Source organism: Pseudomonas nicosulfuronedens (assembly GCF_005877905.1).
Taxonomy (GTDB): domain Bacteria; phylum Pseudomonadota; class Gammaproteobacteria; order Pseudomonadales; family Pseudomonadaceae; genus Pseudomonas; species Pseudomonas nicosulfuronedens.
The window spans coordinates 1-56,938 of record NZ_SWDV01000022.1; the positions used below are offsets into that span (position 1 = coordinate 1).

Sequence of the window (56,938 nt, forward strand, 5' to 3'; positions counted from 1 at the left end):
ACCAGCGCAGATGGTACGATCATCGGCTATGCGCTGACTGGATACCCTCGTCCAGATGTAGCCCAGGTAATCGATGCCCGTGCCAAGTATGCTGGCTTCTACGGCTACGTACTGAAATCAACTGTTCCCGCTACGATCAAACTCGTGGCCGACGATCCCGCTTGTGCGCTGGTCGTGCAATCGCAATGAGGTGTTTCAAGTAATGCAAAGGAAGATTCTCCTCCCCGGCGGAGCCGGCTTGGTCGGCCAGAACCTGGTCGCCCAGCTCAAGGAGCGCGGCTACACCAACCTAGTCATCCTCGACAAACACCGGGCTAACCTCGACATCCTGCGAAGCCTGCACCCCGAGTTGACCATCGAGTACGCCGACCTTGCCGCGCCTGGCGACTGGGAAAAGCACTTCGAAGGCGCCGACACCGTCGTGATGCTTCAGGCGCAGATCGGTGATCCGAATCCGGAGCCGTTCGTGCGCAACAACATCACCTCGACCGAACGCATCCTTGAATTGATCAAGCGCTACGAGATCCCGTACACCGTCCACATCAGCTCCTCCGTGGTAGAGTCGGTCGCCGATGACCACTACACCAATACCAAGAAGGAACAGGAACGGATCGTCCTGGAGAGCGGCATCAACTGTGTCGTCCTGCGACCGACCCTGATGTTCGGCTGGTTCGACCGCAAGCACCTGGGCTGGCTGTCACGCTTCATGCAGAAGGTTCCGGTGTTCCCGATACCGGGCAACGGCCGTTACATGCGCCAACCCCTGTACGCCGGCGATTTCAGCAGCATCATCGCCAGTTGCATCGAGTCCCGTATTGCCGGCCAGGTCTACAACATCACCGGTCTGGAAGAAGTCGACTATATCGACATCATTCGCACCATTCGCAACACCACTGGCGCCAAGTGCATGCTGCTGAAGATCCCCTACGGGCTCTTCTACGTGCTCCTGAAGGTCTGGGCCCTGTTCGACAAGAATCCACCCTTTACCGCCGATCAGCTCAAGGCCCTGGTGGCCCGCGACGAATTCGAGGTGATCGACTGGCCCGGCATCTTCAAGGTGGAGCCAACGCCGTTCGCCAAGGCCGTGGAGCAAACGTTCAAGCACCCCACTTATAGCAAGGTCGTACTGGATTTCTGATGAAGGACAATCAACGCATCGCCGTGCTCGGCGCAGGCCCCATGGGCCTGGCGGTAGCCTATCAACTGGTCAGGGACGGCCACCGCCCGGTGATTTTCGAGGCGGACGACCGCGTCGGCGGCATGACCGCGCACTTTGATTTTGGCGGTCTGTCCATTGAGCGCTATTACCACTTCCATTGCATTTCCGATCACGCCTTCCTCAAGGTGCTGGAGGAACTGGGCCTGTCAGAGCGGATGAACTGGGTCGAGACCAAGATGGGCTACTGGTACCAGAACAAGGTGCAGCCCTGGGGCAACCCGATCGCACTGCTGAAGTTCTCCGGCTTGAGTCTCATAGCCAAGTTCCGTTACGGCCTGCACGCCTTCCTGTCCACCAAGCGCAACGACTGGAAGCCTCTGGACCACGTCGAAGCCACGGGCTGGATCAAGCGCTGGGTCGGGACAGAAGCCTATGAAGTACTGTGGCGTCGGCTGTTCGACTACAAGTTCTACAACTACACCAGTAATCTCTCGGCGGCCTGGATCTGGAGCCGTATCCGCCGCATAGGCCGCTCGCGCTACAGCCTGTTCAAGGAAAAGCTGGGCTATCTGGACGGCGGCTCCGAGACGTTGTTGCACGGCCTGAGGGATTACATCCAGCAGCACGGCGGTGAGTTCCGTTTGGCCACTCCGGTGAGCAAAGTGGTGATGGAGGATGGCAAGATTCGCGGTGTCGAGGCTGGCGGCGAGCAGCACACCTTCGACAAGGTGATCAGCACCATTCCGATGCCCTATGTTCCGCGATTGATGCCGGACCTGCCCGAGGCCATTCTCAAGGCCTTCGGCTCGGTCAACAACATCGCTGTGGTCTGCGTCATCGCCAAACTGCGCAAGGCGGTCACCGAGAACTTCTGGCTCAACACCAACGATCCGGACATGGATATCCCTGGGCTCGTGGAGTACAGCAACCTGCGCCCGCTGGATGAGCACATCGTTTATGTACCGTTCTACATGCCGGGCGAGCATCCGAAATTCCAGGAACCGGACCAGGCCTTCCTGGATAAGGTGAAGCGCTACCTGCAGAAGATCAACCCGCAGTTGGCCGACTCCGATTTCCTCGAACTGCGCGCCAGCCGTTACCGCTACGCCCAGCCGATCTGCGATCCGGGTTACCTGGAGCACCTGCCGCCGGTGGAGCTTCCGGTTGAAGGCCTGTGGGCCGCCGATACTTCTTATTACTATCCGGAAGATCGCGGTATTTCGGAAAGCATCGACTTCGGACGCAAGATGGCGATCCAGGCTGCGGCCAAATGATCAGGCACTTCCTGACACGACAGTTCCTGACGTTCATCGGAGTGGGCGTCACTGCCGCACTGGCCAACTGGTGTACCCGCTACGCCCTGAGCCAGGAGCTGAACTACTCGCTGTCGGTACTGCTGGCGTATCTGGTGGGAATCAGCGTGGCGTTCCTGCTCAATCGTCGCTTCGTGTTTCCGGGCTCGCCCCGGCCGATAGCAGCGCAGGCTCGGGAGTTCCTGCTGATCAACGTGGCTTTCATGCCGGTGGTCTGGGTATCTGCCCTGGGCTTCCGCTACGTGTTACGCCATATGGAGCTGGAATCCATCGCCGACGGCCTGGCACATGCGCTCTCGTTGGCGGTTCCCGCGTTCGGCACCTTCCTGCTGTACAAGTTCTTCACCTTCGCCAACCCGAAGGCGCAGGAGCGATAGCCCCCTGCGACGCCCCTTTCACAGGGTGCGGCGCATGCTCTCCTAGGTGGCGGAATTTCCGCCGACGGCGGCGACATTTGAGCAAAAATCCGCCGACGACTTCGACTGCGACCAAGGGCGAACAGCGTCGCAGAGCGCTCTGACGTAGTCTTGAGCTCTGGCACACACCTTGCTCTGCGACACGGGTGCGATTGCCTTGTGCATCACATCTCGCGACGTGCCCGCCACGTTGCGCCCGCCGGGCCACGAACCCGGCGGTGTCCTTCGGGCTTCTTGCCATCTCGCGCCTTCGATTCGACAGGCGCATCGCCGGGTGCAGTGATCCTGCCCCGGCCAATTCCCTCCTCTCACGCCCTCGCTCAGGACTTTCCTACATAGCGCTCCTGTGCCTGCGCGCACCTGCGAAACAAGCGAAACGGCGCGCCCGCCGCGGGCCTGCAAAATCGACTGCCATTCCGCGGTCATGAAACCGCGCTCAAATCTTCACGAAATCCCCTCTAAATCGGGCGCTAATGCAAAACCTCTCCTATGGTTTATGCGGGGTGGGCAGAGCAGGAAGTACTGCCCAATACATTGGATAGCAAGCTATTGACCTGAATCAGGGGCGACCCCCGGGGACAGGCGCCTAATAGCCTCACTCTCCAACTTCCTATAGGGAGATTCTTAAATGTCGCAAGAAAGCAGCCAAAAACTACGACTCGGCGCGCTGACAGCGCTGGTCGTAGGCTCCATGATCGGCGGGGGCATTTTCTCCCTGCCACAAAACATGGCGGCCAGCGCAGACGTCGGCGCCATTCTCATCGGTTGGGCCATCACCGCGGTCGGCATGCTGACCCTGGCATTCGTCTTCCAGACCCTGGCCAACCGCAAACCCCAACTCGACGGTGGTGTGTACGCCTACGCCAAGGCTGGTTTCGGTGACTACATGGGCTTCTCTTCGGCCTGGGGTTACTGGATCAGCGCCTGGCTGGGCAACGTCGGTTACTTCCTCCTGCTGTTCAGCACCCTGGGCTACTTCTTCCCGATCTTCGGCAAGGGCGACACCGTCGCCGCCATCGTCGGCGCGTCGATCCTCTTGTGGGCCCTGCACTTCCTGGTGCTGCGCGGGATCAAGGAAGCAGCGTTCATCAACACCATCACCACGGTGGCGAAGATCGTCCCGCTGTTCCTGTTCATCCTCATCTGCCTGTTCGCCTTCAAGCTGGACATCTTCACCGCTGACATCTGGGGCAAGAGCAATCCTGACCTGGGCAGCGTGATGAACCAGGTGCGCAACATGATGCTGGTCACCGTGTGGGTGTTCATCGGCATCGAGGGCGCGAGCATCTTCTCCTCCCGTGCGGAAAAACGTTCGGACGTCGGTAAGGCCACCGTGATCGGCTTCATCACCGTCCTGCTGCTGCTGGTACTGGTGAACGTGCTGTCCATGGGCGTGATGACCCAGCCGGAACTGGCCAAGCTGCAGAACCCGTCGATGGCGCTGGTGCTGGAGCATGTGGTCGGCCACTGGGGCGCGGTCCTGATCAGCGTAGGCCTGCTCATCTCCCTGCTGGGTGCCCTGCTCTCCTGGGTCCTGCTGTGCGCCGAGATCATGTTCGCCGCCGCCAAGGACCACACCATGCCGGAGTTCCTCCGCAAGGAGAACGCCAACCAGGTGCCGGCGAACGCCCTCTGGCTCACCAACATCTGCGTGCAGGTCTTCCTGGTCATCGTGTTCTTCACCTCCGGCGGTGCCGACGGCGAAATGGACCCGTACACCAAGATGCTGCTGCTGGCGACCTCGATGATCCTCATCCCGTACTTCTGGTCCGCAGCCTATGGCCTGCTGCTGGCAGTCAAGGGCGAGACCTACGAGACCGACTCGGCCGACCGCACCAAAGACCTGATCATCGCCGGTATCTCGGTTCTCTACGCGGTGTGGCTGATCTACGCAGGCGGCCTTAAGTACCTGCTGCTGTCGGCGCTGCTGTATGCGCCCGGCGTCATCCTCTTCGCCAAAGCGAAACACGAAGTGGGTCAACCCATCTTCACCAATGTCGAGAAGCTCATCTTCGCAGTAGTCGTGATCGGTGCACTGATCGCGGCCTATGGCCTCTACGACGGCTTCCTCACTCTGTAACTCCTGGAGACATCTCATGAGCACGGAAAAAACCAAACTTGGCGTCCATTCTGAAGCTGGCAAACTACGCAAAGTGATGGTCTGCTCGCCCGGACTCGCCCATCAACGCCTGACCCCGAGCAACTGCGACGAGTTGCTGTTCGACGACGTTATCTGGGTGAACCAGGCGAAGCGTGACCACTTCGACTTCGTCACCAAGATGCGCGAGCGTGGTATCGACGTCCTGGAAATGCACAACCTGCTGACCGAGACCGTCCAGAACCCCGAGGCCCTCAAGTGGATCCTCGATCGCAAGATCACCAATGACAGCGTCGGCGTCGGCCTGACCCAGGAACTGCGTGGCTGGCTGGAAAGCCTGGAACCTCGCAAGCTGGCGGAATTCCTCATTGGCGGCGTGGCCTCCGATGACATCCCGGAAAGCGAAGGTGCGAAAGCGCTGAAGATGTACCGCGACTACCTGGGCCACTCCAGCTTCCTGCTGCCGCCGCTGCCCAACACCCAGTTCACCCGTGACACCACCTGCTGGATCTACGGCGGCGTGACCCTGAACCCGATGTACTGGCCGGCGCGACGTCAGGAAACCCTGCTGACCACCGCGATCTACAAGTTCCACCCGGAATTCACCAACGCCGAATTCGAAGTCTGGTACGGCGATCCGGACAAGGACCACGGCATGTCCACCCTCGAGGGCGGTGACGTAATGCCCATCGGCAACGGTGTCGTCCTGATCGGCATGGGTGAGCGCTCCTCCCGCCAGGCCATCGGCCAGGTAGCCCAGGCTCTGTTCGCCAAGGGTGCTGCCGAGAAAGTCATCGTCGCCGGCCTGCCGAAATCCCGCGCCGCAATGCACCTGGACACCGTCTTCACCTTCTGCGACCGCGACCTGGTCACCGTCTTCCCGGAAGTGGTGAAAGAGATCGTTGCCTTCACCCTGCGCCCGGACGAGAAGAGCCCCTACGGCATCAACGTCCAGCGCGAAGAGAAGGACTTCATGACCGTGGTCGCCGAGAGCCTGGGCCTGAAGAAACTGCGCGTCGTCGAAACCGGCGGCAACAGCTTCGCTGCCGAGCGCGAGCAGTGGGACGACGGTAACAACGTGGTCTGCCTGGAACCGGGCGTGGTGGTTGGTTATGACCGCAACACCTACACCAACACCCTGCTGCGCAAGGCTGGTGTGGAAGTCATCACCATCAGCGCCGGCGAACTGGGCCGGGGCCGTGGCGGCGGTCACTGCATGACCTGCCCGATCATTCGCGACCCGATCGACTATTGATCTACGGTCACGCCAAGAACGCGACTACCTCCAACAGAGCGCATTGATCTGAAAAAGGCGGCCCTAGCCAGGGCCGCCTGCCCCGCCAGCCACGAGCTGTACTGACGAGGCCTAGCTTTCCATCCCACAAGGAGAACGAACATGGCTTTCAATATGCACAACCGCAACCTGCTCAGCCTGATGCACCACAGCACTCGCGAGTTGCGCTACCTGCTCGACCTGTCCCGCGACCTGAAGCGCGCCAAGTACACCGGTACCGAGCAGCAACACCTGAAAGGCAACAACATTGCGCTGATCTTCGAAAAGACCTCGACCCGCACCCGCTGCGCCTTCGAAGTCGCCGCCTATGACCAGGGCGCCAACGTCACCTACATCGACCCGAACTCCTCGCAGATCGGCCACAAGGAATCGATGAAGGACACCGCCCGCGTTCTCGGCCGCATGTACGACGCCATCGAATACCGTGGCTTCAAGCAGGAAATCGTCGAAGAACTGGCGAAGTTCGCCGGCGTACCGGTGTTCAACGGCCTCACCGACGAATACCACCCGACCCAGATGCTGGCCGACGTGCTGACCATGCGTGAGCACAGCGACAAGCCGCTGCACGACATCAGCTACGCCTACCTGGGTGACGCCCGCAACAACATGGGTAACTCCCTGCTGCTGATCGGCGCCAAACTGGGCATGGACGTGCGCATCGCTGCACCGAAAGAACTGTGGCCGACCGACGAACACGTCGCCGCCTGCAAGAAGTTCGCTGAAGAAAGCGGCGCGCGCATCACCATCACCGAAGACCCGAAAGTTGCCGTCAAGGGCGTGGACTTCATCCACACCGACGTCTGGGTTTCCATGGGTGAGCCGGTGGAAGCCTGGGGCGAGCGCATCAATGAACTGCTGCCCTACCAGGTCAACATGGACATGATGAAGGCCGCCGGCAACCCGCGCGTGAAGTTCATGCACTGCCTGCCCGCCTTCCACAACAGCGAGACCAAGGTCGGCAAGGAAATCGCCGCCAAGTACCCGAACCTGAAGAACGGCATCGAAGTGACCGAAGACGTCTTCGAATCCCCGTACAACATTGCCTTCGAGCAAGCGGAAAACCGCATGCACACCATCAAGGCAATCCTCGTTTCGACCCTCGCCGACATGTAATGCCGGACAGCCCCGGACCGCGACAACATCGCCGGTCCGGGCGCTCCCACTCTTTCGGAGGAAATGAATATGCGTATCGTCGTCGCATTGGGCGGTAATGCCCTGCTGCGTCGTGGCGAGCCCATGACTGCCGACAACCAGCGCACCAACGTACGGATCGCTGCCGAACAGATTGCCAAGGTTGCCCCGGGCAACGAACTGGTGATTGCCCACGGCAACGGCCCGCAGGTTGGCCTGCTGGCCCTGCAGGGCGCGGCCTACGAGAAGGTCAGCCCCTATCCGCTGGACGTTCTCGGCGCCGAGACCGAAGGCATGATCGGCTACATGATCGAACAGGAAATGGGCAACCTGCTGCCGTTCGAAGTGCCGTTCGCCACCCTGCTCACCCAGGTCGAGGTCGACTCCAAGGACCCGGCCTTCCAGAACCCGACCAAGCCCATCGGCCCGGTCTACTCCAAGGAAGAGGCCGAAGCCCTCGCCAAGGAGAAGGGCTGGAGCATCGCTCCGGACGGCGACAAGTTCCGCCGCGTGGTCGCAAGCCCCCGTCCGAAGCGCATCTTCGAGATCCGCCCGGTCAAGTGGTTGCTGGAGAAAGGCACCATCGTCATCTGCGCAGGTGGTGGCGGTATCCCGACCATGTACGACGAGTCCGGCAAGAAACTCTCCGGCGTCGAAGCGGTAATCGACAAGGACCTGTGCTCCTCGCTGCTGGCCCAGGAACTGTCGGCTGACATCCTGATCATCGCCACCGACGTGGACGCAGCCTACATCGACTGGGGCAAACCGACCCAGAAGGCTATCGCCCAGGCCCACCCGGACGAACTGGAACGCCTCGGCTTCGCCGCCGGCTCCATGGGACCGAAAGTCCAGGCCGCCATGGAGTTCGCCCGCAACACTGGCAAGGACGCGGTGATTGGCTCGCTGGAAAACATCGTGGCCATCACCAAGGGCGAGTCCGGCACCCGAGTCAGCACCAAGAAAGCTGGTATCGAGTACCGCTAAGCCCTGCCCTCAGCAAAGGCACTATCGAAACGGGAGCCCTCAAGGCTCCCGTTTTCGTTCAGGGCCCCGGCGCGATCTGCCTGGAAACTCGTCGCCTTCTTCCGACAATTCCTGGCGCGAGCGTGACTCGGCGGTCATCATCCTCGTCAGCTAAAGCATTCCGAATCACTAGAAGCCACGCCTGGCTTTGTGCCACCGGGCTGCCCCTCCATGGGCCACCGCCGTCCGGCGCGCAAGATGCATTTGCTGAAGGAGTTTCCGAGAGATGTCTCGACTACCGGTCATCGTTGGTTTTGGTGGATATAACGCGGCAGGCCGCAGTTCCTTCCACCATGGGTTCCGCCGTACTGTCCTCGAATCCATGGAGCCCGCTGCCCGCCAGGAAACCCTCGCCGGCCTCGCGGTGATGATGAAACTGGTCAAGGTCGTCGACGGCAAGTACCAGGACGCCGAAGGCAATAGCCTCGATCTGGCCGCCATCGAGCAGCGCTTCGAGCAGCAGATTCGCCAGTCCACCCTGATCCGCCGCATCGAACTGCAATACCTCGATGTCGACGCCGCGCACTGCCACAAGAGCCTGACCGTCAGCGCAGCCGGTGCTCCGGTGACCTTCATCACCCTGCGCAAGCAACTGCCCGAACCTCTGCCAACCAACTGGTCGGTGGAAGAACTCGAAGGCGGCGAGGTCCGCGTCACCCTGCATGACAGCTGCGAATTCAAGGTCGACAGCTACCGTGCGCTGCCGGTGAAGTCCGCCGGCCAGCTGCCCACCGGCTTCGAGCCGAGCGAGCTGTACAACTCGCGCTTCCACCCGCGTGGCCTGCAGATGTCCGTGGTCGCCGCCACCGACGCGGTACGCTCCACCGGCCTCGACTGGCAGACCATCTGCAACGCCGTACAGCCTGACGAAATCGCCGTGTTCTCCAGCAGCATCATGAGCCAGCTGGACGAGAACGGCTTCGGCGGCCTGCTGCAATCGCGCCTGCGCGGCCACCGTGTGTCGGCCAAACAGCTGCCGCTGGGCTTCAACAGCATGCCCACCGACTTCATCAACGCCTACGTGCTGGGCAGCGTCGGCATGACTGGCAGCGTCACTGGAGCCTGCGCCACCTTCCTGTATAACCTGCAGAAGGGCATCGACGTCATCACCACCGGGCAGGCCCGCGTCGCCATCGTCGGCAACGCCGAAGCGCCGATCACTTCCGAGATCATCGAGGGCTACGCCGCCATGGGCGCGCTGGCCACCGAGGAAGGCCTGCGCCACATCGAAGGCCGCGACGACGTCGACTTCCGCCGCGCCAGCCGCCCGTTCGGCGACAACTGCGGCTTCTCCCTGGCCGAGTCCGCGCAATACGTGGTGCTGATGGACGACGCCCTGGCCCTGGAGCTGGGCGCCGATATCCACGGCTCGGTGCCGGACGTGTTCATCAACGCCGATGGCTTCAAGAAATCCATCTCCGCTCCCGGCCCGGGCAACTACCTGACCATGGCCAAGGCCGTGGCCGCCGCCGCGCAGATCGTTGGCGAGAAGAGCGTGCGCCAGCACAGCTTCGTCCATGCCCACGGCTCCAGCACCCCGGCCAACCGTGTCACCGAATCGGAAATCCTCGACCGCGTCGCCACCGCCTTTGGCATCGAAGGCTGGCCGGTCACCGCGGTGAAAGCCTTCGTCGGCCACTCCCTGGCTACCGCCAGCGCCGATCAGATGATCTCCGCCCTGGGTACCTTCCGCTACGGCGTCATCCCCGGCATCAAGACCGTGGACAAGTTCGCCGACGACGTCTTCAAGGACCACATCGCCCTGTCCAACAGCGACGTGCGCCGCGACGACCTGGAGGTCTGCTTCATCAATTCCAAGGGCTTCGGCGGCAACAACGCCACCGGCGTGCTGCTGTCCCCAGCCATCACCGAAAAGATGTTGCGCAAGCGCCACGGCGACGCGGCCTTCGCCGACTACCAGGGCCGCCGCGAAACCGTCCGCGCTGCCGCCCGCCAGTACGACGAGGCCGCGACCCAGGGCCGCTTCGACATCATCTACAACTTCGGCAACGACATGATCGACGAGCAGGCCATCGAGATCAGCGACCGTGGCATCCAGGTCCCCGGCTTCAGCCAGACCATTGCCTACAAGAAGGACCAACGCTTCAGCGACATGCTCGACTGATCGCCGACGTTGAACGAAAAAGCCGGGCAGATGCCCGGCTTTTTCATACCTGACACATGACTCCGTGACCGTAGGATGGCGTGGAGCGCAGCGATACCCATCAGACCAAGCACCGCAGGTCAGTAGGTACCCTGCCCCACGCCCAATTCGAGAATGCTCGCCTTGAGGTTCTCGAAGTCATATTCGCTGAGCCCGACGTAATCCAGCACCAGCGCGCGCACGCTCTCCCATTCGTGGTCCTCGTCCTGGTTGCCCAGTACGCGGTACGAGCCACAGATGTGCTCGGCCATCTTGAGAATCGCCAGCAGGTTCTTCAGCTGGGTATCGCGACAGTTGTCCTCGCTGAAGATCGACAGCGCATTGTGGTGGTTGGCGATGGCCTCGCAGACGTGCTCCGGCAGGCGCCAGGAACGCGCGGTGAAGTAGCCGACCACTGCATGGTTGGTGTTCAGCACGCGATTCTCGGTGTCCACCACGCGACGCTCATCGCTCGCGCTGGCGTAGGCCTCCTCCAGCACCGACATGTAGTGCGGGAAGCGCTTGAGCATCAGCGGGATGCCGCAGTTATGGAACAACCCCAGCGCATAGGCCTCGTCCACCGACTCGTAGCCGATGCGCTTGGCCAGGGTCAGGCAGCTCATGGCCACGTCCTGGGCCGTGTCCCAGAAGCGGTTGAGGGTGACGATGGTGGCATCGGTCATTTCGCCCTTGATCGACTGGGCGTTGATCAGGTTGATCACCGACCGGCTGCCCAGCAGGTTCACCGCACGCTGGATCGAAGTGATGCGGTTGGCCAGGCCGAAGAATGGCGAGTTCACCAGCTTCAGCAACGCGCCGGACAGTCCCGGGTCCTGGCTGATCAGCTTGGCGATCGCCTTCAGGTCCGGGTTGGGCATGAACTGCTCCATCTGCAGATCAACCATGATCTGCGGCTGCGGCGGCACGCTGATGCCCTGCAGGGCCTGACGGATCTGTTCGGCGGAGAGTTCTGGGGACATGGAGGGCGGGCTGAAGAAGTTGACGGGGCGCACAGTTTACCCAGAGCGGAGCGTTCTGGAACTGCCGTTTTAGACTGAACTTTCATCGGCTGATGTGTCGGAACCTTTACACCCAAGCGGAAGAAATGGGAGACAAGCCATGAGCCAGACACTCAAAGGCAAGACCATCGCGATCCTGGTCACCGACGGCTTCGAGCAGATAGAGCTGACCGGCCCTCGCGATGCACTGAAGGAAGCCGGCGCCGAGGTGAAAATCCTCTCCGATAGCAAGGACAAGGTACGCGGCTGGAACCACGACCAGCCGGCGGACAACTTCAAGGTCGACGGCACCTTCGAGACCGCCCGCGTCGACGACTTCGACGCCGTGCTGCTGCCCGGTGGAGTGATCAACGCCGACCAGATCCGCAACCTGCCCAAGGCCCAGGAAATCGTGCGCAAGGCCGCCGAGGCGGACAAACCCATCGCAGTGATCTGCCATGGCGCCTGGCTGCTGGTCTCTGCCGGGCTGGTCAAGGGCAAGACCCTGACCAGCTGGAACTCGCTCAAGGACGACATCAACAACGCCGGTGGCCATTGGGTCGACCGCCAGGTGGTCAAGGACGGACTGCTCATCAGCAGCCGCAAGCCCGACGATATTCCCGCCTTCAACAAGCAACTGATCGAAACCCTGGCCGCCTGAGCGCCGCCTATCAAAAGCCCGTGCGCCGCGCTCCGGCGGCGCACGCTGCTGCGCTATAATCCCGCTCTTTTTGCCGGAGCCCTTCCCCATGACCCTGCCCAGCCTGCGTCTGAAAGCCAACGCCGAGCGCCGCCTGCGCGCCGGCCACCTGTGGGTCTACAGCAACGAGGTGGACGTCGCCGCCACCCCGCTGAACGGATTCGGCGCCGGCGAACAGGCCATCCTCGAAATGGCCAACGGCAAGCCGCTGGGCATCGTCGCGATGAGCCCGAACAACCTCATCTGCGCCCGCCTGATTTCCCGTGACACCAAGCACGTTCTCGACAAATCCCTGCTGGTTCACCGCCTGAACGTCGCCCTGAGCCTGCGCGACCGTCTGTTCGACAAGCCCTTCTACCGCCTGGTCTACGGAGACTCCGACCTGCTGCCAGGCCTGGTAGTGGACCGTTTCGGTGACGTACTGGTGGTCCAGATCGCCTCGGCGACCATGGAGAAGCACCGCGACGACGTGCTCGCCGCCCTGCTGCAGGTACTCAAGCCCAGCGCCGTGCTGTGGAAGAACGACTCCAGCGCCCGTGATGCAGAAGGCCTGGAGCGCTACGTCGAGAACGCCTACGGCGAGGTCCCGGAATGGGTCGCCCTGGAAGAGAACGGCGTGAAGTTCGAAGCTCCGGTACTGGCCGGGCAGAAGACCGGCTGGTTCTACGACCACCGCATGAACCGCGCCCGCCTGCAGCCCTATGTGCAGGGCAAGCGCGTACTCGACCTGTTCAGCTACATCGGCGGCTGGGGCATCCAGGCCGCAGCCTTCGGCGCCAGCGAAGTGATGTGCGTGGACGCCTCCGGCTTCGCCCTCGACGGCGTGGAGCGCAACGCCACCCTCAACGGCCTGGCTGAGAAAGTGGCCTGCGTGGAAGGCGACGTGTTCGATGCCCTGCGCGAGCTGAAGGCCGCCGACGAGCGCTTCGACGTGATCGTGGCCGACCCGCCCGCCTTCATCAAGCGCAAGAAGGACCTGAAGAACGGTGAAGCCGCCTACCGCCGCCTCAACGAACAGGCCATGCGCCTGCTGTCCAAGGACGGCGTGCTGGTCAGCGCCTCCTGCTCGATGCACCTGCCCGAGGACGACCTGCAGAACATCCTGCTGGGCAGCGCCCGTCACCTGGACCGCAACATCCAGCTGCTCGAGCGCGGCGGCCAGGGCCCGGACCACCCGGTCCACCTGGCAATCCCGGAAACCCGCTACATCAAGAGCCTGACCGTGCGCCTGCTGCCCAACGGCTAACAAGCTCCTGCCGCGCCTTACGCAACGTAGGGCGCATAAAGTGGAACGCTTTATCCGCCGTCTCTGAATCCGAGGCGGCGGATGGCGGATAACGCTTGAGGCGTTATGCGCCCTACGGGCGGCAATGACGCCTCACTTCATCGGCATCAACGAATCCGCCTCGCTGATCACCGCCTTGCCGGTGCTGCGCTGGAACAGGCACAGCTCGCGGCCCTGTTTGCCCTGCATGTGCTTCTGCGGGTAGCGCCCGCCGATCATCAGCGCCGTGTAGCCCACGCTGTCGTCGAACAGCACCGGCGCGCCCAGCACCTTCTTGTTCTGCAGATGGCTCAGCGCCAGGCAGGCTTCACGCTGCAGCTTGTCCTGCGCCTGCCAGGCAGCGTCGGACGATGCCTGCACGCTACCGGCAAAGACGGCGGCCAGCAGGGCGATGGGGATGACTTTCATGGGGTTGCTCCAGTACCGAAAAGCGTCGATGGCCATTCTGACCACGCCGGGACGGCGAAAGTCTATGGCTTGTGCCGACCGCCAGCCTTTCCCTGGCGGCAAGGGCCGGCGTAGAATCCGGCTCATTCCTGCCATTTATCCCCCGGCGGGCCTGTGAGCCCCGGCCGAGCAGGCGGTGACCCCGCCAAGCCCCGCGCCGACTTCGCCCATGCAAGGCCATCTGCTGTTTGCATCCGGTGCGTACCGCGCTCACGATACGACTTAGAGTTTGCTCAAGGTCTCGCCGGCCAGCCCTACCCGCTGTACGCCGCCGCACAGAAGACCCGGATCGACTCCCACCGCGACCTGATGCGCAGGAACCTGTCATGCCCGATTACCGCTCGAAAACCTCCACCCACGGCCGCAACATGGCCGGCGCCCGCGCCCTCTGGCGTGCCACCGGGATGAAGGACGAAGACTTCAAGAAGCCGATCATCGCCATCGCCAACTCCTTCACCCAGTTCGTGCCCGGCCACGTACACCTGAAGGACCTGGGCCAGCTGGTCGCCCGCGAGATCGAAAAACACGGCGGCGTGGCCAAGGAATTCAACACCATCGCCGTGGACGACGGCATCGCCATGGGCCATGACGGCATGCTCTATTCCCTGCCGTCGCGCGAGATCATCGCCGACTCCGTGGAATACATGGTCAACGCCCACTGCGCCGACGCCATCGTCTGCATCTCCAACTGCGACAAGATCACCCCCGGCATGCTGATGGCCGCCCTGCGCCTGAACATCCCGGTGGTGTTCGTCTCCGGCGGCCCGATGGAAGCCGGCAAGACCAAGCTGGCCAACCACGGCCTGGACCTGGTGGATGCCATGGTGGTCGCCGCCGACGACTCCTGCTCCGACGAGAAAGTCGCCGAATACGAACGCAGCGCGTGCCCGACCTGCGGCTCCTGCTCCGGCATGTTCACCGCCAACTCGATGAACTGCCTGACCGAGGCTCTGGGCCTGTCGCTGCCGGGCAACGGTTCCACCCTGGCGACCCACTCCGACCGCGAACAACTGTTCCTGCGCGCCGGCCGCCTGGCGGTGGAGCTGTGCCAGCGCTACTACGGCGAAGGCGACGAGTCCGTGCTGCCGCGCAATGTCGCCAGCTTCAAGGCGTTCGAGAACGCCATGACCCTGGACATCGCCATGGGCGGTTCGACCAACACCATCCTGCACCTGCTGGCCGCCGCCCAAGAGGCGGAGATCGCCTTCGACCTGCGCGACATCGATCGCCTGTCGCGCAAGGTGCCGCAGCTGTGCAAGGTGGCGCCGAACATCCAGAAGTACCACATGGAAGACGTGCACCGCGCCGGTGGCATCTTCTCCATCCTCGGCGAGCTGGCCCGTGGCGGCCTGCTGCACACCGACGTGCCGACCGTGCACAGCCCGAGCATGGCCGACGCCATCGCCCAGTGGGACATCACCCAGACCCAGGACGAGAAGGTCCACACCTTCTTCAAGGCCGGCCCCGCCGGCATCCCGACCCAGGTGGCGTTCAGCCAGAGCACCCGCTGGGATACCCTGGACGATGACCGCGCCGAAGGCTGCATCCGCAGTGTCGAGCATGCCTACTCCCAGGAAGGCGGTCTGGCCGTGCTGTACGGCAACATCGCCCTCGACGGCTGCGTGGTGAAGACCGCTGGCGTGGACGAATCCATCCACGTGTTCGAAGGCCGCGCGAAGATCTTCGAAAGCCAGGACGGCGCCGTGAAGGGCATCCTCGCCGACGAAGTGAAGCCGGGCGACATCGTGATCATCCGCTACGAAGGCCCGAAGGGCGGCCCGGGCATGCAGGAAATGCTGTACCCGACCAGCTACCTGAAGTCCAAGGGCCTGGGCAAGGACTGTGCCCTGCTCACCGACGGCCGCTTCTCCGGCGGTACCTCGGGCCTGTCCATCGGCCACGCCTCGCCGGAAGCGGCCGCGGGCGGCGCCATCGGCCTGGTGCAGGACGGCGACAAGGTGCTGATTGACATCCCCAACCGCAGCATCAACCTTCTGGTCAGTGATGAAGAACTGGCCACCCGCCGCGCCGAGCAGGACAAGAAGGGCTGGAAGCCGGCTCAACCGCGTGCTCGCAAGGTGAGCACTGCGCTGAAGGCCTACGCCCTGCTGGCCACCAGCGCCGACAAGGGCGCGGTACGCGACAAGTCGCTGCTGGACGGTTGAGTCTGGTGGTGACGTGAAAAAGCCCGGCGAATGCCGGGCTTTTTTGTACGCGCTGAAGGCTGAGTATCAGCCCTCCTTCGCAGCGGACTTGGCGCAACCGCCGGTCCCAGGCTTGATTCCACGGTCGGCATCGCAGATCGAACCCTCCACTTTCCAAGTGATATTGGCAGCACCCGGCTTGATTTCCGGAGTCATCGTCATTTCGAGATTGTTGCCAGCTGCATTGGTCGCACTAATCGTTGTTTTGACAATCCCTTTCGTGACGTCATAGGAAATGACGTTATCAGTCGCGACAGTTGCGGGAATGCCATATGTCCCCTTATCACACTCATCCGACTTTCCCGTTTCCGTCACGCAAAGCCCCACAGACGTTTTCACGGCGGACAGTTCCGCCATCGCCGCTGCCGCCTTCGAGCGCGACGAGTAATCCGAATACAGTGGCAAGGAAACCGAAGCCAGAATCCCGATGATCGCCACCACGATCATCAACTCGATCAAGGTAAAGCCCTGCTGTTTGCGCATCTTCGTATCCTTCTGGATTGAGCCGGAAGCGCGAATGGCTCCGGATGCATTCCAGTGAAGCCACGCCAGCGGGCCCGCACACTCAGACGCGTCCGCGCACCCTGTTGAAAATTCGGCAGTTTTTTCCAGGCCGAAAGCATCCCGAGTGCCGCTGCACAGAGGCGTCGTAGGAACTCGGGCTTCCCCATTCATCCCTCCTTGCCTCATGGCACTGTGCGATCCCGCCTTGGGCCAGTAAAATCGCGCTCTTTTTTCCCGGACCGCCGCCCATGAGCTCCCTCGAGAACCCGTCCGCCGCCAAGGACCAGCCCGACCTGGTCTATGGCCTGGAAGACCGCCCCGCCCTGCCGATCGCCCTGCTCGCGGCGCTGCAGCACCTGCTGGCGATCATCGTGCCGATCGTCACCCCCGGCCTGCTGATCTGCCAGGCGCTGGGCGTGTCGCCGCGCGACACCAACCTCATCGTGTCGATGTCGCTGGTGATCTCCGGCATCGCCACCTTCGTCCAGTGCAAGCGCTTCGGGCCGTTCGGCGCGGGCCTCCTGATCGTCCAGGGCACCAGCTTCAACTTCGTCGGCCCGCTGATCGCCGGCGGTGCGCTGATGGTGAAGAACGGCACCCCGGTGGAAGCGGTGATGGCGGCGATCTTCGGCGTGGTCATGGCCGGCTCCTTCGTGGAGATGGGCGTGTCGCGCATCCTGCCCTTCGTGAAGCGTCTGATCACCCCACTGGTCACCGGCATCGTGGTGCTGATGATCGGTCTCACCCTGATCAAGGTCGGCCTGATCAGCATGGGCGGCGGCTTCTCCGCCATGGCCAACGGCACCTTCGCCAACGGCGAGAACCTGATGCTGTCGGGCCTGGTGCTGGCGATCATCGTCATCCTCAACCGCATCCCGGTGGTGTGGATGCGCAGCGGCGCCATCGTCATCGCCCTGGCCGTGGGCTACGCGCTGGCCGGCTACCTGGGCCGCCTGGACTTCACCGGCATGCACGAAGCGCCGGCCTTCCAGGTCCCGGTGCCGCTGCACTTCGGCCTGGGCTTCTCCTGGAGCCTGTTCATCCCGATGCTGGTGATCTACCTGGTGACCTCGCTGGAAGCCATTGGCGACGTCACCGCCACCAGCAAGATTTCCAAGCAACCGGTCGAAGGCCCGCTGTGGATGCAGCGCATCAAGGGCGGCGTGCTGGTGAATGGCGCCAACTCGCTGCTGGCCGGCCTGTTCAACACCTTCCCCAGCTCGGTGTTCGCACAGAACAACGGCGTGATCCAGCTGACCGGCGTGGCCAGCCGCCACGTCGGCCTGTGGATCGCTGCGATGCTCATCGTGCTGGGCCTGTTCCCCAGCGTCGCCGGGGTGATCCAGGCCGTGCCGGAGCCGGTGCTCGGCGGCGCGGTGATGGTGATGTTCGGCGCGGTCGCCGCCTCCGGCATCAACATCCTCGCCGGTACTCACCTGGACCGCCGAGCACTGCTGATCATCGCCGTCAGCCTCGCGCTGGGCCTGGGCATCTCCCAGGTGCCGGAGTTCCTCGCGCACATGCCCCACGCGATCCGCAACGTGCTGGAATCCGGCGTCGCCACCGGCGGCATCTGCGCCCTGCTGCTGAACTGGTTCCTGCCCGAGTCCGACGCCGCCAAGGCCTCGCACAACGGCTGAGCCGCCACGACGCCACCCTCGGGTGGCGTCGTCGTTTATGCTCCCCTGATGACCACTTCCCTGCGCATCGGCGTCATCGCCGACACCCACGGCCTGCTGCGCCCCGAAGCGCTGGCGGCGCTGCAAGGCTGCGAGCGCATCCTGCACCTGGGCGACATCGGCCCGGCCGCACTGCTGGATCAGCTGCGCGCACTGGCACCGCTGGAGGTGGTGCGTGGCAATAATGACACCGACGACTGGGCCGCCGCGCTGGCGGAAACGTTGCAGCTGGAGCTGGGTGGGCTGCGGCTGTACCTGATTCATGACCTCAAGCAACTGGCCGTCGATCCAGCCGCCGAGGGCATCGACGTGGTGCTGGCGGGGCATTCGCACAAGCCGCTGAACGAGGTTCGCAACGGGGTGCTGTACCTGAATCCGGGCAGCGCTGGGCCGCGGCGGTTCAAGCTGCCGATTGCGTTGGCGATTCTGGATATTGTCGACGGGCAGCCAAGGGTGGAGATGGTTTCGCTCGTCTGAGAGCGTTCGCGAGCAAGCTCGCGCCTACAAAAGAGCGGCGCCCCTGTAGGAGCGAGCTTGCTCGCGAACCGCCGCCGCACCGTGCCTACGGTTCGAGCAACTGGATCGCCAACTGCGCCACTGCTTCCTGCCGCTCGGTTTTTTCGCTGCGTCGGCGACCATTGAGGCTCGACCACTCCGGATGCGCCCGCGCCTTGCGCAGCGCCTCGGGCAGCTTGCCCTCGCGCCATTGCTTGTCTTCGGGCGATTGCACCTGAATCGCCTCCACCGCCGCATGCCCGCGCGTCTGCAAGGCCGCCAGCAGTTGCCGCTGCCGCAGCGCCAGCAAGCGCAGCACGCTGTCATCCACCGAAAGCTCGCGGCTGCCCTTGAGCTTGCCCAGCAGGCGCTGGCCGTAATGGCCGACGGTCTGCCAGGCGCCGCCAGCGATGGCGCCCAGCGCGGTGGCCGCGCCGAGGGCCAGGCCGCCGACCAGCAGGTCGATCCCCGCCCCCGCCGCCGCGCCGGCCGCCACTCCGCCCCCCAGGCGAATGCCCAGTTGGCGCAGGGTCTCCGGGTTGAACAGATCGTCGCCCCAGCGCCCGTCCAGCAACGGCAGGTCGGCCGCACGGACATCGTCCTTGCGGAAGGCATAGAGACTGAGCAGCGCCTTCACGCAGGTGTCTTCGCGCTTGCGCACCTGACTGCGCAGCGTCTCGGTGGCGGCACGCACGGCCGCATCACCGGCGGGAACCAGTTGGCGGCAGGCGGCGACATCCACCAGCAGTTCGGCGATCAGTCGTGCCCCAGCCTCGCGGCGAGCCACGACCTGGGCCTCGTGATCGGCGACCAGCCGATCCAGTTGCGGGCGTGCACGCTCCAGCAGCAGAGCCAGGCTTTCGTACAGGCGCCGCTCGCCATCCAGCGGCGGCGCCACGCTGTCGAAACGCACCAGCGCGTGCAGACCGAGACGGGACAGTGCCTCGCGCCACTGCTCCTCGCGGTGCTGCGGGCTGGCGACGAAGTTCAGCACCGGCAGCAGCGGACGCGCACAGGCGGCGAGTACGGCCAGTTCATCGCGGTACTTGGCCAGCACCGGTTCGCGGGCATCGATCACGTAGAGGCCAGCATCGGACGCGAGCAACTGGCGCAGCACCTTGGCTTCCTGCTCGAATCGGCCGCGAGCCTCGCTGCCGTCGAGGAAGCGGCGCAGCTTCTCCGGGCCATCCAGGCGTTCGCCGGGGCGCTCCAGACCGTCGAGAAAATCGCGCAGGGCGATGGCGTCCTCCAGGCCGGGAGTGTCGTAAAGCTCCAGCAACGGCTCGCCGTCCACCGACAACCGCGCGCCTTCCACATGTCGCGTGGTGCTGGGGCGATGGGAGACTTCACCAAAGCCGACATCGCGTGTCAGGGTGCGCAGCAGGGAGGTCTTGCCGACGTTGGTATGGCCGACCACGGCCAGTTTCAGCGCATCAGTCATGCCCGGTCTCCAGCCAGCCCAGCGGTGATGCCGAGGTGTGCGGCAGTTGCAGCCGGTCGATGCCGGCGTGCCAGTCGCCCAGGCGCTCGGCGTCCAGGGCTTCACCGGCCGGAGCCTGCAACAGCCAGACGCGGGTCGAGGCCGCGCAGCGAGAAAGCTCGGCAATCAGCGCCAGGGTGCCGCGGTCCGGTGAGCGGCGCGGGTCGCAGGCGATCACCAGGCGCGCCGGCGGGTAGCGGGTGAGCTGTTCCAACAAGCGGCGGCGTTGCGCGCCATCGTCGAGGTCGCCGGCATTGGCGATGCTGTCCGGCAGCTTTGGCGGCCAGTTGGGCCGGTCCAGCAGCTCGATGGAGACCAGCAACGCGCCATCGGCAGCGGACGCCGGCACCTGCGCCTGCGGTTCGATCAGTTCGTCCGGCGCGGCATCGCTGACACCCAGGCGCTCGCTGGCCGGCATCAGCCGTTCGCGCAGCAAGGCGTAGCCGGGCAGCGAGACATCCAGCGCCAACTGCGCACGCCCACGCTTCCACTGCCACAGGCAGAGCAGCCAGAGCGCGCCGCGCAACAGCACGCCATAGACCAGCAGGATGCCTACCAGCCAGCCGGCCCAGGCGTGTCGCGCATTCTCACTGGCCACCAGGGCATCGCCGCTGGCGCGCACCAGCTCCGAATCCGGCTGCGGGAAGCCGAGCAGCGAGGGCAACGCGCCGAGGCCGTGGGTCAGCGCGATGAAAGTGTCGCCGCCGAGGATGGTGGTTTCCCAGACGAAGCCATAGCGCCGCGTCGCCAGCAGCGCCAGCATCACGCCCAGCGCGCTGGTCAATGCAACGAACCACAGGCCGTGGACCAGCAGGCCGAGCGCCCAACGCGTGAGCTTCTGCCGATCGAGCAGCACCAGCAGCGCGGGCGCCAGCTGGGCGGCGTGGGCATCGCGGGCAAGCTTGCCGCTCAGCCACAGCCACAGGCGGCCAAGTGCACCAGCCGCCTCGCCGCCGGCGAAGAAAGCCAGGGCCCAGCCGATCAGGGTAATCAGGTGCAGGCCAAGCAGGCTGGCCAGGGCCCAGAACACATTCACCGGGCGCTGGCCGTCACCCAGCGCGGCGAAGGCCAGGCCGCCGCCGGTGAACAGCGCCAGCGCCAGCAGCAGGTAGATCGACAGGCGCGCACCCTGCGTCCAGGTGCGCAAGGCGGCACGCTGGCCATCGCGCTCAGCCAGCAGCAGGGCGCGATGCTGCAGGCGCTGCGCGAGGTCGCCACCGCCAACGATGGCGCGGCGATTGGCCTCGCTGTCTTCCAGGGGACCGACCTGTTCCTCGCGCAGGCGCACGGCCTCGCACAGCCACAGGGATTGGAGGGCGGACTCGCTCACGGGTTCTCCGACAATCGGTATTCGCCAGCAAGGATAACCGCTGCTCGCCGTGGCGTCCCGGCGCCGCCGGTAACACCCGGTATCGTCAACCAAACCAAGGAAGGGCTCTCGCCGGGCGCGGGCGGGCTCAGACTCAGCCGATAGCACTGCCCCTATAAAAACAACAATGAGGCCTCGCCATGCTGCGCTCGCTGCTCAGTGCCTTGCCCCTGCTGTTCGCCGCCGCCAGCGCGACGGCGGTGGAAACTCCCCCGGTGCGGCCTTCCGACTGGGGCCCGGACACCCCGCTGATGCAAGCGGTGCCGCCGCGCGTGCTGGGCGCCGACGTCAGCGCCCGGCAGTCCGCCAGCAACACCTCGCAACTATGGATCAGCCAGACCGACTTCCGCCTGCACGACGACATCGGCTTCTTCATCCGCAAGATGCTGATCCAGATGAGCCCGGTGGCAGGCAGCGGTACGCCGTTGATGCTCGACGACCCGAAGTCGATGGTCGCGCGCATCCAGGCCGGGGATATCTTCGTCGCCGACGCCACCCTCGCCAGTCTGCTCAACGAGGAGCTGCGCAACGCCAATGCGCCGGTACGCAACCTCAGGCTCAGCACCCGCGCCAACGGCCAGGAAGTCCACGGCGAACTGCTGCGCAAGGGGCGCTGGCGACCGCTGCGGATGATCACCGGGATCGAGCAGGCCGGGCCGCTGAAGGTGGCACTGGTGCCGCAGCGAATCTTCGTCGACAACGTGGACGTCACGCCCTCGCTGACCGCAGCCTCCATCGAGATGTCCGAGGTGCTGCAACTGCATACGGCGCACATGCAGCTGATCGGCAACCGCATCCTGGTCGACCTCGACGGCCTGTTCCCGCCGCCGCGCCTGGACTTCACCGTCAGCAGCCTGAAGCTCGCCGACGGCGGCATGGACCTGCTGCTGGGCAGCGACCTGGCTGAGCTGAAATGGCCGCAGTTGAAGGCGCCGCAGAGCTACATGTTCATCGAGGGCGGCGACATCAAGATGGCGCGGACCATCCTGGTGAAGGCCTACGCACTGTTCACCAGCCTGAGTCCCGACGCGCCCCTGCTGTTCAACCTCTACGACTACCGCCGCCAGCTGCAATACGGCGAAATCCGCCTGCGCGAGGACGGCATGGTGCACATCGCGGTCTCGCCGGTGAAGGCGCCCGCCCCGGAGGAGAAAGCCCTATGAGAACCCTCCTCGCTTCCCTGCTCTGCCTCGCGCTGACCGGTCAGGCCGTCGCCGAGAGCGCCATCGACAAGCAGCAACGCGAACTGGGCGTGCTGCGCCAGGGCTGGTTCCAGCAGACGCCGCCAGCGCCGGACTTCAAGGCCAATCGGCCGGGTGGGCTGCGCGATTCCGGCCAGGACGGCGTGGGCATCCTGCTGAACAACGTGGACATGTACTTCCAGGGCAACATCGGCTTCCACAGCCCGCAGCTCAAAGGCTGGCTGGTGCCGCTCAAGGCCGGCGAGCCGATCGACTTCGACCGCCCGCAGGACATGCGCATCAACGTCTCCGAGGGCGAGGTGATCCTCAGCCCGGTACAGCTCGCCAACCTGTTCAACCAGCACATCCTCGCCTACCCGGAAACCATGCTGCGCGACTTCAGACTGAGCATCGAGGGCGACCGCCTGCTGGTGGCCGGTGAGGTGCAGCCGCTGGGCGTCGGGCCCTGGCTGCCGCTGCGGCTCTCCGGCACGGTGAAGCTCGACGGCGACAACCTCGACTACCAGCCCGACAGCGTGAAAGTGCTCGGCGTGCCCAGCTACGGCGCCATGAGCCTGGTGGGCCTGCGCCTGGATTCGCTGGTGACGCTTGAGCGCCCCGGTGCGGTGCTGCAGGACAACGTGATGCACCTGAACTACCACCAGGTCTTCCCGCTGGTGGGCATCGATGGCCGGGTGGAATCCAGCTGGCTGGACGCCAAGGGCCTGCACCTGAAGTTCGCGCCCAAGCCCGGAGCCGCTTCGTTGGCCTTCGAGCCACCGCGCCAGGCCGGGCAGTCGTACATCTGGCTGCAGTCGGGCGACCTGAAGATCTTCGAGATTCTCATCACCTACTCCCAGGTGCTGCTCAAGGCCGAACGCCCGGACCAGACGCTGGCCTTCAACCTCAAGGACTATCGCAAGGTGCTCTCCACCGGCATCACCCAGGTCAACGAAGACGGCACCTTCTTCATGCGCGTTCCGCCAGCCGCCGGCCCCACCGAAGGCGAGCGGCTGGTATCCTCTGGCAATGGGAGTTCCCACTGATGTTCAGCACTGGAGTCACGATGTCCGAAGCCCTGCCCTTGGCGATGATCGCCGCCCTTGCCGACAACCGCGTGATCGGCGTCGACAACCGCCTGCCCTGGCACCTGCCGCAGGACCTCAAGCACTTCAAGGCGATGACCCTGGGCAAGCCGGTGATCATGGGCCGCAAGACCTGGGATTCGCTGGGCCGCCCGCTGCCGGGCCGGCTGAACATCGTGGTCACCCGCCAGGCCGGGCTGAAGCTCGAAGGCGCGGAAGTCTTCACCAGCCTCGACGCTGCGCTGGAGCGCGCCGAGCAGTGGGCCAAGGAAGAGGAAGCCGACGAGCTGATGCTGATCGGTGGCGCGCAACTCTACGGTGAAGCCCTGGGCCGAGCCGACCGCCTCTACCTGACCCGCGTGGGCCTGGCCCCGACGGGCGACGCGCACTTCCCCGAGGTGGATGAAGCGCATTGGCACCTGGCGTCGAGCATCGAGCATGACGCCGAAGGCGAGACGCCGGCCTATGCGTTCGAGGTTTGGGAGCGGGCTTGAGATTTCAGAGCAAGAGCCCCTCTCCCCAGCCCTGGCTGCGCGCCCCGCTCCAAAGGGAGAGGGAGCGGTTCGGAGCGAAATGAACACACTGTGCTCGTCAGTGACGTAAGCAAGTTCGCCTCACTCGGATATCCCCTCTCCCTTCAGGGAGAGGGTTAGGGAGAGGGAACGCCAACTCGGAACCCACGACAAAAACGCCGCCCCGATTCCCGGCGCGGCGTTCTTCTTTACCTCAAGCCATCAGAACGCAAAGTGCTCCGCGTCCAGCCCCATCAGGCAATCCGCGCCGCCCAGCAGGGACTCGCGGTGCATGCTGGCGCGCGGCAGGATGCGCTTGACGTAGAACTCGGCGCTGGCGAGCTTGGCGCGGTAGAAGTCCGCGTCACCCTCGCCAGCCGCCAGCTTCGCCTGGGCGACGCCGGCGGCCTGCACCCACAAACCCGCCAGCAGCACGTAGGAGCAGTACTGCAGGAAGTCCACCGAGGTGGCGCCGATTTCCTGCGGGTCGCGCTGGCAGGCAGCAATCACTTCGCTGGTCAGGCTGCGCCATTCCAGCAGGCGTTGGCGCACGGTTTCGGCCAGACCGGCCAGCTCAGCGCGGGCACCTGCGGTTTCACAGGCAGCGGCGAGCTCGCTGATCAGCGCGTTCAGCTCCGCGCCGCCATCGCCCAGCAACTTGCGGCGGATCAGGTCGAGCGCCTGGATACCGTTGGTGCCTTCGTAGATCTGGGTGATGCGGCTGTCGCGCATCAGTTGCTCCATGCCCCACTCGCGGATGTAGCCGTGGCCGCCATAGACCTGTACGCCGAGGCTGGATACCTCCTGGCCGACGTCGGTGAAGAACGACTTCACGATGGGAATCAGCAGCGCCGCGCGCTTGCTCGCGGCCTTGCGCACGTCGGCCTCGGGGTGGCCGTGCTCCAGGTCCAGCTCGCGGGCGCACAGCGCCGACACCATCCGGCAACCTTCGGTGAGTGTCTTCTGGGTCAGCAGCATCCGGCGAACGTCCGGGTGGACGATGATCGGGTCGGCAGCTTTCGACGGCTCGGCCGCACCGGTCAGCGCGCGCGATTGCAGGCGCTCGCGAGCATAGGCCAACGCCCCCTGGCAGGAACGCTCGGCGATACCCAGGCCCTGCAGGCCGACCTGGAAGCGCGCGTCGTTCATCATGGTGAACATGCAGGCCAGGCCCTGGTTGGCCTGGCCGATCAGCCAGCCGGTGGCGCCGTCGAAGTTCATCACGCAGGTGGACGCACCCTTGATGCCCATCTTGTGCTCGATGGCGCCGCAGCTCAGCGAGTTACGCGCGCCAGGCGTGCCGTCGGCATTGGCGATGAGTTTCGGCACGAGGAACAGGCTGATGCCCTTCACCCCGGCCGGCGCATCCGGCAGGCGCGCCAGCACCAGGTGGACGATGTTCTCGGACAGGTCCTGCTCACCACCGCTGATGAAGATCTTGCTGCCACTGATGCTGTAGCTGCCGTCCGCCTGGGGTTCGGCGCGGGTACGCAGCAGGGCGAGGTCGGTGCCGGCCTGCGGCTCGGTGAGGCACATGGTGCCGCTCCACACGCCGCTGACCATCTTGGCCAGGTAGTCGCGCTGCAACTCCGGGGCGCCGTGCTTGTACAGCGCCAGCACCGCGCCTTCGGTCAGGCCGGAATAGACGCGGAAGGACAGCGAGGCGGCCATCAGCATTTCATGGAAGCTGGCGGAGACCATCTGCGGGAAGCCCTGGCCGCCAAACTCGGTCGGCCCGGTCATGCTCGCCCAGCCGTTGTCGCAATACTGCCGGTAAGCCTCGCGGAAACCCTCCGGGGTGGTGACTTCGCCATTGAGCAGGGTCGCGCCTTGTTCGTCGCTGTTGCGGTTCAGCGGGGCGACCACCTCACCGGTGTAGCGCGCGCCTTCTTCCAGCACGCCGTCGATCAACTCGCGGTCGAGGCCGTTGCCCAGCAGCTCGCAGTGAGCGCTGACATCGAACAGTTCGTGGAGGACGAAGCGCATGTCGCGCAGGGGTGCCTGGTAACTCATGTTCAGTGCTCCTGTTTCACGTCGGCGAAGCGGCCGTTGGCGGCGGCCAGGCGCTCGATCAGCGCAGCCGGCTGCCAATGGGCGCCATGTTCACCTGCCAGGTCACGCAGGCGTGCCAACACGCTCTGCAGGCCCTGGGCATCGGCCCAGGCCATTGGGCCGGACTTGTCCTTCGGGAAGCCATAACCATTGAGGTAAACGGTGTCGATGTCGGCACTGGTAGAAGCGATGCCTTCGTCGAGAATCTTCGCGCCTTCGTTGACCAGCGCCAGCAGGCAGCGCTCGAGGATTTCTTCGGCGCCGATATCGCGGCGGGAGTAACCCAGGCGTTCGGATTCGCGCAGCACCAGAGCATCGACTTCCGGGTCGTGCTCGGCCTGGCGGCTGCCCGGCTCGTAGTGGTAGAAGCCGTTGCCACTCTTCTGGCCGAAGCGGCCCATCTCGCACAGGCGGTTGTCCACCTGTACGGTCGGCGCGTCCTGGCCCTTGCCGGCCAGCTCGCGGGCACGCCATTCGAGGTCGATACCGACCACGTCGAACATGCGGAACGGCCCCATGGCGAAGCCGAAGCCCTGGATCGCCGCGTCCACCTGGTGCGGCAGCGAACCTTCGAGGATCAGCCGGCGCGATTCCTGGACGTATTTCTCCAGCATGCGGTTGCCGATGAAGCCGTGGCAGTTGCCGGCCACCACACTGACCTTGCCCATGCGCTCGCCCAGTTCCAGGGCTGCTTCGAGCACGGCGGGAGCGGTCTTCGCACCACGCACGATCTCCAGCAGCTTCATGATGTGCGCCGGGCTGAAGAAGTGCAGGCCGAGCACCTGGGACGGCCGCGAGGTCACTGCGGCAATCGCGTCGACGTCCAGGTAGGAGGTGTTGGAGGCCAGGATTGCCGAGGGTTTCAGCGCCGCATCCAGCTCGCGAAAGATCGACTGCTTGAGCTCGAGGTTCTCGTACACCGCCTCGATCACCAGGTCCACCTCGCGGATCGCCGCGTAGTTCGACACCTGGGAGATGCGCGCACGGCGACGGGCGGCTTCGGCCTCGTCGATACGCCCCTGGCGCACGTTGTGGGCGTAGGTGTCAGCCACGGCGCCGAGGGCCTGGGTGAGCATCTGCGGGTTGTTGTCCAGCCACAGGACCTGCACGCCGGCGTTCGCCAGGCACATGGCAATACCCCGGCCCATGGTGCCAGCGCCGATGACGGCGGCGCTGGCGATGCGGATGTTCTGGCTCATGTTGTTCCTCTTGTCAGCCTGAAACGCTCGTTTGAAGACCACTCACCTTAGGGAAGGCGGTACTATTTTTGAAATTTTGAGTTGTGATAAGTGGCATTCAGCCGATGAATATGAATACCTTCGACCTCAACCTGCTGCGGGTGCTGGACGCGCTGCTGCGCGAGCGCAACGTCTCGCGCGCGGCGGAGCGCTTGTCGTTGAGCCAGCCGGCGGTGAGCAACGCGCTCAATCGCCTGCGCGAACTGCTCGATGACCCGCTGTTGGTGCGCGTGGGCCGGGCGATGCAGCCGACGCCACGGGCGCTGGAGCTGGAAGCGCCGATTCGCGACGCCCTGCAGCGCATCGGCCAGAGCCTGGCCGGCGGCGATACCTTCGACCCGGCGCGCAGCCGCCAGCGCTTCACGATGGCGCTGACCGACTATGTGGAAGCGCTGTGCATGCCGCACCTGCTCGAAAGTCTGGGCAGCACGGCGCCCGGCATGAGCCTCTCCATTCAGCACCTGACACCCACGCTGCCGGCGGAGGCGCTGGACAAGGGCAACCTCGACCTGGTGCTGGGCCGTTTCGAGGAGCTGCCGACGCGCTTCCAGCGCCGGCCGTGGGCGAGCGAGACGCTGCGCCTGCTGGCCCGGCGCGGGCATCCGCAGGTGCACGGTGCAATCGACCTGGAGACCTTCCTCGGCCAGCGGCACCTGTGGGTTTCCGGCGGGCAGACCAAGGGCATGGTCGACCAGTGGCTGGCCAGCCAAGGGCTGAAACGGCAGATCGCCTACACCACGCCGAACTACCTGCAGGCGGCGCATCTGGTGGCAACCACGGAGTTGCTGGCGGTGCTGCCGACGCGGCTGGCGAATCATTTCGCGGGGTTGTTGCCGTTGCAGGTGCTGGAGCTGCCATTCGACGTGGGGCAGTTCCACCTGGAGCTGGTCTATCTCGCCCAGCGCGAGCGGGATGCGGCGTTGCAGTGGTTGATCGAACGCATAGTGGACTCCGCTCCCGAGTAACAGGACGCACGACGTAGGATGGCGTGGAGCGAAGCGATACCCATCGCCCTGTACGCAGACAGCATGGGTATCGCTCCGCTCCACCCATCCTACGAAGAGCAAAAAAACGCGCCCGGAGGCGCGTTTCGTGGGATCAGAAGCGGTCGCGGATGATCGTTTCTTCCAGCGGCAGCCGGCCGATGCGCGGCTTGGCTTCCACCGCCTGCTTGCCCACGGCGATCATCAGGCCGATGGCATGGTTGGCCGGCAGGTTGATCAGCTTGCCCACGGCGTCGAAGTCGAAGCCGACCATGGGGACGCTGTCCAGGCCGCGGCCGCGGGCCGCGAGCATCAAGGTCTGGGCGACCAGGCCGCTGCTGCGCATGGCTTCGTCACGCTGGGTCTGCGGTTTGCCTCTGTAGTAGCCGTCGATGGCACCGACCATGTAGTTCTTCACTTCGACCGGCGCGCCGTCCCAGACACGCTCGGCATTCTGCTCCCAGCTGTCGACCTGCGCGCAGACGATCACTAGCATCGACGCGTCGGTCATCTGCACCTGGTCCCAGCCGGCTTCGCGGATCTGCGCGCGCAGCTGCGGGTCGCTGACTTCCACCAGGCGCACGTGCTGCAGGTTGAACGAGGTGGGAGCGAGCAGCGCCTGTTGCAGCAGGTCGTCCTTCTCTTCACGGCTCATCACGTAGGAAGTGTCGAAACCCCGAATGGAACGGCGGCTGCGGATGGCGTCTTCGATCAGCATGGAAAATCCTCTGGCTGGCATGGGCGGGAATGGCGCGCATGGTAAGCCGAGAGGCAGGCACATTGCAGAGCAGCGTATCGATAATGTCTATGCGATTAGCTGATGAATCGCAGCCTGAGCTGCCCGCCGTGAACCGGCGGGCACCACAAGCGATCAGCTTTCCAGCGCTTCGACAGGTGCCGACGTGGCCTGGCGCTGCTTGGGCGAGGTGAAGCTCAGGTAGCCATCCTCGACCTTGCCGAAGCGCAGCAGCGCAAGGTCCAGCGCGTAGTTCTGGTAGAGCTTCCACGGCGTGCGGTCGCCCTGCTTGGGCATGCGGTCGGCGGCGCGCTGGATATAGCCGGAGTTGAGGTTGAGGAAGGGCTCTTCCTTCACCGATCCATCGGTCTGGCGCGGCGTGCACTGGCGCATGCCGACGGCATCGAGGTGGTTGATCAGACGGCAGAAGTACTCGCTGGACAGGTCTGCCTTGAGCGTCCAGCTGGCGTTGGTGTAGCCGACGATGGCCGCGAGGTTGGGCAGGTCGCGCAGCATGATGCCGCGATAGCCCATGCTCTGGGTGACGTCGAAGGGCTTGCCGTCGATGGCCAGCTCGGCGCCGCCGAACATCACCAGGTCCAGCCCGGTGGCGGTGACGATGACGTCCGCCTCCAGCAACTGTCCGGACTTGAGCAGGATGCCTTTCTCGGTGAAGCGCTCGATATGGTCGGTGACCACTGAGGCGCGTCCCTGGCGCAGTGCCTTGAACAGGTCACCGTCGGGCACGCAGCACACACGCTCATCCCACGGCTTGTAGCGCGGGCTGAAGTGGCGCATGTCGAAATCCTTGCCCAGCTGCAGGTTGGCCAGCTTGAGCATGAGCTTGCGCACCGCGCCGGGGAACGCCTTGGAGGCCATGAAGAAGATCATCTGCATGGTCACATTGCGGGCACGCGCCTGGCGGTACACCCACTTCTCCGGCAGGAAGTTGCGCAGGAAGTTGGAGATCGGGTCCTTCGCCGGCAGGGTGATCACGTAGGACGGCGAGCGCTGCAGCATAGTGACATGGGCAGCCTTGTCGGTCAGCGAGGGGATCAGCGTGACGGCGGTGGCGCCGCTGCCGATCACCACGATGCGCTTGCCGCTGTAGTCGAAGTTCTCCGGCCACAGTTGCGGGTGGATGACCTGCCCGGCAAAGCTTTCGCGGCCGGGGAAGTCCGGAGTGTAACCGGCGTCGTAGCGGTAGTAGCCGGTGCACATGAAGAGGAACTGCGCACTCATGCGCACCGGCTCGGCCTCGTCACCGCGCTGCACGACCAGGTTCCAGCGCGCACTCGCGCTGTCCCAGTCGGCCTTGAGCACGCGGTGGCGGTAACGCACCCTATCCTCGACGCGGTACTCGCGGGCGGTCTCGCGGATGTAGTTGAGAATCGACGGGCCGTCGGCGATGGCCTTGGGATCGGTCCAGGGCTTGAAGTTGTAGCCCAGGGTGTACATGTCCGAGTCGGAGCGGATGCCCGGGTAGCGGAACAGGTCCCAGGTGCCCCCCATGGCCTCGCGGCCTTCGAGGATGGCGTAGGATTTGCCGGGGCACTGCTTCTGCAGGTGGCAGGCGGCGCCGATGCCGGACAGGCCGGCGCCGATGATCAGTACATCCAGGTGCTCGACGGACATGCGAGGGCTCCTCGGCCGGTAGGCAGGCAGTGCCTGATGAGTCTAGGAGGAATTTCCTCCCCGCACCCTACAAGGAGCCCCGCCGGCGCCACGCCGACCTTTAGTCGTGCGTGGCGCCGGCGTCTTCAGGCGGTCACAGTTGCGCCTGCACCCAGTCGCGGACCTGGGCGTAGGGGTAGTCCTCAAGCGTCGCATAGCCCGGCAGCGTGCGGGCGCGCATGCGGGTGAAGGCTGGCACGCTGATGCCGCACAGGAAGCGCGTCACGCAGTCGGCGCTGGGCTCCAGGCCACGGGCGCTGCGGTATTTTTCCAGGAAGGCGGCGCAGCGATTGTGCAGCGACTGGCCGTCCAGCGGCGGCAGCACAGGCGGCTCCGGCAGCCGGGCGACGCGACCGGCGCAGACCGAGCAGTGCCCGCAGTGGCGCGGCGCCTGCTGGTCGCCGAAGTACTGGGCCAGGCGCCAGCTCAGGCACTCCGCACTGCCGAGCAGTTCAAGCATGGCGCCGATGCGGGCGATCTCGCTGCCCTCGTGTCGCTTGAAGTAGCGATGCAGTTCCTCGCTCAATTCATCCACGGCGAAGGACGCGTCGCGCACCGAGTAGACCTCAGTCATCTGCTTGCTCTCCAGCTCCACCCAGCCGCGCTCCTGGAAGTAGTCCAGCGCCTTCACCACCCGCGCGCGCTCGGCGCCGTGGCGGCTGTAAAGAGTATCGAAATCCAGGGTCGCCCAGGTCCGGGCGCGGGCCGAGGTGGTGAGGATGGCATCGACGAACTGCCGCCGCTCGCCCTCAAAATGCCCTAGAAGCTCGTTGGAGCCGATCAACAGTTTGTAGCGATATTCGGCAAAATAGGCGAAACGCGGCGCGATGATGCCGCGAAGCTCCAACTGCACCAGCAGCGTCTTCAGCGGCAGTTGGCGGATATTGGACTGGTCCGACAGCGGCACCAGCATGGTTTCCCACTGGGCATTGGGCGCTTGGCGGATTTCTTCCAGCACGTTCCGGATGCCCTCCAGCTCGGGCGTGTCGCCATAGACGAAATTCTCCAGCACGTTGAGGCTGTCGCGGTTGGCCAGCACCAGGCATTCCGAGCGCTGGCCATCGCGACCGGCACGGCCGATCTCCTGGCTGTAGTTCTCCAGCGACTTGGGCAGGTCGTAATGCACCACCTGGCGGATGTTGCTCTTGTCGATGCCCATGCCGAAGGCAATGGTGGCGACGATGCAGTTCAGCCGGCCCTCCATGAAGCGGCGCTGGATGCCCTCGCGCTCAGGATGTTCCATGCCGGCGTGGTAGGCGCAGGCGGGAATACCGCGCTCGCCCAGGTGCGCGGCGATTTCCTCGGCGGTCTTCTGCTGGGTGACGTAGACGATGGCCGGCTGCCCGGCGCGCTCGCCCAGCCACTGCACCAGTCTTGCGCGGCGATCGGCGCTGGCCACCGGCTCTACCTGCAGGTCGAGGTTGGCACGGTAGAAGCCGGTGGTGACCACGTCGCTTTCGGCAATGGCGAACTTGGCGCGCATGTCGGCAATCACCGCCGGCGTCGCCGTGGCAGTGAGCAGCAATACCTGGGGAATACGGAACTGTTTCTGGTAGTCCGGCAGCTTCAGGTAGTCGGGGCGGAAGTTGTGGCCCCATTCGGAGATGCAGTGCGCCTCGTCCACCACCAACAGGGAAATCGGCACCTCGCTGATGAAGTTCCGGAAACGCTCGTTCTTCAGGCGCTCCACTGAGATCATCAGCACCTTCAGTTCGCCGCTGCGCGCGCGGGCCATGGTCTGAGCGGTCTGCTCGCGGCTCTGCGCCGAGTCGATGCTGGCGGCGGCGATGCCATGGCGGGCGAGGAAGGCGAGCTGGTCCTGCATCAGCGCCAGCAGCGGTGAGACCACCAGGGTCAGGTGCGGCAACAGCAGCGCCGGCAGCTGGTAGCACAGCGACTTGCCCGAGCCCGTGGGAAAGATCGCCGCCGCCGAGCGACCGGCCAGCACCGCGCTGACCGCCGCCTCCTGGCCGGGGCGGAACTGGCGGAAGCCGAAGACGTTTTCAAGGGTGTCGTGCATGGGAGTACTCCTTTACCGTCCTGAAGTCTGAACCCTCAGGCTAAGGACAGCACCTGTAGGAGCGAGCTTGCTCGCGAACAGCCCAACTCCGGTTCACGAGCAAGCTCGCTCCTACGAAGAGCACCTCGGAGCAGGACTGTTCCCAGGCACCAATGAAAAAGCCGCCCGAAGGCGGCTCTTTCCAGAACGGGCTCGCTTACAGCTGCGGACCGGCGTTCTTGATGGCGTCGCTCACGTCGAACTTCTTGAAGTTGTCGATGAACTTGCTGGCCAGGCCCTTGGCGGCCTCGTCGTAGGCAGCCTTGTCTTCCCAGGTGTTGCGCGGGTTGAGCAGGACGGTCTCGACGCCCGGAACGGCCTTGGGCACGTCCAGGTTGATGATGTCCAGGTGCTCGGTTTCGGCGCCGATCAGAGCACCGCTCTGGATGGCGGCGATCACGCCACGGGTAGTCGGGATGTTGAAGCGCTTGCCAACGCCGTAGCCACCACCGGTCCAGCCGGTGTTGACCAGGTAGACCTTGGAGCCGAAGGCCTTGATGCGCTTGATCAGCAGCTCGGCGTACACGCCGGCCGGACGCGGGAAGAACGGTGCGCCGAAGCAGGTGGAGAAGGTCGACTTGATGCCGCCACCCGAACCCATTTCGGTGGAACCGACCAGCGCGGTGTAGCCGGACAGGAAGTGGTACGCCGCCTGCTCATTGTTCAGGATCGACACCGGCGGCAGAACGCCAGTCAGGTCGCAGGTCAGGAAGATCACGGCGTTCGGCTCGCCGCCGAGGTTCTGCTCGGAACGCTTCTCGACGTTCTCCAGCGGGTAGGCCGCACGGGAGTTCTGGGTCAGGCTGTCATCGGCATAGTCCGGAGTGCGGTTGTCGTCGAGGACGACGTTTTCCAGCACGGCGCCGAACTTGATGGCTTTCCAGATGACCGGTTCGTTCTTCTCGGACAGGTCGATGCACTTGGCATAGCAACCGCCTTCGATGTTGAAGACAACGCCTTCGCCCCAGCCGTGCTCGTCGTCGCCGATCAGGTAGCGGCTTTCGTCGGCGGACAGGGTGGTCTTGCCGGTGCCCGACAGACCGAAGAACAGGGTCACGTCGCCCTCTTCGCCGATGTTGGCAGCACAGTGCATCGGCAGCACGTCTTTTTCCGGCAGCAGGTAGTTCTGCACGCCGAACATGGCCTTCTTCATTTCACCGGCGTAACGCATGCCGGCGATCAGCACCTTCTTCTGGGCGAAGTTGAGGATCACGCAGCCATCGGAGTTGGTGCCGTCACGCTCGGGCACGCATTCGAAGTTGGCGACGTTGAGGACCTGCCACTCTTCGCGGCCGGCCGGGTTGTATTGCTCGGGCTCGATGAACAGCGCACGGCCGAACAGGTTCTGCCAGGCAGTAGCGGTGGTCATTTTCACGGCCAGGTAGTGGTCGTGTGCCGAACCTACATGGACGTGGGAAACGAAATGGTCCTGGGCGTTATTGAAGGCCTGGACGCGGTCCCACAGGGCATCGAACTTGTCGGCCGGGAACGGACGGTTGATGGCGCCCCATGCGATGGAATCCTTGCTGCCCGGCTCTTCGACGATGAAACGGTCGGCAGGCGAGCGGCCGGTGCGGTGGCCGGTACGAACGACCAGCGAGCCGTTGTCGGCGAGTTCGCCTTCGCCGCGGCGAATGGCTTCCTCGACCAGTTGGGCAACGCTGATGTCGGTGTAAACGGCTTTATTGGCTTGCGTCATGTGGGTCCCCGTCGGCCGAAGCCGAGTCCTCCAAACATTGCGTAGTGACTTCTAATTCCCACTACCGCGGAAAAAAGTCGCGGGATTATGCCAGAAAAGAACTGTTCTCGTGCAGCCTCTGATCTGGCGAGAGCGCCATTGGTTCGGCTATCGGACAGATAGAAGCGGTCAATGGCGGGTTTCTGACGGCGTCTGGCTACCGCCGCCCGAGAACAACTGGGCAACGTCCGAACCGTCGAAGCGATAGCGCTGATTACAGAACTGGCAGTCGATGACGATCTCGCCATCCTCCTCGGCCAGCAGACGCTCGGCGTCTTCCTGCCCAAGACTGACCAGCGCATTGGCCGAGCGTTCCCGCGAGCAGCTGCAGCGGAACACCAGCGGCTGCGGATCGAACAGGCGCACATCGTCCTCGTGGTACAGGCGGTGCAGCACGGTGGCGTTGTCCAGGCCCAGCAGTTCCTCGGCGGTGAGGGTATCGGCCAGGGTCGTGACGTGTTGCCAGCTGGCTTCCCGCGACTCGGCGTCGCGCTGACGGTCGGCCGGCAGCTGCTGCAGCAGCAGGCCACGGGCACGACGGCTGTCGGCGTTCAGCCAGAAGCGGGTCGGCAGCTGCTCGGAGGTCGCAAAGTAGGTCGACAGGCAGTCCGCCAGGGTTGCGCCCTCCAGCGGCACAATGCCCTGGTAGCGCTTGCCGTTCTTCGGATCCACGGTGAGCGTCAGCACGCCATGGGGCATCAGCTCCGGCAAGCCGGCGGCATCGCCGACAGCCGCCTCGTCGTAGCGGGCCAGGCCACGCACTTCGCGATTGCTGGAGCACTCCACCATCAACAGCGGCACAGCGCCGCTGGAGCGCGCCTGCAGCACCAGCAGCCCATCGAACTTCAGGGTGCCGCACAGCAGCGCGGCGGCGGCCAGCATTTCACCCAGCAACTGGGCGACCGGCTGCGGATAGGGGTGCTTGGCCAGCACTTCGGCGAAGCTGCGGTCGAGCTCTACCAGCTCACCACGGACATCGGTGTTGTCGAACAGGAAACGCTGACTTTGATCGATCTGGGACATGCTTGGCACAACGCTGCGATAGGCACAAATAAATGACAAGTTGATGGCAAAGGCCTATAAAGCGCGCTTTGCAGCACCCACCCATACTCGAGTGGTTCCGTAAGGGGGTAACGATTTTATGGACAAAACCACGCCGTTCCAAGCCACCTGGTCCTGGAAGCCCTTCATCGCCTGCCATCTGATGGCGCTCGTCCTGCTCCTGCTGTGGCTCTGGGAGCCCACTCGCAGCGCGATGGACCTGTTCGATTTCAGCCTGTTCAGCCTGCTCAACCAGCCGCTGGCGACCAATGAAGCCTGGCGCCTGTCCTGGGCCGTGGCCAGCACTCGCCCGTTCGACCTGCTGGTCGGGGTGATCCTGCTGCTCCTGCTGATCCGTGGCGACTGGATCTTCAAGGCCACCCAGGCCCGCGCGGCGACCTTCGGCTTTTTATGCGCGGCCGTCGTGCTGGTGGTGGTGCGCATCCTTTACGCCAAGATCGCCCACAAGCTGGGCTGGCAGCACGCGAGCATTTCCAGCGTCGCGCCGGACGCCGTGCGCCTGGAGCACTTCTTCCCGCAGTGGGAGGACACCCCCTTCGAGGTGAAGGACGAGTCCGCCCGCAGCTTCCCCGGTGACCACGCCTCGGTGCTGCTGATCTGGGCACTGTTCCTCACCCTGTTCGCCCGCAACGCCCTGCAGTGGGTGGTGATCTGGGGCCTGGCGCTGCTGTTCATGCTGCCGCGCCTGGTGGCCGGCGCGCACTGGGGTCAGGATGACTACATCGGCGGTGTGCAGATGGCGTTGGTGGCCCTGGCCTGGAGCTGCTTCACGCCCTTCGCCGCCAAGGGCAGCGCCGCCCTCGTGCGTTGGACCGAGCCGCTGTTCCGCCTGGCCGCTAAGATTCCGCTGCTCAATCGCCTGAGCGTCGTCGCGGCCTGATCGCCACCCGAACCCGGCGAGGCGCCTGTCGCCCTCGCCGGCCGGTCACTCCTGATCGCGGAAACTGAACAGCTGCCGACGCTGCTTCTTGGTCGGCCGCCCGTCGGTCTGCACGCCCAGCGCCCCCGCTTTGCGCATGGCCGAAGCATCCTCGCGACGCTTCACACTGTCGGCGGTCTCTTCATAGAGCAGCTGCGCCTCGGGCGCGCCACGGCGCACCATGGACAGTGCCTTCACCACCACCGTGCGCTCGTCGAAGCCGGTGCGGATCACGTATTCCTCGCCGACCTTCGGTTCCTTGCCCGGCTTGCAGCGCTCGCCCCGGCAGTGCACCTTGCCGCCATCGATGGCCTCCTTGGCCAGGGAACGGGTCTTGTAGAAGCGCGCCGCCCACAGCCACTTGTCCAGGCGGACCTTGTCGTCGTCTTTTTCGCTCACTTCACAACCTCGTCATGCGGGTCTGAGAGTGTACCCCGCGCCCCGCTGGCGGGGCACAATCGGCCTGACTAGAATGCCGGCAAACGCCGGGGGCACTTGATTTGAAGACATTCGACCATCTGTCGGTCATCGGTCTGCGTGAATGGATCGCCCTGCCCGAACTGGGCATGGTCGGCCTGCGAGCGAAGATCGACACCGGCGCCAGTACCTCCAGCCTGCATGCCAGCGACATCGTGCCGTTCCAGCGCGACGGTCACGACTGGGTACGTTTCGTCGCCCACCTGGGCACCCAGGTCCAGCGCCGTCATCGCTGCGAGGCGCCGGTGGTGACGATGAAGACCATCAAGAGTTCCAACGGCCAGGCCCAGACCCGCTATGTGATCCGCACCCTGCTGGCCCTGGGCGACCGCGCCTGGTCGGTGGAATTCACCCTGGCCTGCCGCAAGACCATGCGCTACCGCGTGCTGCTGGGCTCCAAGGCCCTGGTGCAGGGTCAGCTGGTGGTCAACCCGGGCCTCACCTACGTGCAAGACAAACCCCTCATCATGGTTCCCGCCACCCTTCCAGGTGATCAATGAAAATTGCTGTGCTGTCGCGCAATCCGCGCCTGTATTCCACCCGTCGGCTGGTGGAGGCCGGGCAGCAACGCGGCCACGAGATGGTGGTGATCGACACCCTCCGCGCCTACATGAACATCGCCAGCCACAAGCCGCAGATCCACTACCGCGGCAAGCCGCTGGAAGATTTCGACGCGGTGATCCCTCGCATCGGCGCCTCGGTGACCTTCTATGGCTGCGCCGTGCTGCGCCAGTTCGAGATGATGGGCGTGTTCCCGCTCAACGAGTCGGTGGCCATCGCCCGCTCCCGTGACAAACTGCGCTCGCTGCAACTGCTCTCGCGCAAGGGCATTGGCCTGCCGGTGACCGGTTTCGCCCACTCCCCCGATGACGTGCCGGACCTGATCGAAATGGTCGGCGGCGCACCGCTGGTGATCAAGCTGCTGGAAGGCACCCAGGGCATCGGCGTGGTGCTCTGCGAGACGGAGAAGGCCGCCGAATCCGTGCTGGAAGCCTTCATGGGGCTCAAGCACAACATCATGGTGCAGGAGTACATCAAGGAAGCCGGCGGCGCCGACATCCGTTGCTTCGTGGTCGGCGACAAGGTGATCGCCTCGATGAAGCGCCAGGCCGCGGCGGGCGAGTTCCGTTCCAACCTGCACCGGGGCGGCAGCGCCAGCCTGATCAAGATCACCCCGGAAGAACGCATGACCGCCATCCGCGCCGCCAAGGTGATGGGCCTGCACGTCGCCGGCGTCGACATCCTGCGCTCCAACCACGGCCCGCTGGTGATGGAAGTGAACTCCTCGCCGGGCCTGGAAGGCATCGAGACCACCACCGGCAAGGACATCGCCGGGGTGATCATCGAGTACCTGGAGAAAAATGGTGGGCCGCATCTGGCGCGGACCAAAGGCAAGGGGTGAGCCGGGGCTTTCGCGACGCATGCGTCGCGCCGGCGAACGCCAGGCCACGGATGGCCTGGCAGGGGCCTCAGAGAGGCACATGGTCACGACAGGGATGTCAGGAGCAAACTTTCATAAAGCTCCCTTCAAGCACTGCGCGGGGTCCTACCCTCACCCCAGCCCTCTCCCTGAGGGAGAGGGGGCCGTCCGTGCCGGCTGACATCACAGCTTAATCCTGCGCCGATCAGTTCCCTCTCGCTCAGGGAGAGGGTTAGGCTGAGGGGCCGCATGGCAGCCAAACCAACATGAAGCACCAAGCCTCGAAGTTCCAGCTCCGAGCTTCATTGCCCCGCGGAACCCTTCGCGAGCAAGCTCGCTCCTACCAGCTCTCCTGCAGTAACCGGATGACCAACATGCCCGCTTCCCGCCCCCACGCCGACCTCAAATGGTCACCCATCGAAGGTCGCGTCGCTCTGGTGGCGCCGGCCTCGGCGATTGCCGAGGAGGTACTGGAAGCGACCCTGCGCCAGCTGGAAGTGCAAGGCATCGACTACCACCTGGGCACCCACGCCGACGCACGCTACCGCTACCTGGCCGGCACGCCGGAGCAACGCCTGGAAGACTTCCACGCCGCCTTCGAGCTGGAAGAGGTCAGCGCTGTCTGGTGCCTGCGCGGTGGTTATGGCTGTGGACAACTCATCCCGCAACTGGACTGGCCGCGCCTCCAGGCCGCGTCCCCGCGCCCGCTGATCGGCTTCTCGGACATTTCCATCCTGCTCAGCGCCTTCCACCGCCAGGGCCTGCCGGCGATCCACGGCATGGTCGCCACCGGGCTGGGCCTGCAACCCCTGAGCGCGCTCAGCGAGCAGCGCGAGCGCCTGGCTTCGCTGGCCTCGATCAGCCACGTACTGGCCGGCGAGCCCGGCAAGCTGGCGGTGCAGCACCTGACAGGGCCGAAGACAGCTGTGGTGGGCGAACTGATCGGCGGCAACCTCACCGCCCTGGCCTGCATGGCCGGCACCGCTGGCGCGCTGTACGTGCCGGACGGCGCGATCCTGATCCTCGAAGACGTTGGCGAGCCCTACTACCGCCTCGAACGCAGCCTCTGGCAACTGCTGAACAGCTTGAACGGAGCCCGCCTGGGCGCGATCTGCCTCGGCACCTTCACCGACTGCCCGCGCAAGAGCGTGGCCCACAGTCTGGAAGAAATCTTCGCGGAGTACGCCGTGCAGCTGGGTGTGCCGCTCTACCACGGCCTACCCAGCGGCCATGGCGCCCACAACCGCGCCTGGCCCTATGGGCGCCAGGCGGTGCTGGAAGGCAAAACCCTGCGTTGGGATTAATGCGCGTCGCGCGGCAGCAGCAAGCCAAGCGGCAGGCAGACGCGCGCTTCCACGCCACCGCCTTCACGGTTGCGCAGCTCGATGCTGCCGCCGTGCTGTTCGGCAATACGCTTGACGATGGCCAGCCCAAGACCGGTGCCCTTGCCGCCGCGCGCCTTGTCGCCACGGAAGAAGGGATTGAAGATGTTGTCCAGCTCCTGCGGATCGACGCCCGCGCCGCGGTCCAGCACGCTGAGCACCACATAGGGCGCACCGCCACCGCCGGCCACGTGGGCCGCCACTTCGACCTTGCCGCCGCCGTGGTTGAGACCGTTCTCGATCAGGTTGCCCAGCAGGCGCTTGATCGACACCCGGCGGAAGCGGAACAGCGGCAGCGTTTCCAGGCATAGGCGCACGCGGTTGCCGGTCTGGTTGAAGGCGTCGGCCACTTCGCGGATCAGGTCGGCGAGGTCGCCCTCTTCCACCGATTCGTCGCGGCCATCGCGGATGAAGGCAAGGAACTGGTCGAGGATGGCGTCCATGTCCTCGATGTCGCGGACCATGTCCTCGACCATTTCGCGGTCGCTTTCAGGCATCAGCTCCAGCGACAGGCGCAGGCGCGTCAGCGGCGTACGCAGGTCGTGGGAGACACCGGCCAACATCAGCTCGCGTTCACGCCCGACCTGTTCCACGTCGTCGGCCATCTGGTTGAAGGCGCGGTACACCTCGGCCATCTCGCTGGGGGTTTCCTGCCCCAGCGGCAGGCGCACGCTGCGTCCCTTGCCGAACTCACGGGAAGCGAAGACCAGGCGCTTGAGCGGCTGGCTGAGCTGCCGCACGAAGATCCAGGCCGCCGCAGTGGACAACAGGCCAATGCCGAGGAACCAGCCCAGCACGCTCCAGATCTGCTGGCCGCGCAATGGGTGCGGGTAGAGCGGTACGCCGATCCAGCCGTCGCCCAGGGTCGGTGCGCGCACCCAGAGCATCGACGGATGGTGGATGCGCAGGCGGGTCTCGGTGTCGATGCCCAGCTCCATGCGCATCTGCCGCTGGAAGATTTCCGTGTATGGCCAGTGCACTTCCTCCGGTTGTCCCTGCTCGTGGGGCGCCCACTTCAGCCCGGCGGACTGGGCAATGGCCTCGCGCGATTTCTCGTCCGCCGCCCAGTAGGCGCGCACGGTCAGCGCCGCGCCATGGCTGTACTGGCGGTCGACCAGCATGTCTTCGTTCATCAGCAGGTAGACCAGGGTCAGCGCCTTGGAGAACAGCACGACGATGAGCACCAGCCAGAGAGTGCGGGCGAAGAAGCTTTGCGGGAACCAGAGGGGTGTTTTCAAGAACGGATTACCAGGAGGTACGAATTGTAGGAGCGAGCTTGCTCGCGAACCTGCATCGACGCGAGGTGTTGTTCGCGAGCAAGAACGATGGCGTCCCCCTCGCTCCTACAGGGCAAACATCACTTGCGGGCGGCGCCATCCGGCACGAACACGTAGCCCACGCCCCAGACAGTCTGGATGTAGCGCGGCTTCGACGGATCGGGCTCGATCAGCCGGCGCAGGCGGGAAATCTGCACGTCGATGGAACGCTCCAGGGCGTCCCACTCGCGGCCACGGGCCAGGTTCATCAGCTTGTCGCGGGTCAGCGGCTCACGGGCGTGCTGGACCAGGGCCTTGAGCACGGCGAACTCACCAGTGGTGAGCATGTGCACTTCCTCACCCTTCTTCAGCTCGCGGGTGGCCAGGTGCAGCTCGTAGTCGCCGAAGGTGACGATCTCGTCCTCGCCTGCCGGCGCGCCCGGCACCAGCGGCGCCTGGCGGCGCAGCACGGCCTTGATCCGCGCCAGCAGCTCGCGCGGGTTGAAGGGCTTGGCCAGGTAGTCGTCGGCGCCCTGCTCCAGGCCCGAGATGCGGCTGGACTCGTCGCCTTTCGCGGTGAGCATGATGATCGGGATCTGGTTGTTCGACTCGCGCAGGCGCTTGCACGCGGAGAGGCCATCCTCACCGGGCATCATCAGGTCCAGCACCACCAGCTGGAACAGCTCGCGGGCCAGCAGGCGGTCCATCTGCTCGGTGTTTTCGACGGCGCGGACACGGTAACCCTGCTCATCGAGGAAGCGTTCCAGCAGACGACGCAGGCGTGCGTCGTCATCGACCACGAGGATCTTTTCGCCTTCCGGCAGGGTGGCAGCGTTGCTCATGGAAACTCCCAGAATCTGATTCGGCGGGCATTATCGCCCAGCAGCCGCGCATCACGGCCTGTCCATTGTTAGCAGATTTTTCCCCGACCAGTCGCGCGCCCGGTGAAATTGTCGTGGGTATAATGCGGCGCTTTTGCGGCGGGGCGTTGTCATAGACGCCTGCCAAGCGCCACGGCGCGGCAGCCTAGCCCCGTATTTCGTTGGTTTCACCAGGTGGATTCATGGACAGCATCAACACCCGTATCGCCGAAGAGCTTTCCGCACTGCCCTCCGGCCGCGTTCAACCGCAGCAAGTCGCCGCTGCCGTCGCCCTGCTCGATGAAGGCTCCACCGTCCCCTTCATCGCCCGTTACCGCAAAGAAGTCACCGGCAGCCTGGACGACACCCAGCTGCGCATGCTCGAAGAGCGCCTGCGCTACCTGCGCGAACTGGAAGACCGCCGTGGCGCGATCCTCGCCAGCATCGAGGAACAGGGCAAGCTGACCCCGGAACTGGCCCGCGAGATCAAGCTCGCCGAGACCAAGACCCGCCTCGAAGACCTCTACCTGCCCTATAAGCAGAAGCGCCGCACCAAGGGCCAGATCGCCCTCGAAGCTGGCCTTGGCGAACTCGCCGACGCGCTGTTCAATGACCCCGGCCTGACGCCGGAAACCGAAGCCGCACGCTTCGTCGATGCCGAGAAGGGCTTTGCCGACACCCGCGCCGTGCTCGAAGGCGCCAAGTACATCCTCATGGAGCGCTTCGCCGAGGACGCCACCCTGCTGGACCGCCTGCGCGGCTTCCTCAAGGACAACGCTACCCTCACCGCGCGCCTGGTGCCGGGCAAGGAAACCGAAGGCGCCAAGTTCAGCGACTACTTCGAGCACGACGAGCCGCTGAAGAACGCGCCGTCGCACCGCGCCCTGGCGATCTTCCGTGGCCGCAACGAAGGCATCCTGAGCGTCTCCTTGAAAGTCGGCGAAGAGCTGCCGGGCACCTCGCACCCCTGCGAAGTCATGATCGGCGAGCGTTTCGGCGTCTCCAACCAGGGCCGCGCCGCTGACAAGTGGCTGTCCGAAGTGGTGCGCTGGACCTGGAAGGTCAAGCTCTACACCCACCTGGAAACCGACCTGCTGGGCGAGCTGCGCGACGGTGCCGACGCCGAGGCGATCAACGTCTTCGCCCGCAACCTGCACGACCTGCTGCTGGCCGCTCCGGCTGGCCCGCGCGCTACCCTGGGCCTTGACCCGGGCCTGCGCACCGGCGTGAAGGTCGCCGTGGTCGATGCCACCGGCAAGCTGCTGGACACCGCCACCGTCTACCCGCACGTGCCGAAGAACCAGTGGGACCAGACCATCGCCGTGCTCGCCGCGCTGTGCGCCAAGCACCAGGTGGAACTGATCGCCATCGGCAACGGCACCGCCAGCCGCGAGACCGACAAGCTGGCCGCCGAGCTGATCAAGAAATACCCGGCGCTCAAGTGCACCAAGATCATGGTCAGCGAAGCCGGCGCCTCGGTGTACTCGGCGTCGGAACTGGCTGCGAAGGAATTCCCGGAGCTGGACGTCTCGCTGCGCGGTGCCGTGTCCATCGCGCGTCGTCTGCAGGACCCGCTGGCCGAACTGGTGAAGATCGAGCCCAAATCCATCGGCGTCGGCCAGTACCAGCACGACGTCTCCCAGCTGCAGCTCGCACGCAGCCTGGACGCGGTGGTGGAAGACTGTGTGAACGCCGTGGGCGTGGACGTGAACACCGCTTCCGTCGCCCTGCTGGCGCGCATCTCCGGCCTCAACAGCACCCTGGCGCAGAACATCGTCTCGCACCGCGATGCCAACGGCGCCTTCAAGACCCGCGACGAGCTGAAGAAGGTCAGCCGCCTGGGCGAGAAGACCTTCGAACAGGCCGCCGGCTTCCTCCGCGTGATGAACGGCGACAACCCGCTGGACGCCTCCGCCGTGCACCCGGAAACCTACCCGCTGGTGCAGCGCATCGCCGCTGACACCGGCCGCGACGTGCGCTCGCTGGTTGGCGACTCGGGCTTCCTCAAGCGCCTGGACCCGAAGAAGTTCACCGACGAGCAGTTCGGCCTGCCCACCGTCACCGACATCCTCAAGGAACTCGACAAGCCCGGCCGCGACCCGCGCCCGGAGTTCAAGACCGCCGAGTTCCAGGAAGGCGTCGAGAGCCTGAAGGACCTCACCCCCGGCATGGTGCTCGAAGGCGTGGTGACCAACGTGACCAACTTCGGCGCCTTCGTCGACATCGGCGTCCACCAGGACGGCCTGGTGCACATCTCCGCGCTGTCGGAGAAGTTCGTCAAGGACCCGTACGAAGTGGTCAAGGCCGGTGACATCGTCAAGGTCAAGGTCATGGAAGTGGACATCCCGCGCAACCGCGTCGGCCTGTCCATGCGCATGAGCGACACCCCCGGCGAGAAGGTCGACGGCCCGCGCGGCGGCGGCCGCCCCGGCAACGGTGCGCCGCGCGGCGAACGCAGCGCGGCCCCGCGCCAGCAGGAGAAGGCCCCGGCGAACAACGCCATGGCCTCGCTCTTCGCCAACGCCAAGCAACTGAAAAAGAAGTAAGGAAGGCCCATGAGCGAGATGCCCGCCCGCGAGCTGATGATCAGCCGCTTCAGCGAAACCCTCGGCGTGCAGCCGATCCGGGTCGCCGACGGTGAAGCCGAGGTGCTGCTGCCCATGGCCGAGCACCTGCGCAACCGCGGCAACGTCATGCATGGCGGCGCGCTCTTCACGCTGATGGACATGACCATGGGCCTGGCCTGCTCCAGCGCCCATGGTTTCGACCGACAGAGCGTCACCCTGGAATGCAAGATCAACTACATCCGCGCGGTCGCCGAAGGTGAAGTGCGCTGTGTGGCGAAAGTCCTGCACGCCGGGCGTCGCTCGCTGGTGGTCGAAGCCGACATCCACCAGGGCGACAAGCTGGTCGCCAAGGGACAAGGCACCTTCGCCCAGCTGTAATTCGCACCGCGACAACTGACCTATGCTGTACGCCGGAGCCCCGGATTTGCGGGCGCCGGCGCAGCGCCTCGATAAAGCCAGGCGACCACGCCGGTTGTTCTCCCCTTGTAGACCGCCCAGTCCACCCCCATAGTGGGGCGATTGCCGTGTGAAGGACTTCCAACTTGAGCGACCAACTCTCCCGCCGCCTGGCCCTGCTTGGCGATGCCGCCAACCTGTCCCTGCTCACCCAGTGCCTGCACGGTATCGAGCGCGAATGCCTGCGCGTCGATGAACGCGGCAAGCTCGCCCTGACCCCGCACCCGCGTGCCCTGGGCTCGGCGCTGACCAACCCGCAGATCACCACCGACTACTCCGAATCGCTGCTGGAGTTCATCACTCCGACCTCCACCAGCGTCGAGAAGACCCTGGACGAGCTGGGCGAAATCCACCGCTTCGCCAGCGGCAAGCTCGACGGCGAGTACCTGTGGAGCCCGTCCATGCCCTGCGAGCTGCCGGATGAAGAGACCATCCCGATCGCCCGCTACGGCAGCTCGCATATCGGTCGCCTGAAGTACGTCTACCGCAAGGGCCTGGCGCTGCGCTACGGCAAGACCATGCAGTGCATCGCCGGCATCCATTACAACTTCTCCCTGCCCGAGGGCATCTGGGAGCTGCTGCGCGAAGATGAAGGCAGCGAGAAGAGCGCGCGGGACTTCCAGTCGCACCGCTACATCGCGATGATCCGCAACTTCCGCCGCTACAGCTGGCTGCTGATGTACCTGTTCGGCGCATCGCCTGCGCTGGACGCCGGTTTCCTGCGCGGCCGCCCGCACGGCCTGGAATCCTTCGACGCGCACACCCTCTACCTGCCCTACGCCACCAGCCTGCGCATGAGCGACCTGGGCTACCAGAACAACGCCCAGGCCGGCCTGACGCCCTGCTACAACGACCTGGACAGCTACATCGACAGCCTGCGCCGCGCGGTGAGCACGCCCTACGCGCCGTACGAGAAGGTCGGCACCAAGGTCGATGGCGAGTGGGTGCAGCTCAATACCAACATCCTGCAGATCGAGAACGAGTACTACTCGAGCATTCGCCCGAAACGCGTCACCTACACCGGCGAGCGCCCGATTCAGGCGCTGATGGCCCGTGGCGTGCAGTACGTCGAAGCGCGCTGCCTGGACATCAATCCCTTCCTGCCGCTGGGCATCGACGTCACCGAGGCGCGCTTCCTCGATGCCTTCCTGCTCTACTGCGCACTCTCCGACAGCCCGCCGCTGGGCGGTTGCGAGTGCGGCTCGGCCACCAGCAACTTCCTCAAGGTGGTCAAGGAAGGTCGTCGCCCGGGCCTGAAACTGGAGCGCGGCGGCCAGCAGATCGAGATGAAGGACTGGGCAGGTGCCCTGCTAGACGCCATCGCGCCGATCATCGACCTGCTCGACCGCGCCAACGGCAGCAGCCTGCATGCGCAGAGTCTGGCGGAGCAGCGCGCCAAAGTGACCGATGCCGACCTGACGCCTTCGGCGAAGGTCCTGGCGGAAATGCGCGAGCGTGGCGAGAGCTTCGAAGCCTTCGCCCTGCGCTACAGCCGCCAGCATGCCGAGACGCTGCACAGCGAACCGCTGTCGGCTGAAGAGCAGGCGCGCTTCGAAGGCATGGCCAGCCAGTCACTGGCGGAACAGGCGGATCTGGAGAAGCAGCCCGAGGGTGATTTCGACACCTTCGTTGCCGCCTACCAGGCGAGCATTCTCGGTCTGATCAGCGTGTAATCAAGAGAACTTTCCGGCAGGCCATTCATACAATTCTGCTCCGCAGAATGTCCGTCCATACGGAGAATCGCAGCATCTGGAGCCCCACCACCTCATGTGCGGGCTTCAGAGTCGATTACAGCCTGGACGATGCCCTATGTCTTGCCCTCCCTATGACTGGACGCTGGACGACCTGGATGCGGCCTACCTTGATGGCCACCGGGCCGGTCTTGCCGGACAGCGAGCCATCCCTCCTCTGGATGCCATCCTGGCACTCAGCTGGGAGGCTGGCTGGGAAGACGGCGCCGAACAACTTCGATGTCGCCTGGTTCGATCGGACACGCCTTTCGTCTGGGATTATTTCCCTCCCCTGCTGAGCGTTCGAATCCACAACAGCAGCGCTCGCCCACCACTGGGAAAATCCGACTTCGGACTACGCATGCAGGTCATGCCCCAGCCCGTCCGGCTGAGTCCGGACAAGGACCCAGCACCGCGAAGCACCTCCCTGCTGAGCGTGCAGATCGTCAACAGCACTGCGCGCCCGCCGCTCTCGGCCCCCAACTTCGGCCTGCGCATGCAGCGCCTGGTACTGGTGCCGCGCCGCAGTTAAGCCGCAGAGTGGTTGCTCAGAGGCTCTTCTCGAACACCTGGGAATTGCGCTGGTAGTTGTACAGCGACGCCCGTGCGGCCGGCAGGCGGTCCACACTGCTGGGTTGGAAGCCGCGCTCGCGGAACCAGTGGGCGGTTCGCGTGGTGAGCACGTAGAGGGTCTTCAGGCCAAGGTTGCGCGCGCGCTGTTCGATGCGCTCCAGCAGGTCGTCGCCACGTCCGCCGTGGCGATATTCCGGGTTCACCGCCAGGCAAGCCAGCTCGCCCGAGTCCGAGTCGGCAATGGGATAGAGCGCGGCGCAGGCGATGATCAGCCCTTCGCGCTCGACGATACTGAACTGCTCGATCTCGCGCTCCAGCACCTCGCGGGAACGGCGCACCAGGATGCCCTGCTCTTCCAGCGGGCGAATCAGCTCCAGCAAGCCGCCGACGTCCTCGATGCCCGCCTCGCGCAGTTGTTCGAACTGTTCCTGGGCGACCAGGGTGCCATTGCCGGTGCGGGTGAAGAGCTCGCTGAGCAGCGAGCCGTCTTCGGTGTAGCTGACGATATGGCTGCGACGTACGCCCGCGCGACAGGCCTGGGCGGCGGCATCCAGCAGCTCGCCCTGGTAGCTCGCACCCAGACGCTCCAGGTGCGCCGGCACCTGCTGCGGACGCAGCTCGCGCACCAGCTTGCCGGCGTCGTCCATCAAGCCGCGCTCGGCTCCGTAGAGGATCAGCTTGTCCGCGCCCAGGTCGATGGCGGCGCGCATGGCCACGTCCTCGCAGGCGAGGTTGAATATTTCACCGGTGGGCGAATAGCCCAGCGGCGAGAGCAGCACGATGCTGCGCTCGTCGAGCTGGCGATTGATGCCCTTGCGGTCGATCCGCCGCACTTCGCCGGTGTGGTGGTAATCGATGCCGTCGACCACGCCGATCGGTCGTGCGGTGACGAAGTTGCCCGAGGTCACGCGCATGCGCGAGCCCTGCATGGGCGAGGCGGCCATGTCCATGGACAGGCGTGCCTCGATGGTGATGCGCAGGCTGCCAACCGCGTCGATCACACAGCCCAGGGTCAGCGCGTCGGTGACCCGCAAACCACGGTGGAAGCGCGGCGCCAGCCCGTGGGAGGCCAGACGTGCTTCGATCTGCGGGCGCGAGCCGTGCACCAGCACCAGGCGCACGCCCAGGCTGTGCAGCAGCACCAGGTCGTGGACGATATTGCCGAAATTGGGGTCTTCGACGCCCTCGCCGGGGAGCATCACCACGAAGGTGCAGTCCCGGTGCGAGTTGATATAGGGCGAAGCGTGGCGCAGCCAGTTGACGTAGTCGTGCATTGCTTGAAAAGCCTGTCGTTCGAGTGGGCGGAAATCTGTCGGATGCGGCCGGAGCTCGGCCAGGGCGGCGCGGTTATCGTCGTCGCATGAACATCGACAGGTTTCTCCTCTTGGATAGGTTGGGCCCGTTGTCGGGGCGCTCTACAGGCAACTCTTCATCAACAGTTGTTGCGGACCGTCGTACGGACTGCCCTTCATGAACTGCCTTTCATAGACTGCCTTTCATAGACAGTAATGACGGATCAGTCCGCGCAGCAGTTCCACGGTGGGCTCGATGCGGTCGAGCTCGAGGTGTTCGTCCGGCTGGTGGGCGCAGGCAATGTCGCCGGGGCCCAGCACCAGGGTCTGGCAGCCGAGCTGCTGAAGATACGGTGCTTCGGTGCCAAAGGCTACCGCTTCCGCCGTGTGCCCGGTGAGACTTTCGGCCAGCCGCACCAGCTCGCTTTGCGCCGGTTCCTCGAAGGGCGGCACGGCGGGGAACAGCGGTGCGTAGTCGATCTTCACGGCGTGACGCTCAGCAACGGGTTTCAGGCGTTCGCGGATGGCCTGGCGCAGGACTTCGGGCTGCATGCCGGGCAGCGGGCGCAGGTCGAACTCCAGCGCGCACTGGCCGCAGATGCGGTTGGGGTTGTCGCCGCCGTGGATGCAGCCCAGGTTCAAGGTCGGCTGCGGCACGCTGAACTGCGGGTTGTTGTACTCCTGCTGCCACTGGCTGCGCAGGCCCTGCAGTTCGCCCATCACCGCCTGCATCGCCTCCAGCGCGCTGCGCCCCAGGCTCGGGTCGGAGGAATGGCCGCTCTGCCCGAGGATGTCGATGCGCTCCATCATCACCCCCTTGTGCAGACGAATCGGCTTCAGGTTGGTCGGCTCGCCGATCACCGCCGCGCGCCCCAGCGGCCGCCCCGCCTCGGCCAGTGCGCGGGCGCCAGCCATGGAGCTTTCCTCGTCGCAGGTGGCGAGCAGGATCAGCGGCTGTTTGAACGGCTGATCCAACAATGGCAGCAGGGCTTCGATGGCGAGGGCGAAGAAGCCCTTCATGTCGCAGGAGCCCAGACCGAACCAGCGCCCGTCGCGCTCGTCCAGGCCCAGCGGGTCGCTTTTCCACAGGGCTTCGTCGTAGGGCACCGTATCGGTGTGCCCGGCCAGTACCAGCCCGCCGGGGCCGCTGCCCAGGGTAGCGACAAGGTTGAACTTGCCGGGCGACACCGGCTGCAGCTCACAGGCGAAGCCCAGGTCCACCAGCCAGTTGCCCAGCAGCTCGACTACCGGGCGGTTGGACTGGTCCAGCGCCGGCTGGGTACAGCTGACCGAGGGCAGCGCAATCAGCTCGGCGAAGCGTTGTTTCAGCGGCGGCAACGGCATGGCTTTCTCCAGAAGATGGCCTCCACTATGGACCATGCCGCGGTGCGGTAAAACCTCGCGGCGTCCGGCAGGAATGCCGAAGTCCTGTAAACTGCATGACTTTGAAGTCTTTTTCGCGCCCGTCGTTCCGTCCTTCCTACAGCAGGTCGGGAATCCGGGCGCGTCCGCTCTGAACCGGACCCCCGCCATGCAGAAAGAAACCGAAATCAAATTGCGCGCCAGCCGCGAGACCCTCGAAGCCCTGCGCGAGCATCCCGCGCTGAAGAAGCGCAACAAATCCGGCTGGGAGCCCCGCGAGCTGTTCAACCAGTATTACGACACCCCCGGCCGCGACCTGGCTCGCGCCCGCGTGGCGCTGCGCCTGCGCAAGGATGGCGAGCAGTTCATCCAGACCCTGAAGACCCGCGGCCAGAGCGTCGCCGGCCTTTCCGAGCGCAACGAGTGGGACTGGTACCTGGAGAAGAACAAGCTCGACATCAAGAAGCTCGACGACCAGTGCTGGCCGGCCGCCCTGGCCGACCTGGACAAGAAGAGCCTGAAGCCGATCTTCAGCACCGACTTCACCCGCCAGCGCGCCGAGATTGCCTGGGGTCGCGGCAAGGCCAAGGTGGTGATCGAGGCCGCGCTGGACCTGGGCAAGGTCGTCGCCGGCAAGCAGGAAGAGGAAATCTGCGAGCTGGAACTGGAACTGCGCCAGGGCGAGCCCGAAGCGCTGCTGGAGCTGGCCATCGAGCTGGCCGCGGACCTGGCGCTGATGCCCTGCGACATCAGCAAGGCCGAGCGCGGCTACCGCCTGTTCGACCCGTCCAGCTACAGCATCCAGCCCGACACCCAGAAGCTGCTGCACGAAACTCCGCTGGACGGCGCCTTTGCCGCGCTGTCCTGGTCGCTGCTGGGCAGCAGCCAGCGTCTGGCCGAGCAATACCGCTTCAACGGCCACTGGAGCCTGCTGGAAAGCTGGCTCCAGCAACTGGTCGACCTGCGCGCCCTGCTCGGTAGCCTCGGCCAGGCTGTACCGCGCGCCAGCACCCGCGAGCTGCGCGCTGCCCTCGACGCGCTGATCGCCGACTGGCAGCCGCGCATCGAACAGGGTCGCCACGACGATGCCGTGCGCCAGCAGATGCCAGCCGCCTTCCTCGAGGAACTGGCCAACGTGCGCTGGGGTCAGTTCTCCCTGAGCACCTCGCGCTGGCTGCTGGGCAAGGGCTGGACCCTTGAGCGCAACGACCGCGCCAACCGCCTGGGCGGATCCGCCGTCGGCAAGTGGCTACAGCGCACCCTGGCCGAAGAGGCCCAGGCCATGCCGCTGCAGCGCGCCCAGCAACTGCCCGAAGTGCTCGCCGACCAGTTGCCGCGCCTGCAACGCATGCTGGTCTGGCTGCGCCTGGCGCGTAGCGTGCTGGAGCTGCCGGAAACTGACCGCCTCTATGGCGAACTGGCCAAGCTGCAGGAGCTGCTCGTCACTCCCGACGCCGAGGGGCGCCTGGATGCCCTCGCGGCCCAGGCCCATACTGTGCTGACCCTCAAGCCGTGGAAGGCGCTTTTGAAATAAGCTTCAGAGGAGCCGAGCTTTCGGAGCTCTTCGTAGGAGCGAGCTTGCTCGCGAATCAAGTGGTGCCGTACCCGACCTGGTTCGCGAGCAAGCTCGCTCCTACAGGAAACTCTTTCCGGCCCGTCGCTCCCGCCACGACCAACAGGAGTTCCGATGTCCGTCTTTGCCCCATCCGCCCAGGACCGTCCGCTCGACCTGGGCGACATCCTGCGCGAGCTGGTCACCCAGGGCCGCGTCGCCCAGGATGATGCCGAGCAGTGCCTGGCGATCCGCCGCAGCGCCGTGAAGAACCAGCAGCACCCGCTGGAATTCCTCGCCGCGCAGCAGGTCGCGGACCGCCAACGGCCGGGGCACAAGCTGGACCTGGATACGCTGGTAAGGTGGCTGGCGGATTACTCCGGGCAGCCCTACCTGCGCATCGACCCGCTGAAGATCGACGTCGCTGCGGTCACCCCGCTGATGTCCTACGCCTTCGCCCAGCGCCACCTGATCCTCGCGGTCGCGGTGGCCCCGGATGAAGTCACCATCGCCAGCGCACAGCCATTCGTGCACGCCTGGGAGAGCAACCTCACCCACGTGCTCAAGCGCCCTATCAAGCGCGTGGTGGCCAACCCGGTGGACATCCAGCGCTTCACCGTGGAGTTCTACCGCCTCGCCAAGTCGGTGACCGGCGCCAGCTCGCAGGATCAGAAGATCAGCGGAATCGGCAACTTCGAGCAATTGCTCAACCTGGGTGCCAGCGACCAGGAGCCCGATGCCAACGACGCTCACATCGTCACCATCGTCGACTGGCTGTTCCAGTACGCCTTCCAGCAGCGGGCCAGCGATATCCACATCGAGCCGCGCCGCGAGCAGGGCACGGTGCGTTTCCGCATCGATGGCGTGCTGCACAACGTCTACCAGTTCCCGCCACAGGTCAGCATGGCGGTGGTCAGCCGCCTGAAGTCCCTGGGGCGAATGAACGTCGCCGAGAAGCGCAAGCCGCAGGACGGCCGGGTGAAGACCAAGACCCCCGACGGCGCCGAGGTGGAGCTGCGCCTGTCGACCCTGCCCACCGCCTTCGGCGAGAAGATGGTGATGCGGATCTTCGACCCCGAGGTGCTGCTCAAGAGCTTCGACCAGCTCGGCTTTTCCCCCGACGACCTGCGCCGCTGGGAGAGCATGACCAGCCAGCCCAACGGCATCATCCTGGTCACCGGGCCCACCGGTTCGGGCAAGACCACCACGCTCTACACCACGCTCAAGCAGCTGGCGACCGACGAGGTGAACCTCTGCACCATCGAGGACCCGATCGAGATGATCGAGCCTTCGTTCAACCAGATGCAGGTGCAGCACAACATCGACCTGACCTTCGCCAGCGGCGTGCGCGCCCTGCTGCGTCAGGACCCGGACATCATCATGGTCGGCGAGATCCGCGACCTGGAAACCGCCGAAATGGCGATCCAGGCCGCGCTCACCGGCCACCTGGTGCTCTCCACCCTGCACACCAACGACTCGCCCACCGCCATCACCCGCCTGCTGGAACTGGGCGTGCCCTACTACCTGATCCGCGCCACCGTGCTCGGCGTCATGGCCCAGCGCCTGGTGCGCACCCTGTGTCCGCACTGCAAGGCGCCGATGGAGCTGCAGGAGGAGGACTGGCAGGAAGTCACCCGCCCGTGGAACGCCCCGCTGCCTACCGGCGCGCACCAGGCCGTCGGCTGCCTGGAGTGCCGCGACACCGGCTACCGCGGGCGCGCCGGCGTGTACGAGATCATGCTGCTGAGCGAATCGCTGAAGGAACTGATCACCGCCGACACCGACCTCATTCCGCTACGCCGCCAGGCCTTCAAGGAAGGCATGCGCAGCCTGCGCCTGTCCGGCGCGCAGAAGGTCGCTGCCGGCCTGACGACCATCGAGGAAGTCATGCGGGTCACCCCGCAAAGCGAGCAGAAGTAAGCCGCCGGGCAGCCGACTGAGGACCAGCCCTCGGGCGCCTGCTGCACTTTCCTGCATGCGTGCCTGGCGTGCCGGTTACACTCGATCTACGCACCTATTACCCAAGCAGACAAGGAGTCTCTCGCATGGAAATCGGCAGTGTTGCCCTGCTGTTCGTCATCCTCGCCATCGTCATCGTCCTCATGGGGTTCAAGGTCGTGCCCCAGGGCTTCGAATGGACCATCGAACGCTTCGGCCGCTACACCGTCACCCTCAAGCCGGGCCTGAGCATCATCATTCCGGTGGTCGACCGCGTCGGCCAGAAGATCAACATGATGGAGCGCGTGCTCGACGTGCCGCCGCAGGAGGCCATCAGCGCCGACAACGCCATCGTGCAGATCGACGCCGTGTGCTTCTTCCAGGTGGTCGACGCAGCGCAAGCCGCGTATGAGGTGAGCGGGCTGGAAAACGCCGTACGCAACCTGGTGATGACCAACATCCGCACCGTGCTCGGCTCCATGGAACTGGACCACATGCTCAGCCAGCGCGACGCGATCAACGAACGCCTGCTGCGTACCGTCGACGAAGCCACCGCGCCCTGGGGCCTGAAGGTCACCCGTATCGAGATCAAGGACATCAGCCCACCGGCCGACCTGGTGGAAGCCATGGCCAGCCAGATGAAGGCCGAGCGCCTCAAGCGTGCGCAGATCCTCGAAGCCGAAGGCCGCCGCGCTGCCGAGATTCTCACCGCCGAAGGCAAGAAGCAGGCGCAGATTCTTGAAGCAGAGGGCCTGCGCCAATCGGCCTTCCTCGAATCCGAGGCCCGCGAACGCCAGGCCGAAGCCGAAGCCAAGGCGACCCAGGTGGTCTCCGAGGCCATCGCCAGCGGTAACGTGCAGGCGATCAACTACTTCGTCGCCCAGAAGTACGTCGACGCCCTCGGCCAACTGGCCAGCTCCAACAACAGCAAGATCGTGCTGATGCCGCTGGAAGCCAGCCAGGTGATCGGCGCGGTCGGCGGTATCGGCGAGATCGTCAAGGCCACCTTCGGCGAAACCAAGGGCCGTAGCTGATGGCCGCCTTTCTCCAGAACCTCGGTTTCTGGGACTGGCTGGGCCTGGGCATCGTCCTGCTGATCCTGGAAATCTTCGGTGCCGGCGGCTACCTGCTGTGGATCGGCATCGCCGCGGCGCTGACCGGCGTCCTGTCGTTTCTGCTGCCGGGGCTGGACTGGGTCTGGCAGTGCCTGGCCTTTGGCGTGCTGGCGATCCTCACCGCGCTTTACTGGTGGAACCATCAGCGCCTCAACAAGCGCCAGGCTGTACCCTCCAGCCTCAACCGCCGAGGCAGTGAGCTGGTCGGCCGGCAGTTCGCCCTGCATGACGCCATCGTCGGCGGGCGCGGCAAGATCCGCGTTGGCGACAGCGTCTGGCTGGTCAGCGGGCCGGACCTGCCCGTCGGCACGCAGGTGCGCGTGATCAGGCAGGATGGCGTACTGCTGATCGTCGAGCCAGCCCTGTAGGAGCGAGCTTGCTCGCGAACATGCCCCACTGCGGGGCTCGGTTCGCGAGCAAGCTCGCTCCTACAAAGAGCCATAAAAAAGCCCGCCAATCGGCGGGCTTTTTCATTCAGGCGATGCTCAGCTTGCGGCCGGCTGCGCCGGGGCGCGGCGGTAGGCCCAGACCATCAGCGCGATGCCGCCCAGGACCATCGGTACGCACAGCACCTGGCCCATGGTCAGCCAGCCCCAGGCCAGGTAGCCCAGCTGGGCATCCGGCACGCGGACGAACTCGACGATGAAGCGGAAGATGCCGTAGCACAGCACGAACAGGCCAGACACCGAGGCGGTCGGGCGCGGCTTGCGGGTGAACAGCCAGAGCACGACGAACAGCGCTACGCCTTCCAGCGCGAACTGGTACAGCTGCGACGGGTGGCGCGGCTCCGGGCCGCCGGTGGGGAAGATCATCGCCCAGGGCACGTCGGTCACCTTGCCCCACAGCTCGCCGTTGATGAAGTTGCCGATGCGCCCGGCGCCCAGGCCGATCGGCACCAGCGGCGCGATCAGGTCCATCAGCTGGAAGAAGCTCTTGTTGTTGCGCTTGCCGAACCACCAGGTGGCCAGCATCACGCCGATCAGCCCGCCGTGGAACGACATGCCGCCCTTCCAGACCTCGAAGATCAGCGTCGGGTTGGCGATGTACTCATCCAGGTTGTAGAACAGCACGTAGCCCAGGCGCCCACCCAGAACCACGCCACACGCGACCCAGAAGACCAGATCGGAGAGTTTCTCCTTGGTCCAGGTCGGGTCGAAATCCTTCAGCTTGCGCGACGCCAGCAGCCAGGCGCCGCCGATGCCGATCAGGTACATCAGGCCGTACCAGTGGATTTTCAGCGGCCCGAGCGCGACGGCAACCGGGTCGATCTGTGGATAAGGCAGCATCCGCTTCTCCTAGCAGGAACTCAGATCAGAAAACTCAAGCCCACGCTGAACAGCAGCAGGGCGAACAAACGCTTCAGGACTTTCGCCGGCAGGCGATGCGCCAGCCGCGCCCCGATGCGGGCAAAGAACATGCTGGTGACGGCAATGCCCACCAGCGCCGGGAGGTAGACGAAACCCAGGCTCATCTCCGGCAGTTTTTCGTTATGCCAGCCGACGACGATGAAGGATATCGCGCCAGCGATGGCGATCGGCAGGCCGCAAGCCGAGGAAGTCGCAACCGCCTGTTGCATGGAGACGCCCCGCCAGGACAGGAAAGGCACGGTCAGCGAGCCGCCGCCGATGCCGAAGATCGCCGAAGCCCAGCCCACCACACCGCCAGCTACGCCCAGGCCGAACCGCCCGGGCAGTCCACGTTCGCTTCTGGGCTGCAGGCCCAGCGCCATCTGGATCGACACCAGGATGGCGAAGCTGCCGATGATCTTCTGCAGCACCGGCCCCTGGATCTTCGACGCAGTGAGCGCACCCAGCGCGCCGCCGACCAGAATGCCGACGGTCATCCAGGCGAATACCGGCCAGAGCACGGCGCCACGGCGGTGATGTTCGCGGATCGAATTGATCGAGGTGAAGATGATGGTTGCCAGCGAAGTGCCCACCGCCATCTGGGTCAGCACATCGGGCGAGAAGCCATGGGCGGT

49 protein-coding genes (1 of these 49 cut by a window edge) are annotated in these 56,938 nt (G+C 65.0%); 30 read left to right on the forward strand and 19 right to left on the reverse strand.

The genetic code is table 11. From position 1 onward, the window contains the following. The 9 genes from FAS41_RS31050 to FAS41_RS17010 all read left to right on the forward strand — a co-directional run. Positions 1–189 (forward strand): hypothetical protein (locus FAS41_RS31050; RefSeq protein WP_218939116.1); only part of this gene is annotated, 189 nt, incomplete at its 5' end. A gap of 13 nt (positions 190–202) precedes the next feature. After that, positions 203–1,138: an NAD-dependent epimerase/dehydratase family protein gene (locus FAS41_RS16975; RefSeq protein ID WP_138524281.1), complete on the forward strand. Its 936-nt coding sequence runs from the start codon at positions 203–205 to the stop codon at positions 1,136–1,138. After that, positions 1,138–2,433: an NAD(P)/FAD-dependent oxidoreductase gene (locus FAS41_RS16980; protein ID WP_138524283.1), complete on the forward strand. Its 1,296-nt coding sequence runs from the start codon at positions 1,138–1,140 to the stop codon at positions 2,431–2,433. The genes FAS41_RS16975 and FAS41_RS16980 overlap by 1 nt, the downstream gene beginning before the upstream one ends. Further along, positions 2,430–2,849, forward strand: a complete 420-nt coding sequence (locus tag FAS41_RS16985) for a GtrA family protein (RefSeq protein ID WP_138524285.1) — start codon at positions 2,430–2,432, stop codon at positions 2,847–2,849. Before FAS41_RS16980 ends, FAS41_RS16985 begins: the two co-directional genes overlap by 4 nt. Positions 2,850–3,516: 667 nt before the next feature. Next, on the forward strand, positions 3,517–4,968 hold the full coding sequence (gene arcD, locus FAS41_RS16990) for an arginine-ornithine antiporter (RefSeq protein WP_138524287.1): 1,452 nt from the start codon (positions 3,517–3,519) through the stop codon (positions 4,966–4,968). Positions 4,969–4,984: 16 nt separating this feature from the next. Continuing rightward, a complete protein-coding gene (gene arcA / locus FAS41_RS16995) occupies positions 4,985–6,241 on the forward strand; it encodes an arginine deiminase (protein ID WP_138524290.1) in 1,257 nt (418 codons plus the stop codon). Between the two features lie 141 nt (positions 6,242–6,382). Continuing rightward, positions 6,383–7,393, forward strand: a complete 1,011-nt coding sequence (locus tag FAS41_RS17000; protein WP_045215705.1) for an ornithine carbamoyltransferase — start codon at positions 6,383–6,385, stop codon at positions 7,391–7,393. A gap of 69 nt (positions 7,394–7,462) precedes the next feature. Next, positions 7,463–8,395: a carbamate kinase gene (arcC, locus tag FAS41_RS17005; RefSeq protein WP_138524292.1), complete on the forward strand. Its 933-nt coding sequence runs from the start codon at positions 7,463–7,465 to the stop codon at positions 8,393–8,395. Positions 8,396–8,660: 265 nt separating this feature from the next. Continuing rightward, positions 8,661–10,559, forward strand: a complete 1,899-nt coding sequence (locus FAS41_RS17010) for a beta-ketoacyl synthase (RefSeq protein WP_138524294.1) — start codon at positions 8,661–8,663, stop codon at positions 10,557–10,559. A gap of 119 nt (positions 10,560–10,678) precedes the next feature. Here the strand turns inward: FAS41_RS17010 and FAS41_RS17015 are convergent, their stop codons facing one another. Then, entirely contained in the window at positions 10,679–11,503 is an 825-nt protein-coding gene (locus FAS41_RS17015) for an HDOD domain-containing protein (protein ID WP_138524469.1), read from the reverse strand. 193 nt (positions 11,504–11,696) lie between these two features. Between FAS41_RS17015 and FAS41_RS17020 the strand changes: the two genes are divergently transcribed. Next, a complete protein-coding gene (locus FAS41_RS17020; protein WP_138524296.1) occupies positions 11,697–12,236 on the forward strand; it encodes a type 1 glutamine amidotransferase domain-containing protein in 540 nt (179 codons plus the stop codon). A gap of 88 nt (positions 12,237–12,324) precedes the next feature. Then, positions 12,325–13,521, forward strand: a complete 1,197-nt coding sequence (locus FAS41_RS17025) for a class I SAM-dependent rRNA methyltransferase (RefSeq protein ID WP_138524298.1) — start codon at positions 12,325–12,327, stop codon at positions 13,519–13,521. Between the two features lie 132 nt (positions 13,522–13,653). Here FAS41_RS17025 and FAS41_RS17030 read toward each other — a convergent pair whose 3' ends face one another. Beyond that, positions 13,654–13,968: a hypothetical protein gene (locus tag FAS41_RS17030; protein ID WP_138524300.1), complete on the reverse strand. Its 315-nt coding sequence runs from the start codon at positions 13,966–13,968 to the stop codon at positions 13,654–13,656. A gap of 365 nt (positions 13,969–14,333) precedes the next feature. On the opposite strand from FAS41_RS17030, the gene ilvD reads away from it, so the two are divergent. Next, positions 14,334–16,172: a dihydroxy-acid dehydratase gene (gene ilvD, locus FAS41_RS17035; RefSeq protein WP_138524302.1), complete on the forward strand. Its 1,839-nt coding sequence runs from the start codon at positions 14,334–14,336 to the stop codon at positions 16,170–16,172. Between the two features lie 66 nt (positions 16,173–16,238). On the opposite strand, the gene FAS41_RS17040 is transcribed toward ilvD, so the two are convergent. Continuing rightward, entirely contained in the window at positions 16,239–16,694 is a 456-nt protein-coding gene (locus FAS41_RS17040) for a pilin (protein WP_138524304.1), read from the reverse strand. A gap of 269 nt (positions 16,695–16,963) precedes the next feature. Between FAS41_RS17040 and FAS41_RS17045 the strand changes: the two genes are divergently transcribed. Together FAS41_RS17045 and FAS41_RS17050 are read left to right on the forward strand one after the other, a co-directional pair. Further along, positions 16,964–18,355: a nucleobase:cation symporter-2 family protein gene (locus FAS41_RS17045; protein WP_138524306.1), complete on the forward strand. Its 1,392-nt coding sequence runs from the start codon at positions 16,964–16,966 to the stop codon at positions 18,353–18,355. Between the two features lie 48 nt (positions 18,356–18,403). Further along, positions 18,404–18,871 carry a metallophosphoesterase family protein gene (locus FAS41_RS17050; RefSeq protein WP_138524308.1) on the forward strand — a complete coding sequence of 156 codons (468 nt, stop codon included), beginning with the start codon at positions 18,404–18,406 and terminating at the stop codon, positions 18,869–18,871. A gap of 85 nt (positions 18,872–18,956) precedes the next feature. Here FAS41_RS17050 and FAS41_RS17055 read toward each other — a convergent pair whose 3' ends face one another. Together FAS41_RS17055 and FAS41_RS17060 are read right to left on the reverse strand one after the other, a co-directional pair. Beyond that, on the reverse strand, positions 18,957–20,330 hold the full coding sequence (locus FAS41_RS17055; protein WP_138524310.1) for a GTPase/DUF3482 domain-containing protein: 1,374 nt from the start codon (positions 20,328–20,330) through the stop codon (positions 18,957–18,959). After that, entirely contained in the window at positions 20,323–21,699 is a 1,377-nt protein-coding gene (locus tag FAS41_RS17060) for a DUF2868 domain-containing protein (RefSeq protein ID WP_138524312.1), read from the reverse strand. Before FAS41_RS17060 ends, FAS41_RS17055 begins: the two co-directional genes overlap by 8 nt. Before the next feature lie 179 nt (positions 21,700–21,878). On the opposite strand from FAS41_RS17060, the gene FAS41_RS17065 reads away from it, so the two are divergent. From FAS41_RS17065 to FAS41_RS17075, 3 genes are read left to right on the forward strand one after another with little or no spacing between them, the layout of a single operon-like run. After that, complete coding sequence (locus tag FAS41_RS17065; protein WP_138524314.1) at positions 21,879–22,901, forward strand: hypothetical protein; 1,023 nt, start codon at positions 21,879–21,881, stop codon at positions 22,899–22,901. Further along, positions 22,898–23,965 carry a hypothetical protein gene (locus FAS41_RS17070; RefSeq protein WP_138524316.1) on the forward strand — a complete coding sequence of 356 codons (1,068 nt, stop codon included), beginning with the start codon at positions 22,898–22,900 and terminating at the stop codon, positions 23,963–23,965. The genes FAS41_RS17065 and FAS41_RS17070 overlap by 4 nt, the downstream gene beginning before the upstream one ends. Positions 23,966–23,985: 20 nt before the next feature. Next, positions 23,986–24,498, forward strand: coding sequence for a dihydrofolate reductase (locus FAS41_RS17075; protein ID WP_138524318.1), 513 nt, complete (start codon positions 23,986–23,988; stop codon positions 24,496–24,498). Between the two features lie 240 nt (positions 24,499–24,738). Here the strand turns inward: FAS41_RS17075 and FAS41_RS17080 are convergent, their stop codons facing one another. Both FAS41_RS17080 and FAS41_RS17085 read right to left on the reverse strand, forming a co-directional pair. Next, positions 24,739–26,529 carry an acyl-CoA dehydrogenase C-terminal domain-containing protein gene (locus tag FAS41_RS17080; RefSeq protein ID WP_138524320.1) on the reverse strand — a complete coding sequence of 597 codons (1,791 nt, stop codon included), beginning with the start codon at positions 26,527–26,529 and terminating at the stop codon, positions 24,739–24,741. A 2-nt stretch (positions 26,530–26,531) separates the two neighbouring features. Continuing rightward, positions 26,532–27,767 carry a 3-hydroxyacyl-CoA dehydrogenase gene (locus FAS41_RS17085; protein WP_138524322.1) on the reverse strand — a complete coding sequence of 412 codons (1,236 nt, stop codon included), beginning with the start codon at positions 27,765–27,767 and terminating at the stop codon, positions 26,532–26,534. Between the two features lie 104 nt (positions 27,768–27,871). On the opposite strand from FAS41_RS17085, the gene FAS41_RS17090 reads away from it, so the two are divergent. Further along, positions 27,872–28,771, forward strand: coding sequence for a LysR family transcriptional regulator (locus FAS41_RS17090; RefSeq protein ID WP_138524324.1), 900 nt, complete (start codon positions 27,872–27,874; stop codon positions 28,769–28,771). A gap of 133 nt (positions 28,772–28,904) precedes the next feature. On the opposite strand, the gene FAS41_RS17095 is transcribed toward FAS41_RS17090, so the two are convergent. From FAS41_RS17095 to hslO, 5 genes are all read right to left on the reverse strand, one after another. Beyond that, positions 28,905–29,507, reverse strand: coding sequence for a nitroreductase family protein (locus FAS41_RS17095; protein ID WP_138524326.1), 603 nt, complete (start codon positions 29,505–29,507; stop codon positions 28,905–28,907). Positions 29,508–29,660: 153 nt separating this feature from the next. Next, the gene (locus tag FAS41_RS17100; protein WP_138524328.1) at positions 29,661–31,160 is read right to left on the reverse strand and encodes a flavin-containing monooxygenase; all 1,500 of its coding nucleotides are present in this window, start codon (positions 31,158–31,160) and stop codon (positions 29,661–29,663) included. Between the two features lie 133 nt (positions 31,161–31,293). Beyond that, complete coding sequence (locus FAS41_RS17105) at positions 31,294–33,219, reverse strand: RecQ family ATP-dependent DNA helicase (protein ID WP_138524330.1); 1,926 nt, start codon at positions 33,217–33,219, stop codon at positions 31,294–31,296. 196 nt (positions 33,220–33,415) lie between these two features. Then, positions 33,416–34,957 carry a phosphoenolpyruvate carboxykinase gene (locus FAS41_RS17110; protein WP_138524332.1) on the reverse strand — a complete coding sequence of 514 codons (1,542 nt, stop codon included), beginning with the start codon at positions 34,955–34,957 and terminating at the stop codon, positions 33,416–33,418. Positions 34,958–35,125: 168 nt separating this feature from the next. Next, entirely contained in the window at positions 35,126–36,019 is an 894-nt protein-coding gene (hslO, locus tag FAS41_RS17115) for an Hsp33 family molecular chaperone HslO (RefSeq protein ID WP_138524334.1), read from the reverse strand. Positions 36,020–36,137: 118 nt separating this feature from the next. Between hslO and FAS41_RS17120 the strand changes: the two genes are divergently transcribed. Continuing rightward, on the forward strand, positions 36,138–36,938 hold the full coding sequence (locus tag FAS41_RS17120; protein WP_138524336.1) for a phosphatase PAP2 family protein: 801 nt from the start codon (positions 36,138–36,140) through the stop codon (positions 36,936–36,938). A gap of 45 nt (positions 36,939–36,983) precedes the next feature. Here the strand turns inward: FAS41_RS17120 and FAS41_RS17125 are convergent, their stop codons facing one another. After that, a complete protein-coding gene (locus FAS41_RS17125) occupies positions 36,984–37,376 on the reverse strand; it encodes an RNA-binding S4 domain-containing protein (protein ID WP_045215645.1) in 393 nt (130 codons plus the stop codon). A 101-nt stretch (positions 37,377–37,477) separates the two neighbouring features. Here FAS41_RS17125 and rimB point away from each other — a divergent pair, with 101 nt between their 5' ends. The 3 genes from rimB to FAS41_RS17140 all read left to right on the forward strand — a co-directional run bounded on the left by rimB (position 37,478) and on the right by FAS41_RS17140 (position 40,178). Continuing rightward, the gene (gene rimB / locus FAS41_RS17130) at positions 37,478–37,954 is read left to right on the forward strand and encodes a retropepsin-like aspartic endopeptidase RimB (RefSeq protein ID WP_138524338.1); all 477 of its coding nucleotides are present in this window, start codon (positions 37,478–37,480) and stop codon (positions 37,952–37,954) included. Next, entirely contained in the window at positions 37,951–38,856 is a 906-nt protein-coding gene (gene rimK, locus FAS41_RS17135; protein ID WP_045215639.1) for a 30S ribosomal protein S6--L-glutamate ligase, read from the forward strand. Before rimB ends, rimK begins: the two co-directional genes overlap by 4 nt. Positions 38,857–39,248: 392 nt before the next feature. Beyond that, positions 39,249–40,178: a S66 peptidase family protein gene (locus tag FAS41_RS17140; protein WP_138524340.1), complete on the forward strand. Its 930-nt coding sequence runs from the start codon at positions 39,249–39,251 to the stop codon at positions 40,176–40,178. Here the strand turns inward: FAS41_RS17140 and FAS41_RS17145 are convergent. Both FAS41_RS17145 and ompR read right to left on the reverse strand, forming a co-directional pair. Beyond that, entirely contained in the window at positions 40,175–41,494 is a 1,320-nt protein-coding gene (locus FAS41_RS17145) for an ATP-binding protein (RefSeq protein ID WP_138524342.1), read from the reverse strand. The genes FAS41_RS17140 and FAS41_RS17145 overlap by 4 nt on opposite strands. 119 nt (positions 41,495–41,613) lie before the next feature. Then, positions 41,614–42,354 carry an osmolarity response regulator transcription factor OmpR gene (ompR, locus tag FAS41_RS17150; RefSeq protein ID WP_024762186.1) on the reverse strand — a complete coding sequence of 247 codons (741 nt, stop codon included), beginning with the start codon at positions 42,352–42,354 and terminating at the stop codon, positions 41,614–41,616. A gap of 221 nt (positions 42,355–42,575) precedes the next feature. Here ompR and FAS41_RS17155 point away from each other — a divergent pair, with 221 nt between their 5' ends. The 4 genes from FAS41_RS17155 to FAS41_RS30855 all read left to right on the forward strand — a co-directional run bounded on the left by FAS41_RS17155 (position 42,576) and on the right by FAS41_RS30855 (position 47,657). Next, positions 42,576–44,918 carry a Tex family protein gene (locus tag FAS41_RS17155; RefSeq protein ID WP_138524344.1) on the forward strand — a complete coding sequence of 781 codons (2,343 nt, stop codon included), beginning with the start codon at positions 42,576–42,578 and terminating at the stop codon, positions 44,916–44,918. Positions 44,919–44,954: 36 nt separating this feature from the next. Beyond that, on the forward strand, positions 44,955–45,317 hold the full coding sequence (locus tag FAS41_RS17160) for a PaaI family thioesterase (protein ID WP_425049001.1): 363 nt from the start codon (positions 44,955–44,957) through the stop codon (positions 45,315–45,317). 164 nt (positions 45,318–45,481) lie between these two features. Next, complete coding sequence (gene gshA / locus FAS41_RS17165; protein ID WP_138524348.1) at positions 45,482–47,068, forward strand: glutamate--cysteine ligase; 1,587 nt, start codon at positions 45,482–45,484, stop codon at positions 47,066–47,068. Positions 47,069–47,495: 427 nt separating this feature from the next. After that, on the forward strand, positions 47,496–47,657 hold the full coding sequence (locus FAS41_RS30855) for a hypothetical protein (RefSeq protein ID WP_171049502.1): 162 nt from the start codon (positions 47,496–47,498) through the stop codon (positions 47,655–47,657). A gap of 16 nt (positions 47,658–47,673) precedes the next feature. Here the strand turns inward: FAS41_RS30855 and argA are convergent, their stop codons facing one another. Together argA and argE are read right to left on the reverse strand one after the other, a co-directional pair. Next, complete coding sequence (gene argA / locus FAS41_RS17170) at positions 47,674–48,972, reverse strand: amino-acid N-acetyltransferase (protein WP_138524350.1); 1,299 nt, start codon at positions 48,970–48,972, stop codon at positions 47,674–47,676. Between the two features lie 222 nt (positions 48,973–49,194). Continuing rightward, positions 49,195–50,334 (reverse strand): acetylornithine deacetylase, encoded by a 1,140-nt coding sequence (gene argE, locus FAS41_RS17175; RefSeq protein WP_138524352.1) that lies wholly within the window; start codon positions 50,332–50,334, stop codon positions 49,195–49,197. Positions 50,335–50,521: 187 nt separating this feature from the next. On the opposite strand from argE, the gene FAS41_RS17180 reads away from it, so the two are divergent. From FAS41_RS17180 to FAS41_RS17195, 4 genes are all read left to right on the forward strand, one after another. Next, complete coding sequence (locus tag FAS41_RS17180) at positions 50,522–51,886, forward strand: CYTH domain-containing protein (RefSeq protein ID WP_138524354.1); 1,365 nt, start codon at positions 50,522–50,524, stop codon at positions 51,884–51,886. A gap of 153 nt (positions 51,887–52,039) precedes the next feature. After that, positions 52,040–53,824: a type IV pilus assembly ATPase TfpB gene (gene tfpB, locus FAS41_RS17185; RefSeq protein ID WP_138524356.1), complete on the forward strand. Its 1,785-nt coding sequence runs from the start codon at positions 52,040–52,042 to the stop codon at positions 53,822–53,824. A 125-nt stretch (positions 53,825–53,949) separates the two neighbouring features. Beyond that, positions 53,950–54,876 (forward strand): SPFH domain-containing protein, encoded by a 927-nt coding sequence (locus FAS41_RS17190; protein ID WP_081515277.1) that lies wholly within the window; start codon positions 53,950–53,952, stop codon positions 54,874–54,876. Then, positions 54,876–55,325 carry an NfeD family protein gene (locus tag FAS41_RS17195; RefSeq protein ID WP_138524358.1) on the forward strand — a complete coding sequence of 150 codons (450 nt, stop codon included), beginning with the start codon at positions 54,876–54,878 and terminating at the stop codon, positions 55,323–55,325. Before FAS41_RS17190 ends, FAS41_RS17195 begins: the two co-directional genes overlap by 1 nt. 117 nt (positions 55,326–55,442) lie before the next feature. Here FAS41_RS17195 and lgt read toward each other — a convergent pair whose 3' ends face one another. Together lgt and FAS41_RS17205 are read right to left on the reverse strand one after the other, a co-directional pair. Continuing rightward, the gene (gene lgt / locus FAS41_RS17200; protein WP_045215607.1) at positions 55,443–56,243 is read right to left on the reverse strand and encodes a prolipoprotein diacylglyceryl transferase; all 801 of its coding nucleotides are present in this window, start codon (positions 56,241–56,243) and stop codon (positions 55,443–55,445) included. A gap of 20 nt (positions 56,244–56,263) precedes the next feature. Then, positions 56,264–56,938: the 3' portion of a sulfite exporter TauE/SafE family protein gene (locus FAS41_RS17205; RefSeq protein ID WP_138524360.1), read on the reverse strand. Its footprint extends 108 nt past the window's final position; only the last 675 of its 783 coding nucleotides appear in the window; its start codon lies beyond the right edge, outside the window; the stop codon is at positions 56,264–56,266.

What these genes read in the sequence shown, in the direction of transcription:
- FAS41_RS17085 (WP_138524322.1), bottom strand. Translation starts at nt 27,767, where the DNA reads ATGAGCCAGAACATCCGCATCGCCAGCGCCGCCGTCATCGGCGCTGGC.
- FAS41_RS17155 (WP_138524344.1), top strand. Translation starts at nt 42,576, where the DNA reads ATGGACAGCATCAACACCCGTATCGCCGAAGAGCTTTCCGCACTGCCC.
- FAS41_RS17110 (WP_138524332.1), bottom strand. Translation starts at nt 34,957, where the DNA reads ATGACGCAAGCCAATAAAGCCGTTTACACCGACATCAGCGTTGCCCAA.
- FAS41_RS17065 (WP_138524314.1), top strand. Translation starts at nt 21,879, where the DNA reads ATGCTGCGCTCGCTGCTCAGTGCCTTGCCCCTGCTGTTCGCCGCCGCC.
- FAS41_RS17025 (WP_138524298.1), top strand. Translation starts at nt 12,325, where the DNA reads ATGACCCTGCCCAGCCTGCGTCTGAAAGCCAACGCCGAGCGCCGCCTG.
- FAS41_RS17195 (WP_138524358.1), top strand. Translation starts at nt 54,876, where the DNA reads ATGGCCGCCTTTCTCCAGAACCTCGGTTTCTGGGACTGGCTGGGCCTG.
- lgt (WP_045215607.1), bottom strand. Translation starts at nt 56,243, where the DNA reads ATGCTGCCTTATCCACAGATCGACCCGGTTGCCGTCGCGCTCGGGCCG.
- arcA (WP_138524290.1), top strand. Translation starts at nt 4,985, where the DNA reads ATGAGCACGGAAAAAACCAAACTTGGCGTCCATTCTGAAGCTGGCAAA.
- tfpB (WP_138524356.1), top strand. Translation starts at nt 52,040, where the DNA reads ATGTCCGTCTTTGCCCCATCCGCCCAGGACCGTCCGCTCGACCTGGGC.
- FAS41_RS17000 (WP_045215705.1), top strand. Translation starts at nt 6,383, where the DNA reads ATGGCTTTCAATATGCACAACCGCAACCTGCTCAGCCTGATGCACCAC.
- rimK (WP_045215639.1), top strand. Translation starts at nt 37,951, where the DNA reads ATGAAAATTGCTGTGCTGTCGCGCAATCCGCGCCTGTATTCCACCCGT.
- FAS41_RS17075 (WP_138524318.1), top strand. Translation starts at nt 23,986, where the DNA reads ATGTCCGAAGCCCTGCCCTTGGCGATGATCGCCGCCCTTGCCGACAAC.
- FAS41_RS17020 (WP_138524296.1), top strand. Translation starts at nt 11,697, where the DNA reads ATGAGCCAGACACTCAAAGGCAAGACCATCGCGATCCTGGTCACCGAC.
- FAS41_RS16975 (WP_138524281.1), top strand. Translation starts at nt 203, where the DNA reads ATGCAAAGGAAGATTCTCCTCCCCGGCGGAGCCGGCTTGGTCGGCCAG.
- FAS41_RS17100 (WP_138524328.1), bottom strand. Translation starts at nt 31,160, where the DNA reads ATGTCCGTCGAGCACCTGGATGTACTGATCATCGGCGCCGGCCTGTCC.
- FAS41_RS17160 (WP_425049001.1), top strand. Translation starts at nt 44,955, where the DNA reads ATGATCAGCCGCTTCAGCGAAACCCTCGGCGTGCAGCCGATCCGGGTC.
- argE (WP_138524352.1), bottom strand. Translation starts at nt 50,334, where the DNA reads ATGCCGTTGCCGCCGCTGAAACAACGCTTCGCCGAGCTGATTGCGCTG.
- FAS41_RS17045 (WP_138524306.1), top strand. Translation starts at nt 16,964, where the DNA reads ATGAGCTCCCTCGAGAACCCGTCCGCCGCCAAGGACCAGCCCGACCTG.
- FAS41_RS17090 (WP_138524324.1), top strand. Translation starts at nt 27,872, where the DNA reads ATGAATATGAATACCTTCGACCTCAACCTGCTGCGGGTGCTGGACGCG.
- FAS41_RS16985 (WP_138524285.1), top strand. Translation starts at nt 2,430, where the DNA reads ATGATCAGGCACTTCCTGACACGACAGTTCCTGACGTTCATCGGAGTG.
- FAS41_RS17050 (WP_138524308.1), top strand. Translation starts at nt 18,404, where the DNA reads ATGACCACTTCCCTGCGCATCGGCGTCATCGCCGACACCCACGGCCTG.
- FAS41_RS17080 (WP_138524320.1), bottom strand. Translation starts at nt 26,529, where the DNA reads ATGAGTTACCAGGCACCCCTGCGCGACATGCGCTTCGTCCTCCACGAA.
- ilvD (WP_138524302.1), top strand. Translation starts at nt 14,334, where the DNA reads ATGCCCGATTACCGCTCGAAAACCTCCACCCACGGCCGCAACATGGCC.
- arcC (WP_138524292.1), top strand. Translation starts at nt 7,463, where the DNA reads ATGCGTATCGTCGTCGCATTGGGCGGTAATGCCCTGCTGCGTCGTGGC.
- FAS41_RS17180 (WP_138524354.1), top strand. Translation starts at nt 50,522, where the DNA reads ATGCAGAAAGAAACCGAAATCAAATTGCGCGCCAGCCGCGAGACCCTC.
- FAS41_RS16980 (WP_138524283.1), top strand. Translation starts at nt 1,138, where the DNA reads ATGAAGGACAATCAACGCATCGCCGTGCTCGGCGCAGGCCCCATGGGC.
- FAS41_RS17095 (WP_138524326.1), bottom strand. Translation starts at nt 29,507, where the DNA reads ATGCTGATCGAAGACGCCATCCGCAGCCGCCGTTCCATTCGGGGTTTC.
- FAS41_RS17040 (WP_138524304.1), bottom strand. Translation starts at nt 16,694, where the DNA reads ATGCGCAAACAGCAGGGCTTTACCTTGATCGAGTTGATGATCGTGGTG.
- FAS41_RS17055 (WP_138524310.1), bottom strand. Translation starts at nt 20,330, where the DNA reads ATGACTGATGCGCTGAAACTGGCCGTGGTCGGCCATACCAACGTCGGC.
- FAS41_RS17070 (WP_138524316.1), top strand. Translation starts at nt 22,898, where the DNA reads ATGAGAACCCTCCTCGCTTCCCTGCTCTGCCTCGCGCTGACCGGTCAG.
- FAS41_RS17010 (WP_138524294.1), top strand. Translation starts at nt 8,661, where the DNA reads ATGTCTCGACTACCGGTCATCGTTGGTTTTGGTGGATATAACGCGGCA.
- hslO (WP_138524334.1), bottom strand. Translation starts at nt 36,019, where the DNA reads ATGTCCCAGATCGATCAAAGTCAGCGTTTCCTGTTCGACAACACCGAT.
- FAS41_RS17030 (WP_138524300.1), bottom strand. Translation starts at nt 13,968, where the DNA reads ATGAAAGTCATCCCCATCGCCCTGCTGGCCGCCGTCTTTGCCGGTAGC.
- FAS41_RS17140 (WP_138524340.1), top strand. Translation starts at nt 39,249, where the DNA reads ATGCCCGCTTCCCGCCCCCACGCCGACCTCAAATGGTCACCCATCGAA.
- FAS41_RS17105 (WP_138524330.1), bottom strand. Translation starts at nt 33,219, where the DNA reads ATGCACGACACCCTTGAAAACGTCTTCGGCTTCCGCCAGTTCCGCCCC.
- FAS41_RS17120 (WP_138524336.1), top strand. Translation starts at nt 36,138, where the DNA reads ATGGACAAAACCACGCCGTTCCAAGCCACCTGGTCCTGGAAGCCCTTC.
- FAS41_RS30855 (WP_171049502.1), top strand. Translation starts at nt 47,496, where the DNA reads ATGCCCCAGCCCGTCCGGCTGAGTCCGGACAAGGACCCAGCACCGCGA.
- argA (WP_138524350.1), bottom strand. Translation starts at nt 48,972, where the DNA reads ATGCACGACTACGTCAACTGGCTGCGCCACGCTTCGCCCTATATCAAC.
- FAS41_RS17190 (WP_081515277.1), top strand. Translation starts at nt 53,950, where the DNA reads ATGGAAATCGGCAGTGTTGCCCTGCTGTTCGTCATCCTCGCCATCGTC.
- arcD (WP_138524287.1), top strand. Translation starts at nt 3,517, where the DNA reads ATGTCGCAAGAAAGCAGCCAAAAACTACGACTCGGCGCGCTGACAGCG.
- ompR (WP_024762186.1), bottom strand. Translation starts at nt 42,354, where the DNA reads ATGAGCAACGCTGCCACCCTGCCGGAAGGCGAAAAGATCCTCGTGGTC.